Annotated in this window: 47 protein-coding genes (2 of these 47 running past the window's edge); 28 read left to right on the forward strand and 19 right to left on the reverse strand. The window is 71.9% G+C overall.

The window, feature by feature from the left end:
* Positions 1-44: the 5' end (the start) of a TetR/AcrR family transcriptional regulator gene (locus tag ACG83_RS19515; RefSeq protein ID WP_054567642.1), read on the reverse strand. 649 nt of this gene lie to the left of the window's left edge; the window shows 44 of its 693 coding nt (coding positions 1-44); the start codon lies at positions 42-44; its stop codon lies off the left edge, out of view.
* A 170-nt stretch (positions 45-214) separates the two neighbouring features.
* Here ACG83_RS19515 and ACG83_RS19520 point away from each other — a divergent pair, with 170 nt between their 5' ends.
* From ACG83_RS19520 to ACG83_RS19540, 5 genes are read left to right on the forward strand one after another with little or no spacing between them, the layout of a single operon-like run.
* Positions 215-2473, forward strand: coding sequence for an MFS transporter (locus ACG83_RS19520; protein WP_083473378.1), 2259 nt, complete (start codon positions 215-217; stop codon positions 2471-2473).
* Positions 2474-3217, forward strand: coding sequence for a class II aldolase/adducin family protein (locus tag ACG83_RS19525; RefSeq protein WP_235498022.1), 744 nt, complete (start codon positions 2474-2476; stop codon positions 3215-3217).
* Positions 3214-4245: a carbohydrate kinase family protein gene (locus ACG83_RS19530; protein ID WP_054567643.1), complete on the forward strand. Its 1032-nt coding sequence runs from the start codon at positions 3214-3216 to the stop codon at positions 4243-4245. The genes ACG83_RS19525 and ACG83_RS19530 overlap by 4 nt, the downstream gene beginning before the upstream one ends.
* Complete coding sequence (locus ACG83_RS19535) at positions 4242-5681, forward strand: FAD-dependent oxidoreductase (protein WP_054567644.1); 1440 nt, start codon at positions 4242-4244, stop codon at positions 5679-5681. The genes ACG83_RS19530 and ACG83_RS19535 overlap by 4 nt, the downstream gene beginning before the upstream one ends.
* 54 nt (positions 5682-5735) lie before the next feature.
* The gene (locus ACG83_RS19540; RefSeq protein WP_054567645.1) at positions 5736-6257 is read left to right on the forward strand and encodes an SRPBCC family protein; all 522 of its coding nucleotides are present in this window, start codon (positions 5736-5738) and stop codon (positions 6255-6257) included.
* A gap of 40 nt (positions 6258-6297) precedes the next feature.
* On the opposite strand, the gene ACG83_RS19545 is transcribed toward ACG83_RS19540, so the two are convergent.
* The gene (locus ACG83_RS19545; protein ID WP_054567921.1) at positions 6298-7407 is read right to left on the reverse strand and encodes a winged helix DNA-binding domain-containing protein; all 1110 of its coding nucleotides are present in this window, start codon (positions 7405-7407) and stop codon (positions 6298-6300) included.
* Positions 7408-8003: 596 nt separating this feature from the next.
* On the opposite strand from ACG83_RS19545, the gene ACG83_RS19550 reads away from it, so the two are divergent.
* The 4 genes from ACG83_RS19550 (at position 8004) to ACG83_RS19565 (ending at position 12451) form a co-directional block, all read left to right on the forward strand.
* Positions 8004-9590 carry a helix-turn-helix domain-containing protein gene (locus ACG83_RS19550; RefSeq protein WP_054567646.1) on the forward strand — a complete coding sequence of 529 codons (1587 nt, stop codon included), beginning with the start codon at positions 8004-8006 and terminating at the stop codon, positions 9588-9590.
* A gap of 216 nt (positions 9591-9806) precedes the next feature.
* Positions 9807-10547 (forward strand): HAD family phosphatase, encoded by a 741-nt coding sequence (locus ACG83_RS19555; protein WP_235498023.1) that lies wholly within the window; start codon positions 9807-9809, stop codon positions 10545-10547.
* A gap of 10 nt (positions 10548-10557) precedes the next feature.
* A complete protein-coding gene (locus ACG83_RS19560) occupies positions 10558-10926 on the forward strand; it encodes an FKBP-type peptidyl-prolyl cis-trans isomerase (protein ID WP_054567922.1) in 369 nt (122 codons plus the stop codon).
* 253 nt (positions 10927-11179) lie between these two features.
* Positions 11180-12451 (forward strand): patatin-like phospholipase family protein, encoded by a 1272-nt coding sequence (locus ACG83_RS19565; protein ID WP_054567647.1) that lies wholly within the window; start codon positions 11180-11182, stop codon positions 12449-12451.
* 77 nt (positions 12452-12528) lie between these two features.
* On the opposite strand, the gene ACG83_RS19570 is transcribed toward ACG83_RS19565, so the two are convergent.
* The gene (locus ACG83_RS19570) at positions 12529-13194 is read right to left on the reverse strand and encodes a nucleoside triphosphate pyrophosphatase (protein WP_054567648.1); all 666 of its coding nucleotides are present in this window, start codon (positions 13192-13194) and stop codon (positions 12529-12531) included.
* A gap of 34 nt (positions 13195-13228) precedes the next feature.
* A complete protein-coding gene (locus ACG83_RS19575; RefSeq protein WP_054567649.1) occupies positions 13229-13984 on the reverse strand; it encodes an NPP1 family protein in 756 nt (251 codons plus the stop codon).
* A 515-nt stretch (positions 13985-14499) separates the two neighbouring features.
* On the opposite strand from ACG83_RS19575, the gene ACG83_RS19580 reads away from it, so the two are divergent.
* The gene (locus ACG83_RS19580) at positions 14500-15696 is read left to right on the forward strand and encodes a CapA family protein (protein WP_083473379.1); all 1197 of its coding nucleotides are present in this window, start codon (positions 14500-14502) and stop codon (positions 15694-15696) included.
* Between the two features lie 99 nt (positions 15697-15795).
* Here ACG83_RS19580 and ACG83_RS19585 read toward each other — a convergent pair whose 3' ends face one another.
* Positions 15796-16620 carry a hotdog domain-containing protein gene (locus tag ACG83_RS19585; protein WP_054567650.1) on the reverse strand — a complete coding sequence of 275 codons (825 nt, stop codon included), beginning with the start codon at positions 16618-16620 and terminating at the stop codon, positions 15796-15798.
* Positions 16621-16860: 240 nt separating this feature from the next.
* Here ACG83_RS19585 and ACG83_RS19590 point away from each other — a divergent pair, with 240 nt between their 5' ends.
* Both ACG83_RS19590 and ACG83_RS19595 read left to right on the forward strand, forming a co-directional pair.
* Positions 16861-17460, forward strand: a complete 600-nt coding sequence (locus tag ACG83_RS19590; protein WP_054567651.1) for a TetR/AcrR family transcriptional regulator — start codon at positions 16861-16863, stop codon at positions 17458-17460.
* Between the two features lie 156 nt (positions 17461-17616).
* Positions 17617-18105 (forward strand): SRPBCC family protein, encoded by a 489-nt coding sequence (locus tag ACG83_RS19595; protein ID WP_054567652.1) that lies wholly within the window; start codon positions 17617-17619, stop codon positions 18103-18105.
* Positions 18106-18193: 88 nt separating this feature from the next.
* On the opposite strand, the gene ACG83_RS19600 is transcribed toward ACG83_RS19595, so the two are convergent.
* The 7 genes from ACG83_RS19600 to ACG83_RS19630 form a co-directional block, all read right to left on the reverse strand.
* Positions 18194-18907, reverse strand: a complete 714-nt coding sequence (locus ACG83_RS19600; RefSeq protein WP_054567923.1) for an ABC transporter ATP-binding protein — start codon at positions 18905-18907, stop codon at positions 18194-18196.
* Positions 18908-18912: 5 nt separating this feature from the next.
* Positions 18913-21867 carry a branched-chain amino acid ABC transporter permease/ATP-binding protein gene (locus ACG83_RS19605; RefSeq protein ID WP_054567653.1) on the reverse strand — a complete coding sequence of 985 codons (2955 nt, stop codon included), beginning with the start codon at positions 21865-21867 and terminating at the stop codon, positions 18913-18915.
* Positions 21868-21904: 37 nt separating this feature from the next.
* Positions 21905-23212 (reverse strand): ABC transporter substrate-binding protein, encoded by a 1308-nt coding sequence (locus ACG83_RS19610; RefSeq protein WP_054567654.1) that lies wholly within the window; start codon positions 23210-23212, stop codon positions 21905-21907.
* Between the two features lie 396 nt (positions 23213-23608).
* Positions 23609-24040: a GNAT family N-acetyltransferase gene (locus ACG83_RS19615; protein ID WP_054567924.1), complete on the reverse strand. Its 432-nt coding sequence runs from the start codon at positions 24038-24040 to the stop codon at positions 23609-23611.
* Between the two features lie 151 nt (positions 24041-24191).
* Positions 24192-25418 carry an amidohydrolase family protein gene (locus ACG83_RS19620; RefSeq protein WP_054567655.1) on the reverse strand — a complete coding sequence of 409 codons (1227 nt, stop codon included), beginning with the start codon at positions 25416-25418 and terminating at the stop codon, positions 24192-24194.
* Positions 25419-25434: 16 nt separating this feature from the next.
* Positions 25435-27159 (reverse strand): amidohydrolase family protein, encoded by a 1725-nt coding sequence (locus tag ACG83_RS19625; RefSeq protein WP_054567656.1) that lies wholly within the window; start codon positions 27157-27159, stop codon positions 25435-25437.
* Between the two features lie 152 nt (positions 27160-27311).
* Positions 27312-28748, reverse strand: coding sequence for an MFS transporter (locus ACG83_RS19630; protein ID WP_054567657.1), 1437 nt, complete (start codon positions 28746-28748; stop codon positions 27312-27314).
* Positions 28749-28802: 54 nt separating this feature from the next.
* Between ACG83_RS19630 and ACG83_RS19635 the strand changes: the two genes are divergently transcribed.
* Positions 28803-29324: a helix-turn-helix domain-containing protein gene (locus ACG83_RS19635; RefSeq protein ID WP_054567658.1), complete on the forward strand. Its 522-nt coding sequence runs from the start codon at positions 28803-28805 to the stop codon at positions 29322-29324.
* A gap of 111 nt (positions 29325-29435) precedes the next feature.
* Complete coding sequence (locus ACG83_RS19640) at positions 29436-30104, forward strand: histidine phosphatase family protein (RefSeq protein WP_083473380.1); 669 nt, start codon at positions 29436-29438, stop codon at positions 30102-30104.
* A 30-nt stretch (positions 30105-30134) separates the two neighbouring features.
* Here the strand turns inward: ACG83_RS19640 and ACG83_RS19645 are convergent, their stop codons facing one another.
* The 3 genes from ACG83_RS19645 to ACG83_RS19655 all read right to left on the reverse strand — a co-directional run bounded on the left by ACG83_RS19645 (position 30135) and on the right by ACG83_RS19655 (position 32794).
* Positions 30135-30596: a hypothetical protein gene (locus tag ACG83_RS19645; protein ID WP_235498025.1), complete on the reverse strand. Its 462-nt coding sequence runs from the start codon at positions 30594-30596 to the stop codon at positions 30135-30137.
* 303 nt (positions 30597-30899) lie between these two features.
* Positions 30900-31319: a hypothetical protein gene (locus ACG83_RS19650; RefSeq protein ID WP_054567660.1), complete on the reverse strand. Its 420-nt coding sequence runs from the start codon at positions 31317-31319 to the stop codon at positions 30900-30902.
* Positions 31320-31333: 14 nt separating this feature from the next.
* Positions 31334-32794 (reverse strand): DUF4331 domain-containing protein, encoded by a 1461-nt coding sequence (locus ACG83_RS19655; protein WP_054567661.1) that lies wholly within the window; start codon positions 32792-32794, stop codon positions 31334-31336.
* A 270-nt stretch (positions 32795-33064) separates the two neighbouring features.
* Between ACG83_RS19655 and ACG83_RS19660 the strand changes: the two genes are divergently transcribed.
* From ACG83_RS19660 to ACG83_RS19675, 4 genes are all read left to right on the forward strand, one after another.
* Entirely contained in the window at positions 33065-34450 is a 1386-nt protein-coding gene (locus tag ACG83_RS19660) for a lipopolysaccharide assembly protein LapB (protein WP_235498026.1), read from the forward strand.
* Entirely contained in the window at positions 34447-36156 is a 1710-nt protein-coding gene (locus ACG83_RS19665; RefSeq protein ID WP_054567663.1) for a high frequency lysogenization protein HflD, read from the forward strand. The genes ACG83_RS19660 and ACG83_RS19665 overlap by 4 nt, the downstream gene beginning before the upstream one ends.
* A 67-nt stretch (positions 36157-36223) precedes the next feature.
* A complete protein-coding gene (locus tag ACG83_RS19670) occupies positions 36224-36856 on the forward strand; it encodes an RNA polymerase sigma factor (protein WP_235498027.1) in 633 nt (210 codons plus the stop codon).
* A complete protein-coding gene (locus ACG83_RS19675) occupies positions 36853-38196 on the forward strand; it encodes a maleylpyruvate isomerase N-terminal domain-containing protein (protein WP_054567664.1) in 1344 nt (447 codons plus the stop codon). The genes ACG83_RS19670 and ACG83_RS19675 overlap by 4 nt, the downstream gene beginning before the upstream one ends.
* Positions 38197-38316: 120 nt before the next feature.
* Here ACG83_RS19675 and ACG83_RS19680 read toward each other — a convergent pair whose 3' ends face one another.
* The 3 genes from ACG83_RS19680 to ACG83_RS19690 all read right to left on the reverse strand — a co-directional run bounded on the left by ACG83_RS19680 (position 38317) and on the right by ACG83_RS19690 (position 41502).
* Positions 38317-39315 (reverse strand): 2-hydroxyacid dehydrogenase, encoded by a 999-nt coding sequence (locus ACG83_RS19680; protein WP_054567665.1) that lies wholly within the window; start codon positions 39313-39315, stop codon positions 38317-38319.
* Positions 39316-39545: 230 nt separating this feature from the next.
* Entirely contained in the window at positions 39546-40757 is a 1212-nt protein-coding gene (locus ACG83_RS19685; RefSeq protein ID WP_054567927.1) for an amidohydrolase family protein, read from the reverse strand.
* 340 nt (positions 40758-41097) lie between these two features.
* Positions 41098-41502, reverse strand: coding sequence for a nuclear transport factor 2 family protein (locus tag ACG83_RS19690; RefSeq protein WP_054567666.1), 405 nt, complete (start codon positions 41500-41502; stop codon positions 41098-41100).
* 214 nt (positions 41503-41716) lie between these two features.
* Here ACG83_RS19690 and ACG83_RS19695 point away from each other — a divergent pair, with 214 nt between their 5' ends.
* The 5 genes from ACG83_RS19695 to ACG83_RS19715 all read left to right on the forward strand — a co-directional run bounded on the left by ACG83_RS19695 (position 41717) and on the right by ACG83_RS19715 (position 49247).
* On the forward strand, positions 41717-42373 hold the full coding sequence (locus ACG83_RS19695) for a response regulator transcription factor (protein WP_054567667.1): 657 nt from the start codon (positions 41717-41719) through the stop codon (positions 42371-42373).
* Positions 42370-43785, forward strand: coding sequence for a HAMP domain-containing sensor histidine kinase (locus ACG83_RS19700; protein WP_054567668.1), 1416 nt, complete (start codon positions 42370-42372; stop codon positions 43783-43785). Before ACG83_RS19695 ends, ACG83_RS19700 begins: the two co-directional genes overlap by 4 nt.
* 163 nt (positions 43786-43948) lie before the next feature.
* Positions 43949-45946, forward strand: a complete 1998-nt coding sequence (locus tag ACG83_RS19705) for a hypothetical protein (RefSeq protein ID WP_054567669.1) — start codon at positions 43949-43951, stop codon at positions 45944-45946.
* A gap of 411 nt (positions 45947-46357) precedes the next feature.
* Positions 46358-47161: an SGNH/GDSL hydrolase family protein gene (locus tag ACG83_RS19710; RefSeq protein WP_063793133.1), complete on the forward strand. Its 804-nt coding sequence runs from the start codon at positions 46358-46360 to the stop codon at positions 47159-47161.
* 286 nt (positions 47162-47447) lie between these two features.
* Positions 47448-49247: a cholesterol oxidase substrate-binding domain-containing protein gene (locus ACG83_RS19715; RefSeq protein WP_083473383.1), complete on the forward strand. Its 1800-nt coding sequence runs from the start codon at positions 47448-47450 to the stop codon at positions 49245-49247.
* A 71-nt stretch (positions 49248-49318) separates the two neighbouring features.
* Here ACG83_RS19715 and ACG83_RS19720 read toward each other — a convergent pair whose 3' ends face one another.
* Complete coding sequence (locus tag ACG83_RS19720; protein WP_054567672.1) at positions 49319-50170, reverse strand: thioesterase family protein; 852 nt, start codon at positions 50168-50170, stop codon at positions 49319-49321.
* Between the two features lie 201 nt (positions 50171-50371).
* On the opposite strand from ACG83_RS19720, the gene ACG83_RS19725 reads away from it, so the two are divergent.
* The 5 genes from ACG83_RS19725 to ACG83_RS19745 form a co-directional block, all read left to right on the forward strand.
* Positions 50372-51016: a TetR/AcrR family transcriptional regulator gene (locus tag ACG83_RS19725; protein ID WP_054567673.1), complete on the forward strand. Its 645-nt coding sequence runs from the start codon at positions 50372-50374 to the stop codon at positions 51014-51016.
* Positions 51017-51142: 126 nt separating this feature from the next.
* Positions 51143-52165, forward strand: coding sequence for an aldo/keto reductase (locus tag ACG83_RS19730; RefSeq protein ID WP_054567674.1), 1023 nt, complete (start codon positions 51143-51145; stop codon positions 52163-52165).
* A gap of 837 nt (positions 52166-53002) precedes the next feature.
* Entirely contained in the window at positions 53003-54286 is a 1284-nt protein-coding gene (locus ACG83_RS19735; RefSeq protein WP_054567675.1) for an ABC transporter substrate-binding protein, read from the forward strand.
* A gap of 156 nt (positions 54287-54442) precedes the next feature.
* Positions 54443-57499, forward strand: a complete 3057-nt coding sequence (locus ACG83_RS19740) for a branched-chain amino acid ABC transporter permease/ATP-binding protein (RefSeq protein WP_054567676.1) — start codon at positions 54443-54445, stop codon at positions 57497-57499.
* A protein-coding gene (locus tag ACG83_RS19745; RefSeq protein WP_054567677.1) for an ABC transporter ATP-binding protein crosses the window boundary here: on the forward strand, positions 57496-57671 show its 5' portion. 559 nt of this gene lie beyond the right edge of the window; the window shows 176 of its 735 coding nt (coding positions 1-176); the start codon lies at positions 57496-57498; its stop codon lies beyond the right edge, outside the window. The genes ACG83_RS19740 and ACG83_RS19745 overlap by 4 nt, the downstream gene beginning before the upstream one ends.

Below are 57671 nucleotides of genomic sequence, written 5' to 3' on the forward strand. Positions count from 1 at the left end.
GGGAGCCGTGCCGTGGCGAGGGCCTCGCCGTCGGGTGCCGTCATCGCCGTGTCGCCTCCTGATGTCCTGTCGCGTGTTCTGTGTGTCCGGTCGCGACCGATGTCCCGGTAGCACCGAATGACGTACTTGAAGGTGAATCACTTTCAGGTTAATGTCCCGCGCATCGTTCCGGCGAGGCCCAGCCCGGGACGGACCACCACCGACAGGACGCGCGATGAGCACTGCGACGTACACCGGCCGGTCGCCCCGCTCCGACGACCCGGCCATCGGGGTCGCCCGCCTGTGGCGGCGCGAGCTGGCCCACTTCCCCGCCCCGCGGGCCCGGCTGACCTACCTGTCGATCGCCGTCCTCACGACGATCTTGTTCTATTACCAGTACTACCTGATCAGCGGCGTCAGCGAGCAGGTGCTGCAGAGCACCGGGATGTCGTTCCGCTTCTTCGTCAACATCAACGTCGTCTCGGCGCTCGCGAGCGCGCTGACGTCGGTCGCCGCCGGGGTCTGTGACCGCTACGGGCGGGCGAACGTGGTGACCGTCGGGGTGCTGCTGTGCGCGCTGACCTGCCTGGTCGGTTTCCCTCTCGCCAGCGGCGCGTGGGCGGTCGCGGTCTGCTACACCCTGCTCGGCGCGTTCGAGGGCACCGTGCTCGTCGCGACGGCCGCCCTCGTCCGGGACTTCAGCCCCCAGGTGGGGCGCGCCACCGCGATGGGGTTCTGGACGATCGGCCCCGTCGCCGGCAGCCTCGTCACCAGCGCCGTGGTGAGCAACACCGCCGACGAGATCCACGACTGGCAGGACCAGTACGTCATCGCCGGGCTCGTCGGGCTCGGCGTGTTCGTCCTGTCGCTGCTGTTCCTGCGGGAGCTCGCGCCGGCGCTGCGCGATCAGGTGCTCGTCACTGAGCGCGACCGCACGCTGGTCGAGGCGCGGGCCCGCGGGCTGGACGTCGACGCGGCGCTGCACCGCCCCTACCGCCAGATGCTGCACGTCGACATCGTCGGCTCGGCGATCGCGATCAGCGTGTTCCTGTTCATCTACTTCGTCGCGGTCGGCTTCTTCCCGATCTTCTTCCAGACCGTCTTCGGCTTCTCCACCTCGCAGGCCAACGCGCTCGGGAACTGGATGTGGGGAACCCAGACCGTGGCGCTGATCCTGATCGGCCTGTGCTCGGACCGGCTCGGTGTGCGCAAGCCGTTCATGCTCGTCGGGGCCCTCGGCGCGATCGTCACCACGCTGCTGCTGATCGACCGCACCGGGCAGTCCGGGACGAGCTACTACACGTTCGTCGCGATCCTCGTCCCGCTCGGGCTTTCGCTGGGGCTGGCGTTCGGGCCGTGGATGGCCGGGTTCACCGAGACGGTGGAGCGGCGCAACCCGGCGCTCACCGCGACCGGCCTGTCGGTGTGGGGGCTGACGATCCGCACCGTGGTGACCCTGTCGACGTTCCTGCTTCCGTATGTCGTCACCACGGTCAACCCGCTGGTGCAGGACGGACCGGCGGTGCAGGCGATCGTGGCGGGCACCGACCCACGCCTGGACGCGGCACAGAACGCCGTGGTCAAGGCCGTCGCCGCCGATCCCGGCATCGTCGACCGGGCGCAGACGCTGGCCGAGCGTTATCAGGCGGAGATCACGACGGCGGGCGCGCTGAGCCGGGCCACCCAGGAGGCGCTCACGGCGAAGCCGGACGATCTGATGGTCCAGGCCGGTGCCGTCAGCGAGCTGTCCCGGCGCAGCGTCGACGATGTGGTCCGCGCGGTTCTCCTCAGCGAGTCACACGTCGATGAGACCGCCGCGCTGCGGGCGCTCGACCCGGCGACCCGCCAGGCGCTGGTCGCCGACCCCGCCGGCACCAACGGCACCAACGACCCCGCCGTGCGGGCGAAGGCCGCCGACCAGCTCACCACCGGCCTGCGCGTCACCCCGGAGCAGGCGCAGGCCCGGCTGACCGCCCTGCTCGCACTGCCCGGCGACGACCTGCGCTTCCTGGTCTCCGACGGCGTCGCGGTGCTGAAGTCCGCCGACGATCTGACGGCGCTTTCGGCGGTGCCCGCCGCCGACCTCGCCTTCCTCGACGAGTACGGCACCGTGCTGGAGAACCCGACGGTGCAGGACGTCCTGCGCTACCTCGAGAAGCAGGGCCCGCGGGTGCAGCAGGCCGCCGAGGACGCACCGGGCCAGTGGCAGACCTACTTCTGGATCGCGGTCGCCGGCGAGGTCGTGTTCATTCCGATGATCTTCCTGATGGTCGGGGCCTGGCGGCCGCGGACCGCGCGCCGGATCGCCGCCGTGCACCAGGCAGTCGTCGACAGCGAGCTCGCCCGCCTCACCGCCACCGCGGCCTCCCCAGCCACCGTGGCTTCCTCCCCGGCCACCGCGAGCACGGCGACCACCGCGGCGCCGGTCGCCACCCCCGCCGCACCGACGACGGCTATGAATCCGCCCGCGGAGCAGCCGCAGGAGGAGGGGTAGATGTCGTCGACGGCTGTCGAGGCCGCCCGGGCCGAGATCGCGGCGTCCTGCCGGAGCCTGGCCGCCCGCGGCCTGGTCGTCGGCACCGCGGGCAACGTGAGCATGCGCGTCGGCGCGCGGCAGGTCGCGATCACCGCGACCGGGGCCCGGTTCGAGGAGCTGACCCCCGAGCAGGTCACCGTCGTCGACCTCGAGGGCCGGATCGTGCACGGCGACCTCGCCCCGACCTCGGAGCTCACCCTGCACCTGGGCATCTACCGCCGCTACGACCCCGGCGCCGTCGTGCACACCCACGCGCCGCTGAGCACTGCCGTCGGCCTGGTCGTCGACGAGGTCCCCTGCGTGCATTACCAGATGCTGCTGCTCGGTGGCAGCGTGCGGGTGGCGCCCTACGCCACGTTCGGCACGCCGGAGCTGGCCGAGGCCGTGCTGGCGGCTCTGGACGGACGGGCCGCCGCGCTGATGGCCAATCATGGCGCGGTCACCCATGCCGCCACTCTGCAGGGCGCCGTCGAGCAGACCGAGCTGCTCGAGTGGGCCTGCGAGCTGTACTGGCGCGCCGCGGCGATCGGCACCCCGAAGGCCCTGGGCACCGACGCGCAGCTGGCGGTGGTCAACGCCGCGACGCAGCGCGGCTACGGCACCACCCGATCCGCAGGCACCACCCGATCCACAGGCACCAGCCGATCCGCACATCCCACCGCAGCACGTCCCACCGCAGCCGAGGAGCGTCCATCCCGATGACCGCGACATCCGAGCTGGACGCACCGGGCGAGATGAACGTCGTGGCGCTCGGCGCACATGTGCTCGACACGCTCGTGCGCCCGGTCGAGGGCATTCCCGCCGGGCAGGACGGGCTGCTGGTCGACCAGATCAGGGTGTCCGCCGCCGGCCCCGCCGGGGGCACCGCGCTGGTGCTCGCCCGGCTGGGAGCGCGGGTGCGCAGCGCCGGTGCCGTCGGCACCGACCCGATCGGGGACCAGTTGCTCGCCCTGCTGGGCCGTGCCGGGGTGGACACGTCGCTGATCGTGCGGCGCGACGGGGCGCAGACGTCCGCCAGCGTGCTGCCGATCCGCCCCGACGGATCGCGACCGGCCTTCCATGTGATCGGCGCCAACGGCACATACGGCCCGGACGACGCGCCGTGGGACGCCATCGCCGCCGCCACCCACCTGCATCTGGGCGGGCCGGAGTTCATGGGTGGGGAGGCCGCCGGCCGGATCCTCGCCTTCGCCCGCGAGCACGGCGTCACGACCTCGCTGGACTCGCTCGCTCCCGCCGACCCCGGCATGCTCGACTGGATCGCGGGCGCTCTTGGGCACGTCGACTACCTGCTGCCCAACGACGAGCAGGTCCTCGGCTGGACCGGCGAGCCCGATCTCGTCGCCGCCTGCCGGGCGCTGCTCGCCCGCGGCGTGGGCTGCGTGGCGGCCACCGCGGGTGCCGCCGGAGCCGTCGTCGTCACCGCCGACGAGGTGCACCGCGTCCCCGCGTTCGCGGTCGACGTCGTCGACACGTCCGGCTGCGGCGACTCGTTCTCCGCCGGCTTCCTGCGCGCGCTCGCGCTCGGCCGGACGCCGCGGGAGGCCGCCGTGCTCGGCTGCGCGAGCGCGGCGTTCACCGCGGCCGGTCTCGGCACCGACCACGGCGACTTCGACCTGCGCACCGTCGAGGAGTTCGCCGCGACCGCCGCCACCGCGGCGCTGCCCGACGGTACGGCGCTGCCCGACGGTGCAGCGCTTCCGGGCGGTGCGGACGCGGTGCGGCCATGAGCAGCGGTACCACCGCCGGGACCGCCGTGGGCGGGACTCCGGTCAGCCCGCCGAGAAGGGTCGACGTCGCCGTGATCGGCGCCGGCCTCGCCGGGCTGACGGCGGCGGACGCGCTGAGGGCCGCGGGCCGCGACGTCGTCGTGCTGGAGGCCCGTGACCGGGTCGGCGGGCGCCTGCTCAACCACGATCTCGGCGACGGGCAGGTCGTCGAGGCCGGCGGGCAGTTCGTCGGGCCCACCCAGAACCAGGTGCTGGGCCTGGCCGCCGATCTCGGCGTCGCGACGTTCCCCGCCTACGCCCACGGGGCCAGCGTGTACGTCCACCGTGGCCGGGCTCGCCGGTTCGGCGGCGACATCCCGCCGGACCCGCTGGCGCTGCCCGGCCTGGGGCTCGCGATGGCCCGGATGAACCAGCTGGCCCGCACGGTTCCGATCGACGCGCCGTGGACGGCCCGGCACGCCCGACGCTTCGACGCGATGACCTTCGCGACCTGGCTGCGGCGGGTCACGGCCGGCACCGGCGGGCTGGAGCTGGTAGACGTCTTCCTCCGCTCGGCCTACGGCGGGACGGCGGCCGAGGCGTCGCTGCTGTTCAGCCTCCACTACATCGCCGGCATGGGCGACGAGCGGCACCCCGGCACGATCGACCGGGGCATCGCCGGGGCGGGCGGCGCCCAGGAGCTGCGCTTCCACGGCGGCTCCCAGCTGCTGGCGCTGCGCCTGGCCGAACGGCTCGACGGGCGGGTGCAGCTCGGCACACCGGTACGTGGCATCGAGCAGGGCGACCGGTCGGTCACCGTGCGCTCGGAGCGCGGCACGTGGACGGCTCGGCACGCCGTGGTCGCGACCCCGCCGGTGCTCGCCTCGCGGCTCGCCTGGTCCCCGCGGCTGCCACCGCAGCAGGACGCCCTGTTCCAACGGCTGTCCTTCGGAGCGCTGGCGAAGTGCGAGGCCGTGTACGACGAGCCGTTCTGGCGGGCCGACGGACTCAGCGGCCAGGGGGTGTTCCGCGCCGGGTCGACGGTCTGCTCGATGTTCGACAACTCCCCGCCCGGCGACGGCGGCGGCGAGGGCGGCGGCCCGGGGGTGCTGATGGGGTTTCTCGGCGGCCCGCAGTGGCGGGCGTGGGCGCACCGCCCGGCCCGCGAGCGCCGCGGCGCCGTGCTGCGCGCGTTCGCGCAGGTCGTCGGCCGGCGGGCGCTGCGGCCCCGGTCCTACTTCGAGCAGGACTGGACGGCCGAGCCGTGGACCCTCGGCGGCCCCACCGCGGTCGCCGCCCCGGGGGTGCTGACCGCGTTCGGGCCCTGGCGGGACCGGCCGTTCGGCCGGGTCCACTTCGCCGGTGCCGAACACGCCGACTACTGGAACGGCTACATGGACGGCGCGGTGCGCTCGGGCCGGGAATCCGCCCAGGCGATCCTCGCCGCCACGGACTGACCCAGGATCAGGTGCCACACCGCCAACCGCCCGGCAACCGCGAGGAGCAACGAGATGAGTGAGGCGAGCGAGGTCAGTGAGGTCAGTGAGGTCAGCGAGGTCAGCGAGACGGCCGTGCTCGCCGTTCCGGCGGAGCGGGTCTGGGAGGTCCTCAGCGCCACCGGCCGGTACGCGGAATGGGTCGCCGGAGTTCTGGAGGTCACCGACCACCACGGCGAGGCGACGGTCGGGCGCACCTACTCCGAACGCAACCGCACCGTCGGCCCGCTGACGACCCGATCGACCTGGACGGTCCGCGAGCTCGACCCACCCCGGCGGCGGGTCGACACCGGCACCGGTTTCGCCCCGATGCACGACATGACCAACGTGTTCGACGTCGAGCCCGTCCCGGTCGGCGACGGCCTGGGCACCAGGCTGACCTACACGGTGCGCTACCGGCCTGGCCTCGGCCCGATCGGCCGGCTCATCGACCGCCTGCAACAGCCCGGCCTGCGCCGTTCGTTCCAGACGTCCATGCGCGCCCTGGAGGACCTGATCATCGCCGAGGGCGACGAGCCCGCAGGGCACGACGGCTGATCAGTGGGCACGACGGCTGATCAGTGGGCACGACGGCTGATCAGTCCACGGCCTCCACACCGACGAGCCGCACCTGCCGGAAGGCGGCGAGCCGCTCGGCCTGAGCGTCGATCGAGGCGCGCAGGGCCTGGGTGAGCGGGCGCCACATCGTCAGGTTCAGCCGCAGCTTCCCGGCGGTCTGCCGCGGGCGCCACAGGCCGGCGACCTCTCCGCCGACGAGCACGGCGCCGGGCCGGCCGAGCACCGGCCACAGGGCCTTCGCCCGTGCCTGGTCGCCGACGAGCAACGCCCTGTCCCGAGCCTGCAGGAACAGGTCATAGGGCCCCAGCAGCCGGGTCGAGGTGACAGCACCTTGCCCCAGGCGATCCCTGTCCTCGGCGAGGATCCACCGGGCCTCGCCCTCGACGCACACCTCGACGGCGTCGGCGGGCCAGCGGGCTCGGATCTCCTTCACCGGAGCGTCGAGGAACTCCGCCACCTGCTTCGGTGCCGCCGGGCCCAGAAAACGCAGATAGCCCCGGATCACGTCGAACCGCGCGGGCACCGTGGCAGCCGGGATGAGCCCGGGGATCGGCCGCAGCACCGGCGGCGAGGTACCGGGCACAAGCTCCAGGCCCGCGCGCAGCGCCGCGAGCCGGAACGGCTGCTCGTACAGGTGGGTGGCCTGACAGGGCCGGCAGAAACGCAGGTACGGCGGGCCCATCAGCTCAGCCAGCCGAGCCGACACCTCGCCTTTGGTCATCGGACCGGTGACCAGCCCGCGCATCGCCGCCGCGACGGAGTCCAACGCGACGAGCGGACTGATGCCGGCGGCGCGCAGCGGCCGCGCCGCATCGAAGATCCGTTTCGCGGCGTCGGCCTCCGAGTACGGCGCGGTGGCCGCGGCCACGGTGGGCAGATCCTCTCGACGGTAGAGATGCGGCGCGCCGCGCAGTGTCCACACCGTCGCCAGCTCACCGCCACCGGGGCCGGGGCCGGCAGTGGCCCCGGCACCTCGGATCGCCAGCGCCCACCGCCCACCGTCGGGCCCGGTGTCCTGAACGCCGAAGTCGAGCACGGCCGCGCCGCCCGGCGCGGCCGCCGCGCCATCCAGCTGCTGGGCGTGCGCCCGGAACGCCAGCACCTCCGCCCGTGCCACCTCATCGACCATGCCCGCCACGATAGGAGGCACCGCCGACAAGTTCGGCTCCCGCGAGGCGACGGTCCGGGTGCCCCGGGTCCGCGGTCATGCCACCCCCCGATGGCATGACCACAGGCCTGGGGCACCTGGCACCCGGCACCCGGCACCCGGCACCCGGGCGCGGTGTACCCGGCCGGACGGTCGCGCCGGGCGTGCGCCGGCCATCCAGGTGAGGTGGCCACCGCCGCGGCTCCGCTCGGCCGGTGCCTGGCGCGAAGCATTTCACGGTATGCTTTCTCGACTTCTTCGCACCCGCCGGTACCAAATTTCCTCGCGCCAATTCCTCCACCGGCCGAGGTGAATTTCCCACACTTCACATCACACGTTCTGGAATTCCTTCGGGACACCCTCGGATGCGCTGGCCACCGGTGCCCGCCCGAAATTCTGTCAGCCGCGCGGCGCACCTGACAACGCGTCCGGGGAGGAGCAGCGAGATGGGACGGCCGACCCGCGCTGACCTGCGGTAATCTTGGCGATGTGGGACGTGGTCCGTCACTGACGCGACCCGGCGGTAACAGAATGTCCACCGTTAGACACCGTGCGCGTTTGCTGGGGGGCCAGTCCGGATGGCAAAACACTCCGAGGAGCTGGGTGCACTCCTGTCGGAGCTGAAGCAGCGCAGCGGCCACAACTACGAATGGATCGGCCGGAGGGTCAACGCGAGCAAGTCCACCGTGCACCGCTACTGCACCGGCCGGACGATTCCGGTGGAGTTCGGAACGCTGGAACGCATCGCACGGTTGTGCGGTGCGGACAACGAGGAGATCGCTCGGCTGTTCCGGCTCTGGGAAGGCGTCAAAGCGCCTCCTTCAGGCACCGGGCCGGCCGACGCTCCGCTGGATGACGGCCAGCCCGCGAGCGCCCCGGAGCGGCCCGCCGGGAATCCGCCCGAGCCGCCTGCGCACGAGCCGCCTGCGCCCGAGGCACCCGCGCACGGGGCGGCCACACCTGGGGCGTCCGGTCCGCCGGCGGGCCACGGTCGCCGGAGCCTGCGGACGGTGCTGGCGCTCGGGCCGGGCCCGCGGCGTCGACGACGTGGTGCCGTGCTCGCGGCCGTCCTGCTGTTCCTCGGCGCAGCCGGCGCCGCCGTGGTGGTGACGGCCCTGCCCGACCAGGACGCAGCGGTGGCCGGGCCGGCCGCACAGCAGCTCGGGCGTCCGCTCACCGCGGGCGGCGACTGGGCGTTGTCCGCGGTGTTCACCGCGGACGGGCAGCTGATGGCCACCAGCAACCGGGACGGCCAGGTGACGCTGTGGGACGTCACCGACCGGGCGTCGCCCCGGCGCCTCGCGCTGGAACTGACCGGGCCACAGGCGGGTGTCACCACGGTCGCCTTCTCCCCCGACGGGCGGACCCTCGCGGGCGGCGACTGGCAGGGCAACGTGTGGCTCTGGGACGTCACCGACCGCAGGAAGCCGGCATCGGCGGGGCAGGCGCTCGCCGGGCACACGAAACCCGTCTGGTCGGTGGTGTTCTCCACCGACGGGCGCACCCTCGCCACCGGCAGCGACGACCGGACGATCCGGCTGTGGGACCTGGCGGGCAGCGGCAGTCCAAGCCAGACCGCCCAGCTCTCCGGTGACACCACGTATGTCACCTCGGTGGCCTTCTCCCCCGACGACCGGATCCTGGCCGGTGGCGGCAACGGCGACACGATCCTGCTCTGGGATGTCTCCGACCGGCACGCGCCGCGCAGGCTGCCGCCGGGGCCCGCGACGCCCACACCCGCCTACGCCGTGGCGTTCGCTCCACGCAGGCCCGCGCCCACCACCGACGGCCCGGCGCGCACCGCCGACGGCCGGCCACCCGCCGCGGCCAGCCGGGTGCTCGCCGTCGGCGAGGCCGACGGCTCCGTCCAGCTGTGGAACCTCGACGACGCCGCGCGGCCGCGCCTGCTCGCCGGTCCGCTGCGCGGGCACACCAACCGGATCTGGTCCCTCGCCTACTCCCCCGACGGCCGGACCCTGGCCACCGGAGGCTTCGACGCGGCGATCCGACTGTGGGACGTCTCCGACCCAGCCCGCCCGAAGCCGCTGGGCCATCCGCTGACCGGCCACAACGGCTGGGTGCTGACGGTGCGGTTCGCTCCCGACGGCCACACGCTCGCCAGCGCGGGCATCGACCGCACCACCCGGCTCTGGTCGGTGCCCTGAACCGGGACGCCGATCCGGCGACGTGCCACGGCGCGGCGCACCCGTCGGCGGCCTTGCCGGTTTCCCGGGAATGTCGGACCCTCCGGCTACGGTCCGCGGGGACGGCGCCCGCGGCGTCCGTCCAGCCGGCACCCACCGGCCCCGCACCGACCGGCCCAGCACCGACCCGGCCCAGCACCCACTGGCCCCGCACCAACCGGCATGGAGGAGAGCGCGTTGACGCCACCGACACAGCCGCCGTCCGCCGTCGTGTTCGACTGCGACGGAACCCTGGTCGACAGCGAGATCTGCTGGCACCGGGCCTATTCCACCCTGTTCGGCCACCACGACCGCGTCTTCACCCCCGACCATCACGACACCCTCATCGGCCAGCCGCTGCCCGTCGTCGGCCGCGTCCTCACCGCCGCGCTCGGTTTCCCCGACCACCACGGCAGCAGGCTGATCGGCGACATCCTCGACCTCGTCACCGCCGAGCTCGCCGCCGGCGCGCCCGCCCGCCTGGGTGCCGTCCACCTGGTTCGCGAGCTCGCCGCGCTCGGCTACCCACTGGCCGTCGCCTCCAGTGCCCCCCGCGACCTCGTCCACCAGCATCTGGCCGGCGCCGGCCTGACCGACGCCTTCACCGCCGTCCTCGGCGGGGAGGACACCGACCAGCCCAAACCCCATCCCGACATCTATCTGCGGGCCTGCGCCGCGCTCGGCGCCCCGCCGGCACGCAGCATCGCCATCGAGGACTCACCTCCCGGGGTCGACGCCGCCCGCGCCGCCGGCATGTTCGTCATCGGCGTGCCCGGGCGCCCGCAGCTCGTCCTGGCCTCCCACCTCACCGTCGGGGATCTCACCGCCCCGCATCTGCGGCGCGTGCTCGGCCTCCCGCCCGCCGCACCGACCGCACCGCGGGCCGCGCCGACCGCACCGCCGACCTCGGTGGCGGGTGAACGTCGGGCCGCTCACTAGGGTGGGGCTCATGGAGAAGCCCGAAATCGATTTCGTCGACCCGACCCCGCCGACCGACCTGGTCGTCCAGGACATCACCGAGGGCACCGGCGCCGAGGCCACCGCGGGGCAGACGGTCTCCGTCCACTACGTCGGCGTCGCGCACAGCTCGGGTGAGGAGTTCGACGCCTCGTACAACCGCGGTCAGCCCTTCCGCTTCCGGCTCGGTGCCGGCCAGGTGATCTCCGGCTGGGATCAGGGCGTGCAGGGAATGAAGGTCGGCGGCCGGCGCCAGCTCGTCATTCCCCCGCACCTCGGTTACGGCGCCCGGGGCGCCGGCGGCCAGATCAAGCCGAACGAGACCCTCGTCTTCGTGGTGGACCTGCTCAGCGTCAACTGACGCGCCGGGCATTCGTCCCGCCGGCCCGTTCTCGCCGGGTTCCGTCCAGGCCGCACACCGTTGCGCGGGTGCGTGGCGCAAACGCGGGAACGGGCCACGCCTTGCCTCGGGAGCCCGGGGGCGACATCGTCCGCGGGAGCGGGAAACGGCAGCCGTCCGGCTGCCGCCGAACGCCCCCGGACGGCACCGGCCGGCCAGCCGCGGCCGTCGCCCCGCCGCCCGGCGGGAGCGACTCGAGGGAGGCTGGCCGGACGTGCCCAGTGCATCGCGGTCGTCGTCGCCCTCGCAGGCGGCGCTCCGAGCCGATCTCGTCCTCGAGGGCGGCGGGGTGAAAGGCCTGGCGACGGCCGGGGCGGTGATGCACCTGCTCGAAGCCGGCTACACGTTCGAACGGGCGGCCGGTACCTCCGTCGGTGCCGTGGGGGCCGCACTCGTCGCCGCCGGGGCGGACAGCGCGGGCCTGCGGTCCGCCATCGACCGGCTGGACCTCGCCCGGGTCCCCGACCGGATGCCGCCCTGGCTGCCGGGCATCAGCGAGAGCCTGGGCCTCGCCACTCGCAGCGGGGCCTACCGGGGCGACTACCTGCACGGCTGGATGTACCAGGAGCTCGACCGGCTCGGGGTGACCACGTTCGGCCAGTTGCGCCGACGCGATTCCGGTGCCGACCCGAACCTGCCGGCCGAGCACCGCTACCGGCTGGTGGTGATGGCCACCGACGTCACCCACGGCCGCCTGCTGCGCCTGCCGTGGGACTACCCCCGCCTCGGGCTCGACCCGGACACCCAGCTCGTCGCCGACGCCGTGCGGATGTCGGCGTCGATCCCGTTCTACTTCGAACCGTGCACCCTGCACAATCCGCTGGAGGGCACCACGTCCACGATCGTGGACGGCGGCGTGCTGTCGAACTTCCCCATCGACATCTTCGACCGGACGGACGGGCAGCCCGCCCGCTGGCCCACCATCGGTGTCAGCCTGTTCCCCGACCTGCCCGGAGGGCTCGGGGACCTTTCGCCGCTGTTGCGCCTTCTCCCGACCCCGGCGCCCCTGGATCTGCTGAAGGCCGTCGTCGCCACCGCCCTCGTCGGGCACGACCAGACCCACATGGACCGGTTCGGGGTGCGCTACCGGACGATGGAGATCGATACCTCGGGTGTCGGCATCACCGACTTCGGGCTCAGCGCGGCCGGGCGGCAGATGCTGCTCCACCGCGGCCAGGCGGCCGCCGCCGCGTTCCTCCTGGATCCCGCCCTGCGCGGGCAGGAGGCCGCGGCCGCGGCGGACGCCGCCAGGTCAGCAGCGGCGACGGCCTCCCTCACCGCGAAGGAATCCACAGCCGCGAAAGCCGCCGCCGCCGCGAAGGCTCCACGCTCCGCGACGTCGGCCCACCCGACGACGTCCGCCGCAGGTGCCAAACCCGCCGCACAGACCCGCCGCACAGACGGTAAACGCGCTTCCGCCGGACCCGGCACAACAGGCACGCGAAGCACCAGAAGCACCAGCGGCACGAAGAAGTCGCCGGAATAGCACTGCTCTCCCCGGAGGGCGTGGAGAGCCGGCCGGAAGGTTCCCCGGCCTGCCGCTTCAGAAGGTGCCGCCGGTGCCTACCTTCGGCCAGCTGAGCGCCGGTGTGACGAGGCGGCGGCAGTGGCGTCGCGCAGCAGTGCGACGACGACATCCGCGGGGAGGCCGACGACGTTGTCGTAGGCACCGTCGTAGTGCGCCACCAACGCACCGCCGGCGCCCTGGATCGCGTAGCTGCCCGCCTTGTCGAAGGGCTCGCCGGAGGCGACGTAGGCAGCAAGCTCGTCGTCGCCGAAGTCGCGCATGGTCACCGCGGTGGTCGTGCTCCGGCCCAGGTCGGTGCCGGACTCACCGTGCACCACCACCACGGCCGTGATGACCCGGTGCGTGCGGCCGCGCAGGGCTCGTAGCATCCGCGTGGCGTCCTGCTCGTCCGTCGGCTTGCCGAGGATGTTCCCGTCGAGCTCGACGATCGTGTCGCAGCCGATGACCAGCGCGTCCCGCGCGAAGCCCGCCTCCGTACCCGCGGCTGCCCCGGTAGCTGCGACTGGCCCGGTAGCTGCGACTGCCAGTGCCTTGCGGCGCGCAAGCTGAAGGGCGAAGTCCGGCGGATCGTCATAGCTCTCGACCGTCTCGTCCACGCCGCTGGTGACGACGGTGAAGGCGAGCCCCATCCTCGTCATGATCTCGCGACGGCGCGGCGATCCCGAGGCAAGGATGATCCGGTAGCCAGCCACGGCGCCCACGCTACCGGCCGCCCCGCCTCGGGCCGCGAAACGGTCAGGCGTTCGGGTCGAAGGCTATTCCTGCCGGCTTCGCCAACGCGAGGTGGTTGTTGAAGTTGCCGTCCTTCAGGCCGAACACCGCGCTGCCCCAGTTGGCCCCGGACAGGGCGTCACGGATGCCGGCCGGGTAACCGTTCCAGCCGACCAGGTCGGGATACTGCCAGGTTTGGTAGGCGTTCTCCGGCGGCTCGTCGCCCGAGTTCGCGGGACGGAAGCAGTGCGTGCTCAGACCGTCCTTGTGGTAGACGATCTTCGGGTGTGTACCGTCCCAGCGGATCTGGCTGCTCGGGTAGATGTTGAAGTTGCCGTGCGCCGAGGTCGAGACATACAGCGCCTGGTTGTTCTGCACCCACACGACGACGTGTTCCCAGTCGTGCCGGTGGCCCCCGACCGTCGCCTGGTCCTTCTCGAAGTAGAGCCCGTAGATGATCGCGCACCAGCCGTTGTTGCACTTGTACCGCGAATAGCCGTTGGTGTTGTCGAGGTCACTCGCGTCGTGACACTGCCCGTTGAGCGCACCCGACGGGTTGAGCCCGCCGTTGAGCACTCCGGTCGGACCGATCGCGGGGGTGGAGTAGCAGCCGTCGGTGTCATAGTCGTAAGCCGGCTGGAAGGTCTGCTCGAAGGAATCGGCATTGGCAGGCAGCGCCGCCGGCGGGGCCGCGAGCGCGACACCACCGAGGAAACCCACCAGCGCGGCGGCGCAGCCGAGGACAAACGTGATCCTCAGCCGCCTTCTCTTTCTCGACACTTCTCCTCCTGGTCGACCGCGGCACGGGTCAGGCGGTCGGGTAGGCGTGCGGCACCCATTCTCTGATCAACCATCAGCCGCCGGAGACGCAAAACATTTCGCCACGATGAAGCGCGGGAGAATATTGGAAGGCCGCAGGTCGGAGCACTGCGGGAGAGCCTCGATCCGCTTTCCCGGCCGGCACGGCATCGAATTCATGGCCAGGCCACCGACACCAGCCGAAGAACACGGGAACGAATCGCGTACGGAAGATTACCGATGAGCTGGCGGAGGCGTCATCGCGGCCGATGCCACGGCCGGGCAGCCGCCGGGCCGGCCACCACGTGACCGTCACCGCATGGGACCGCCCGGCCGCCCGCGGGCGAGCACCGGTGGCCCGGCGCGGCTACCGTGAGGGAACGGGCGATTCCCTTCCCAGCCGGACCGGGTGGAAATCGCGGGAGAAGGCAGGCCGGCATCGCATTTTTGCGCCTTGCTCCGAAAACTGAAATTCGTTCGGTCGAAGGTCACGGACGATGTGGCCAGGTGAGGTGTTGACCGTGTCTCCACGGCAGACCCGCCGACGACGGCGGGTGACGTTGTTTCTGTGCGGCGACGTGATGCTCGGCCGCGGCGTGGACCAGATCCTGCCGCATCCCGGCGACCCGCGCCTTTCAGAGCCGTTGGTCCGTGATGCCCGCACCTATGTGGGAATGGCGGAGGCGGCGAACGGCCCGGTCACCCGTCCGGTCGGCTTCGCCTGGCCCTGGGGCGAGGCGCTGTCCGTGTTCGACGAGGTCCGGCCCGACGTTCGGGTGGTGAACCTCGAAACGAGCATCACCCGGTGCGACGACGCGGACCCGAGCAAGCTGGTCCACTATCGAATGAACCCGGCGAACCTGCCCTGCCTGGCCGCTGCCCGGCCTGACGTGTGCGCACTGGCGAACAACCATGTGCTCGACTTCGGCCGGGCGGGACTCGTCGAGACCCTCGACGCGCTGTCCGCGACCGGGCTGACAGTGGCGGGAGCCGGAGTCCGTCTCGACGAGGCACACCGCCCCGCCGCGGTGGGGATCGGCGCGGGCCGGCGGGTGGTGGTCTTCTCCTTCGGCACGCCCTCCAGCGGCGTTCCGCCGACGTGGGCCGCGACAGCGGCCCGGCCCGGTGTCGACGTCGTCCCCGACTTTTCCGAGGCCGCCGCGGCCGAGGTCACCGCCCGCGTCCGGCGGGTGAAACACCCCACCGACCTCGTGGTCGCGTCCATCCACTGGGGATCCAACTGGGGCTACGGTGTGAGTGACGAGCAGATCGCCTTCGCGCACCGGCTGATCGACGGCGGTGTGGACATCGTGCACGGGCATTCGTCGCACCATCCGCGTCCGGTCGAGGTGTACCGGGACAGGCTCGTCCTCTACGGCTGCGGCGACTTCGTCAACGACTACGAGGGCATCACGGGTTACGAGCAGTACCGGGACGATCTGCGGCTGGCCTATTTCGTCTCCTTCGACGTCGACGCGGGCGACGCGGGCCTGGCAGGGCTGCGGATTGTTCCCCTGCGTGCGCGGCGGATGCGCCTGGAGTACGCGGAGCACGCGGATACCGTCTGGCTTCGTACGCTCCTCGAACGGATCAGCGGCGGCTTCGGCACCCGGTTCGCGGGGCCACCGCGAGACCCCCTGATCGACCGGCTCGAACTGCGGCTGCGGACATCGCCACCGGAACTCCGACCGTGAACCAGACGGGCCCGAGCCCGGAAGCCGAACAGCGGTGCCGGGCCGGTCCGGGTCGGCCGGTCCGGGTCGGCCGGTCCGGGTCGGCCGGTCCGGGGTCGGTCAGTCCGGGGTGGGCAGCCGGGCGGTCACGAGGGTGGTGAGCTTGCCCGTCCCGGCATCGATGATCTCCACGTCGGCGAAACCGCCGTGGAGATGGGCGGTGGCGCGCGCCGGCCCGGTGGAGATCGGGCGCAGGTAGCGGACGTTCAGGGAGAGCAGGTCCGCCGGCTCGTCGAGCAGCGACAGCACCGCCTCCTCGGCGGCGAAGGCCACCAGGCCGCCCTGGATCGCGCCCGAGGAGTTCAGTCCGTCCAGCCGGCGCGGCATCTCGATCTCGCCGGGCTTGGTGACCGTGCGGCCGACACGGTCGGCGAGCGGCTCGGTCAGCACGGTGCTGGCCGGGCTCAGTTTCGGGAATCCGGCCGGGAAGACGTGCGCCGGGTTCGGTGAGACGACGAACGACGCGTACGACAGCGCCGCCAGCTCCCCGGTGCGACCGTCGAAGAAGCGGGTCTCGCACACCGTCACGGTCTGGCCGATCTTGATCGCGGTGGCCACGGCCTCCACCCGGTCACCGACCCGCGGCGTGCGACGGACCTGCACCTCCAGCTCCAGCGTGACCGAGATGCGTGGGTACCTCGCCTGCGCGGCCACCGCGCCGGCCAGGACGTCCGCCCAGGTCGCGAGCACGGACGTCCGCAGCAGCGAGGTTCCCGGCAGGCACACCTCGGGCCTGACCTCCGCCTGGCCGCGCCGCGTCGTGCCCTCACCGGACGTCTGCATGCCGAGCTCTGCGACGATGTGGCGCCGCGGCCCGGCGTCCGTCCCGGTGCCGGCCTCGTCGGGCGCCGGGTCAGCGGGCCCTGCGGGCGCAGTCGATGTCATGGCGATTCCCCCGCAGGCCGTGAAAGGCGGCCGATCGACAGCCGCTTGCTCCGCCCACCGTCGCACCCGCCGCTGCTCACCCGCAAGCGACCCTTCGGTGGGCGACCGGGCCCCGCAGGCGGGACCGACCGCGAGAAGGTGCCCACGCGGCCCGGCAACACGGCCAAACGGCACAACAAATCTTGACATTCAGCAGTGCCAGCAATGGCACCGATAAGTGTCGGGGGCTAGCGTGGGTGAATGACCGTGACTGAACGGCCGCTCGCCGAGGCCAAGCGGCAGGCCGCGCTTGACCACGTGCTCACGGCTGCCCGGCGCTTCGTCATCGAGAACAGTCTCGACGCGACGATGGACCAGCTGGCCGAGGCCTCCGGCGTCAGCCGCCGCACCCTGTTCCGTCTCTTCGGCACCCGCGAGAAGCTCATCGCCAGCGGCTTCCGCACGGCGATGGACGCCTACCTGCGGGAGCTGCCCGTATACGAGGGGGGCACCGAGCACTGGCTGCGAGCGACCTGCGAGGCGGCCCACCGGATGAACGACTCGATCGGCCCCGGCTACTGGGAGCTGGCGTCGCGGTCCGAACTGCCGCCGGACCTCGCGGCCGTGCAGGCCGACCTGCTCCACCAGTGGCACTCCCGGATCAGCGAGATCACCCAGACGCTCTGGCAGGCGAGCGGCGGCGACCAGGATCCGCCCGCGAAGCTGGTCACGACCGTCAGCGCCCATCTCAGCTCGCATTTCACGGCTGCTGTCGTCACCGACGCCCGGCGGGACTGGCAGACCGCGAGCGCGCTGGCCTACGAGGCCATCCTCACCACGCTCCGCCAGCTCACCGCCTGACGCCGGCCCACCGCTCGACGCCGGCTCACCGCCTGATCATGCGGCAGGTGACAGGTAACCAGACACCGGTTCGGCGCGTGGCCGGGATTCCCGGTATATCCGTGGTAGCGGACCGCGCCCGGCCGCTGTGCATCGACCAGGAGTGACGAGGAGAAAATGAGCGAGGAAACCGAACGTTTCGAGGTGACGCGCCAGATCGCCGCATCACCCGCGCAGGTCTTCTCCGTGCTGTGCGATCCGCGGGGGCATGTCGCGATCGACAGCTCGGGCATGCTGCAGTCGGCGGACGGCGACCCGGTGGCGGGGGTCGGCGACCACTTCGTCGTCCACATGGACCGGGAATCCCTCAACGACTATCCGCTCGGAAAGTACGACGTCACGGTGACGATCACCCGGTTCGAGCGGGACGCCCTGATCGAATGGACGATCAGCGGGCTGATCGATCCGCCGATTCGCCACCTCTACGGCTACCGGCTGGCTCCCAGCGAAATCGGGACGGCGGTGACCTCCTACTACGACTGGAGCCAGATCGACGACGCCTACCGGGGAGCCGGCATCTTTCCGGTCATCCCGGAGGCGGCGCTGCGCGCGACCCTGGGCATTCTGGCGCGCACGGTGGAGAGCCGTCCGCAGTCGGCGGGCTGACCCGCACCCGGACGGCTCTCCACTTCGTCGTCAGCGCAGCACCCTCATCGCCAGCTCAGCCTGACAACGCCCCGGCAGCCCGGCCCGCTCACCGGCTGGGCTCCGGCTCGGGGGCCCCGAAGTAGGCCTGTTCGAGGCGCCCCGAGTCCCCGGCCAGCTCCGCCGCCGGGCCGCTGAGCACGACCTCGCCCCGGCGCAGGACGGCCGCCTGGGTCGCGACGCCGAGCGCGAGGTCGACATGCTGCTCGACGAGCAGCACCGCGCAGCCGTGCTCGTCGGCGATCCGCTGGACGGTCCGGAACAGGGCCGCGACGACCAGCGGCGCCAGACCCATGCTGAGCTCGTCCACGAGCAGGACCTTCGGCTGCTGGATCAACGCCCGCGCCAGTGCCAGCATCTGCTGCTCGCCGCCGGAAAGCGCCCCCGCCGGGATGCTCCAGCGTTTCTCGAGGTCCGGGAAGATCTCCAGCATCGCCCTCGGTTCGGGCCCGCCGCGGCGTGCCGCGACGCGGAGGTTCTCCTCGACGGTGAGCGTGTTGAACAGGCATCGGTTGTCCGGGACGAGCACGACACCGGCCGCGTTGGCGACGTTCGGCCGCCCACCGCGCAGCGGCCTGCCGTCGAGGCTGACCGTGCCGCCCTTGACCGGCAGCAGGCCGGCCAGGGTCAGCAGCAGCGTCGTCTTGCCGGCACCGTTCGGCCCGAGCAGGGCGAGCACGGAGCCCGCGTCCACGGTGAGGTCGATGTCGCGGAACACGGTGGTCGCGCCGCGGCCACCGGCAAGCCCGGAACAGCTGAGCATCGTGGTCACCGCCCCACCGCCGCGGCCTCGGCCTCCGCCGGCCCGGCAGGCCCGGCAGGCCCGCCCGCTCCGTCCGCGCCGTCTGCCGCGGCTGGCCCGGCTGTGGTCGACGCGACGGACGCGTCCCGTGCGTCCCGTGCGTCCCGTGCGTCCGGTGCGTCCGAGTCGTGGACGGTGCCGAGGTAGGCGTCGGCGACGGCCCGGTCGGCGCGGATCGCCGCCGGGTCGCCCTCGGCGATGACCTTCCCGAAGTCGAGCACGTAGATGTGGTCGCAGACGCCGAGCACCAGGGCCACGTCGTGGTCGACGAGGAGCACGCCGACACCGGTCCGGGCGATGGAGCGGACCTTCGCGCCGAGCCAGGCCGACTCGGTCGTGTCGAGGCCGGCGGCCGGCTCGTCGAGCAGCAGGACCTCGGGCTGCGCCGCGCAGGCCCGGGCGATCGACACGAGCTGTCGTTCACCGTGGCTGAGCTCGCCGGCCGGGCGCTGCGCCCGGTCCGTGAGGCCGACCAGGGCGAGCGCGTCCGCCAGGGCGCGATGGCGCCGATCACCGCGGACGCCGTACAGGGCGGCGCTGACGTTCTCGGCGACGGTCAGGTCGTCGTGGAGCTCCAGGGACTGGAAGGTGCGTCCGAGGCCCTGATGGATCCTGCGATGGGTCGGCTCGGTATCGAGGCGCGCCTCACCCAGTCGGACGGTTCCGGTGGCCCGGGTGAAGCCGGTGATGGCGTCGATGACGCTGGTCTTGCCCGCGCCGTTGGGGCCGATCAGTCCGACGATCTTCCCCGGTTCGACGCGCATCGAGACGTCCGACACCGCCGTCATCCCGCCGTAGCGGACGGTCAGGCCGTCGACGAGCAGCGGCCGTGTGTCCCGGCGGACCGCTGTCTCCGGCTCCGCGGTTGTCTCCGGCTCCGCAGTTGTCGTCGAAGTGGTCTCCTCGGACGCCGGAGATGTCACGGACGCAGCCGGCGTCCCCGGCGTCACAGCCATCTGCGCCGTCGGCGGGCTGCCGTCCGGCCGGCGCCGGGCGCGGCGTTCGGCGAGACGGTCGGCGAGGTCGTGGCCGCCGCTGGCGACGCCTTCGGGGTGACCGATGAGGACGGCGATCACGGCCAGCCCGGACAGCACGGAGAACCAGTCCCCGACGTGCACCCACCGGTCGAACGCGATGAAGACGATGCCCGTCCCGGCGGTGATGCCCGCGGTGATCCCGCCGTAGACCGACGTGACACCGGCCAGGTAGGCGGTGGCCAGCAGGGTCAGGCCGCCGATCGCGGTGAACGAGTCGTAGGTGACGACGCCGCGGCGGTAGGCCAGCAGCGCACCGCCGAGACCGGCGATGAAGGAGGCCAGCGCGAAGCTGATCACCTTGATCCGCACCACGTTCACGCCGATTCCCGCCGCGGAGCGCTCGTTGGCACGCACGGCGAGCATGGCCGAGCCGAGCGCGCTCATCCGCAGCCTGGCCACGCCCCAGCAGACCGCCACCAGCACGGCCAGGCACAGCAGGCCGAACTCGATCCGTGGGAAGGCCTTCCCACTGCCGATCCCGAGGTCGAGGCCGAACAGCGACGGCTGGGTGACCCGGGCGCCCTCGGCGTCGACGATGTCGGTGTTGCGGAACCAGACGGCCTCCATCGCGTAGGCCAGTGCGAGCGTGACGATGCCCAGGGTCAGCCCGCGCAGCCGCAGCGCCGGCAGCCCGATGACGACGCCGAGCCCCGCCGCGAACAGGGCCGCGAGCAACGGCGCGAACGGGAACGGCACATGCCAGCTCTGGGTCAGCCCGGACAGCGTGAACGCGGCGGCGCCGGCGAGTGCCAGCTGGGCGAGGGAGACCTGCCCGGCGTAGCCGGTCACCACGACCAGTGACAGGCCGATGATCGCGGCGATGAAGGTGCCGATCACCGCGGCCCGCCAGGTGCCGTCGGTCGCCAGCAGCGCGACCACCGCGATCGCGGTGCCGACCACGGTGGGCATGGTCAGCGAGCGTGGCCGTGGTGCCCGGCCGAGCGACTGGCGGACGAGCCCGCCGCGGATCGGCATCGCCCGGCCGGTGGCCAGCAACGCCACCATGATCACGATCAGTGGCACCAGCTCCGAGGAGCCGGTCCTCGGCAGCCAGGAGTGGTCGCCGGCCAGACTGGTCGCCTCGGACTGCAGCATCCCCACCGCCAGCCCGGCGGCCACCGTGGGCAGCAGGTTCTGGAAGCCGCCGACCACGGCCGCCGCCAGTGCCGGCACGACGAACAGGGTGTACGTGCTCGGTGCCAGCGGGCTCAGCGGGGCGATCAGGATCCCGGCGGCGCCGGCGACCACACCGCTGATCATCCAGTTGTACAGTGCCAGCTGGTCCGGCTTCACCCCGCTGACGAACGCACCGGTCTGCGACTCGGCGGCGGCCCTGGTCAGCAGGCCGAACCGGGTGAAGCGAAAGGCAGCCCACAGGACGACGGCGAGCGCCACCACCGTCACCGCGAGGTACAGCCGGTCGGACAGGATCAGCAGCGACCCGATCTCCCACCGCTCGGACGGGAAGATGTTGCCCACCGACACCGGCGCGGTGCCGACCCGGATCGCGAGCAGCGACTGGAGGACCACCAGGACGCCGAGCGAGGCCACCGCCCGGGCCAGCGGCGGTGCCTCCCGCAGCGGCCGGAACACCAGCACGTAGAGCACCGCGCCCAGCAGCCCGCCGATGAGCAGCGCGATCACCAGCGCCGGGGCCAGCCCCAGCGGCCCGCCCAGTTCGGCGTACGTCGGCAGGCCGGGCAGCAGCACCAGCAGCTGCCCGTCCCGCAGGGCCGCGTACGAGTAGGCGACGTAGGACGCCACCGCCCCGGTCGCGAAGTTGATGACCCCGGAGCTGCGGTAGGTGAGGACCAGCGCCAGGGCGAGCGCCGCGTACACCCCTCCGTTGCCGAGCCCGAGCAGCAGTGAACCGAGATGATCCATGGCGATCTCCTGATCGGCGTCCTGGGCGCGGGTCGGCTCAGCTCTCGATCGGCGTGGCGTTGACGGACCTGTACTCGGTGGCGTTGCCCGAGCCGTCCAGCGTCGTGGTCAACCAGCCGCGCACGCACACCGCGGGCAGCGAGGGGAAGGCCTTGCTGTTGCACCGGAACTTCAGGCCGCCGCCAGCGGGCAGCTCCGTCTCCGGCATCGCCCGGATGGCCTTGATGATCGACTCGCCGGTGATGTCGCCGGTGACACCGTCGGCCGCGGCCTCGAACGCGGCGACCTCCATGAACATGTTCATCCCGGCGATGCGTCCGGTGTCGATGCCCTTGCCGTAGGTCGTCGCGACCGTGTTGTACAGCTGGGTGGACGGGTTGTCGGCTCCGATCGGCGCCATCGCCGGGACGACCGCGCCCTCGAGGAAGTCGCCCGGCACGGCCTTACGGGTCTTGTCGGACATGCAGTTGGAGATCGGGGTGATGGCTCCGTCGTAGGCGACCGCACGCAGGCCGTTCAGCGCCGCGATGCAGAAGGCGTCGTTCCCGACGATCTGCACGAGCCCGGGCTTGCCGTCGGCGACGCCCTGCATCTGGGGTGTCATGTCGGCGGTTCCCGGCGGGACCGGGACGGACTCCAACTCGATGCCCACGGCGTTGAACTTCGGTTCGGACGCGCGCAGGACGACCATCGTGGACGGCACGTCGATGGCGACGATCGTCACCTTCTTCACGCCCTGGCTCTTCGCCAGCTGGACGAGCGCGTTGATCGTGTAGGACGTGTCGGTTAGCGCGAACGTCGACTCGGTGTCCTTGAGCGGCGCTCCGGCCGCGTAGGCGAGCATCACCGGCATGCGGGCCTCGTGCAGGGGCTCCCAGATGGCCTCGGCGACGGACGAGGAGCCGACCAGCACGGCGGCGACGTCCTCCTCGACCATCCGGTTCGCGCAGTCGGTGCCCTTGGCCGGGTCGGCCAGCGCGTCGCACTCGACGAGCTCGATCGGCCGGCCGGCGAGCCCGCCTCGGTGCTCGTTGAGGTACTTCACGGTCGCGTTGGCGACGGCGCCTTCGATGGACAGGTCGGAGACGGGGCCCTTGCCGTCGGAGATGAGCCCGATGCGCACCGGTGCGCCGGAGGCCGGATCCACCGGCCCGAGTAACCCGGCGGCGGTGCTGCTGCCGGCGGTGTCGGCAGCGGCGGGCTTGTCGCTGTCGCCGCCGCCGCAGCCGGCGACCAGCAGCAGCGTCAGGGCCGACAGGGCCGCGACGGCCCCCCGTGCGTGGACCCCACGGCTTCGGCGCCGCCGACGCGGGCTCGGTTCGGACGGGTGCTGGGTTCGCTGCATGGTCGCCACTCCACTGTCGGTCGAATTGCGCGCAGTCGGTCGAGATGCGCAGGGTCGGTCGGGACGTCGGGACGTCGGGATGCACTCGGCCCACGCATCGACACCGGCGTCGACACAGCCGCGTGGCCGGCCTCGGATCTCCAGAAGACCCAGGTCAGCGACATCGAACGTCGTCCCCGCCGCCTGGGAGACCGATCGTGACAGCGGGTTTCATCAAAGTCAATATCGAGTTCGATATTGACTTTTTGCCCATGAGCAATCCAGGGATGCGACGGACCCCGGTCGTTCACCCCAGGCCGTTCACGCCGGGCGGGTCACGCCGGGCGGGTCACGCCGGGCGGGTCACCCCCGCCCGGCGACAGCCCTGCCCGGCGCAGCCCCGAGCCCGGCGGGTGATCAGCCAGGCTTCTCCATGTCGACGAACTCGACGGGACCGTAACCGTCGAAGGCCTCGGAATGCCGACCCGTCTCGACGAAACCGGCGCGCCGGTACACGCGGACGGCACGTTCGTTGAAGGCCGCGACGTGGAGCACGACGCGGCGCCGGCCGTGGATGGGCTCGGCGAACGCCAGCCCAGCACGGACGAACCGCTCGCCAAGCCCGCGACCGGTGAGGTCCGGCCGCAGGCCGAGCCCATAGAACAACGCGTCGCCGCACGGCTCGAAGAAGTAGAAGCCGGCGAGGCCTCCCCGCTCCTCGCGCACGGCGAAGAACAGCTCCGGATTCTTCACCGACAGTCCGTCGCTGTCATAGAAGTCGTAGGGCGGGTCATAACGCCAGGCATCGCGTTCACGGAACATGGCATCGTCCGCCGGTTCTATCCTCACCGATCCCACCCGTCCTGAACGCGATTCGGTCCCATCCAGCAGCGTAGGTCGCGCGGATGCGCGGCGGCCGGCCGCCGCGCATCCGGGGAACACCGGCCCGGGCGCGCCTGCGGGCGCGACGCGACGACCGTCCGGTGACGTTCACGCAGGCTCAGGGCAAGGTCAGCTCGCGGGCGTTGTCCACCATGATTCGCCGCTGCGCCTGCGGAGAGAACCCGGCCAGTCCGGCGAGGAAGTCCCTGGGCTCGCGCAGGCCCTCGGCATGCGGCCAGTCCGAGCCGAACAGGATCCGCTCGACCGGAAGGTGGGCGGCCAGATCCTCGACCCGGTCCTCCACGAACGGAGCGACCCAGCAGTGCTCGATGAACTGGTCGACCGGCGAGGTGCGGAACGTACCGGGGTGCTGCGCGGCGAGCAGTTCCAGCCCGTGCAGCAGCGGGCCCACCCAGGTTCCGCCGCTTTCGATGAAGGCGAAGCGAAGCCCGGGATGGCGCTCGAAAAGCCCATGGGTGACCAGTGCCGCGGCGAAGTCGTGCACGAGACGGTGCTTCATCAGCATCTGCACGAACGGCTCGCTCACGGTGAGCGCGTTGGTGTCCCCGGTTCGCTCGGCGGCCCGGTAGCCCCAGGCCCGCGCGACGGCCATCTCCACCTCGCGATAGCCCTCGTCATAGCCGAGGTGCGGCGCTACGACGATGCCCGCCTCCTGCACCCGGGCCCAGAACGGATCGAAGACGGGATCCGCCGGCGAGATCGTGCCGTCCGGGGTGAACGCCGGGCCGTTGCGAATGCTGACCACCCGCGCGCCGCGTTCCAGCGCCCATTCCAGCTCGGCGACGGCGCCATCCGGATCGGACAGCGACAGGAAGGGCGCGCCGAAGATCCGGTTCGTGTATGCGAAGCCCCAGTCGTCGTCAACCCAGCGGTTGAAGGCGCGCAGCACCTCCAGCGCACCCTCGATGTCCGGCTGCATCGGCCCCTCGATGCACACGGCGTGCGACGGGAACATCCAGACCGCCTCGACGCCCTGGGCGTCCATGCAGGCCAGCCTGGCGTCACGGTCGAACCACTCCGGATGCTCGGCCGGCACCTCGCAGGAAAGCTCGTGGCCGATCGAGCCCTTGTCCGAACGCCCGCTGAAGTAGTCGAACAACGCGCCCGGGCGCGGCCGAGGATGCGCGTCTCCCGGGCCGGGCAGGATGGGGTGCACGCGATCACCGAGAAAATAGCGTGGGATGCCGTCGACCTCGACCACACGTAGGCCACGGTCGGCGAACCGCGGGTCGCGGTGGCGGGTGAAGGCGTCGCTCGACTCCCAGTAGTGGTTGTCGGCGTCGAAAACCGTGTCGATACCCGATGAGCCGGTGCCAGCTGGCATGACTGTCATCCCGCTTTCAGTCCGTGCCGTGACGGAGCAGCCGGCCCGGTGTTTCCTGGGTGCATTCACCGTCGACGAACGTCGTCTTTCCGTTGACGATGATCCGGTCGTAGCCGACGGCCTTCTGGATGAGGCGCCATTCGCCGGCCGGGTAGTCCCACACCCGCTCGGCGGGCAGGCTGTCCACGGTCTGCGGGTCGTAGACGATCACGTCCGCCGGCGCCCCCTCGGCGAGGAAGCCCCGGCCCTTCAGCCCGGCGGCGGCGGCCGGGTAGGCGGACAGCCGCCAGTGCGCCTGCTCCAGCGACATGATCCCGTGCTCGCGCACCCACAGACCGAGCAGCTCGCTGGGGTAGCGCGCGGTGGTGACGAACTTCGTGTGCGCGCCGCCGTCGCTGACGCCGGGCAGCGCGACCGGCGCGTTGGCGATCTCCCGCATGGACTCGGGCGGCGTCTCCAGCAGCGGCGTCGCGAACCCGACCCGCAGCTCACCGGCGACGGCGACGTCGAGCATGGCGTCGATCGGGTGCTTGCCCTCCCGGGTGGCGATCTCGCCGACGGTGTAGCCCTCGTAGGTGTCCTTGAGGTAGCGGGCACGGGTGACGTCGCTGGAGATCCAGTGCACCTTGATGTCGTCGAGCGGGTAGCCGGCGCCGAACAGGCCGCCCCGCTGCTCGTGGACCTCCTTCATCGCCGCGCGGCGGACCGGGTCGGCCAGCTTGGCCCGCTTCTCCTCGACCGTGCCGAGCAGCGCCTCCTTCCAGCAGGGGATGGCGTCGGCGAGGTTGTACTCCTCGAACGTGAACTCGGAGGCGAAGTTGGTGGTCAGGGCCTGCGCGAAGACGCGCACACCCTCGTCCTCGTTGAGCTCGGCGAGGCGCTTCAGCGCGTCCCGGTGCGTGATCATCTGGCCGCCGTGCTGGTTGAGGGCACCGTCGGCGAGCAACGCGTTCCAGATGATCGGCCGACCGCTCTCGCGGGCCATGAAGGCCGCCGTCTCCAGCGGGGAGGTGACCTGGGCGACGCCGCGGCCCAGCGAGCCCAGCGCCTGGCAGAACGCGCGAATGTCCCGCTCGCTCATCAGGTCGGTGACCATCGGCGTGCCGTCGTAGTCGAGCTGGACGTTGCCGACGTCGCCGAGGATCTGGGCGCTCAGGCCGCAGGCGCCGGCCTCCATCGCCTGGACGAGCAGCGCGCACATGCGGGCCAGCTCCTCGTCGGTCACCGTCCGGGACTTGGCCTCGTCCAGGCCGACGACGTAGCCGTAGAGCGGCGACAGCGGCACGAACGACATCACGTTCACGCCCTTGGGCGTGCGGTCGATGCTGTCGAGGAACTCGGGGAAGGTCTCCCAGTCCCACGGCATCCCGACCCGCATCGTCTCCATCGGGACGGCCTCGTTGCGCGACAGGCTCAGCATCGCCCGCTCGCGGTCGGCCGGCCTGCAGGGCGCGAACCCGAAGCCGCAGTTGCCGATCACGACGCTCGTCACGCCGTGCCAGCCGGACATCGTGCACCACGGGTCCCAGAAGACCTGGCTGTCGTAGTGGGTGTGCAGGTCGACGAACCCGGGCGCCACGACCTTGCCGGACGCGTCGACGACCTCGGCACCGTCCGACGCGCTCACCCGGCCGATCTGCACGACCTGGCCGCCCCTGATGGCGACATCAGCCCGGTAACGCGGGGTCTGCAGGCCGTCGATGACGGTCCCGCCCTTGATCACAAGATCGTATAAGGACATTGCCTCAGCGCCTCCCTCGGATGCGATCTCGCCCGGGCCGAGCCGGAGGCAACACCAACCCGCTGCCACCTTCCGTGACACCCGACACAATGGGCATCGAGGAGTGTCGTATGTGGCACTCATCAGTGTCAATACTGGCGCGGATGGTGGCGCTATGGTCGCGGACGAACGCGCGCCAGCAGGACCGTGGGAACGATGCCGGCGAACGCGAGCCCGGCGGTCACCCACCACGCGTTCCGGAAGACCCCCAGCGGCACGCCCGCGCCCGCCGACGACCCACCGATCACGGCGATGACGACGGCCACTCCCAGCACGAAACCGATCTGGCGGATCATGTTGACGACGGCGGACCCGGTCGCGAACGCCTGCGGAGGCAGCGACGCGGCCGCGGCGGCCATCAGGGTCGGCAGCGTCAGGCCGACGCCGACCCCGGTGAGGATCATGCCTCCCAGCATGCCGGAGACGTAGTTCGGCTCAACGGTGATCGCCAGCGCCCACCAGGCCAGTCCCGCGCCGAACACGGCGCTGCCGGCAGCCATGACGACCGCCGGCCCGTAGCGCGCGATCAGGGCACCGGCGACACCGAAGGACACCAGCGGGACCATCAGCGGCCCCGGGGCGATCGCCAGGCCGGCGCGCAGCGCCGACCAGCCCCAGTACCCCTGCACCCAGAGCACGATCGACAGCAGCATCCCGGCGAAGGACGCCGAGAACAGAACCGCCACCGCCGATGCACCGGTGAAGGCTCGATTCGTGAACAGTGCCGGCGCGACCAGCGGGTTCCGGCTCGCCGCGCAGTGCGCCGCGAACAGCGCCACCAGCACCGCGCCGCCGAGCAGGGTGGCGAGCAGCGGCGGCGACGACCAGCCCCAGTCTCCGCCGCGCACGAGCCCGGCGGTCAGCAGCCCCACTCCCCCCGTCGCCAGCAGCACGCCGAGCGCGTCGGGGCGTTCCGTCGGCTGGCCGGCCAGGTGCGGAAGCCTGCGGTAGCCGACCGCGAGGGCCGCGACGCCGATCGGGATGTTCACCAGGAACGTCCAGCGCCAGCTCGCGGCGACGAGCAGGCCGCCGACCACCGGGCCGACCGCCGCCGCCATGCCGCCGATGGCGGTCCAGGCGCGCACCGCGCCCTGGCGGCGCTCGGCGGAATGGGCCGCGAGCACCAGGCCCAGCGAGGTCGGGGTGACCAGCGCGGCGCCGACGGCCTGCAGCAGCCGGAAACCGATCAGCATCGCGACGCTGGTGGCCGCGGCGCAGGCGGCGGAGGCCACCGTGAACACCGCGACGCCGAGCAGGAAACCGAGGTCGCGCCGGTACCGGTCGGCGAGGCGGCCGAAGAAGACCAGCAGCGCCGCGTAGACCACGGCGTACCCGTTCAGCACCCAGGACAGCGTGCCGAGGTCCCGTTCACCGAGGTCGCGGGCGATCTGCGGCAGGGCCACATTGACCACGAACAGGTCGAGGTTCACCAGGACCACGCCGGCGCACACGATCAGCAGCACCTCGAGCCCGGACGCCGCGGCGCCCCGGCGAGGAGCGATCCGGCCCGGCGACGCGCCGCGCCGCCGCCCCACCATGAGTTCTGTCATAGGACTCACCGTAGGGGTTTGCAGTTCTATCAAGCAACCCACTAGCGTGAGGACATGGAGCGCAAGAGCTTCGCCGACATGCACTGCTCCGTCGCGCAGTGCCTCGAGGTCATCGGCGAGTGGTGGACGATGCTGATCGTCCGGGACGCCTTCCTCGGCGTGACCCGCTTCGACGAGTTCCAACGGCGGCTCGGGATCTCCCGCAACGTGCTCAACCAACGCCTCGCGGGGCTCGTCGAGGCAGGGGTGCTGGCCCGGGTGCCCTACCAGGACCATCCGGTGCGGTACGACTACCGGCTGACCGACAAGGGCCGCGCGCTGTGGCCCGTCCTGACCGCCATGCGGGAGTGGGGCGACCGCTACGCCGCACCCGACGGCCCGCCACTGCAGCTGCGGCACACCGGCTGCGGGGAGATCATGCACACCGCCCTGACCTGCTCACAGTGCGGGGAGCCGGTCGGCCTGCGGGATGTTCGCGCGATCGCCGGCCCCGGCGACCACGACGGCATCATTGCCTCGACCCGCCGCGCCACGGCCGGTACCGAAACGGCGGCGAGCCCGGTCACCGACCGATAAGATCAGGAGCCAGGTCGCGTCGGCCGGAGGGTCCGGGCGCGAGGTCACCGCAGCCTTCAGAGCAGCCTTCAGAACTCAGCTTTCAGGACGCAGCCTTCAGGAGCGCATGGCGTGCCCGACACGGATCTGATGCTGGTGCGGCACGGCGAGGCGCACTGCAACATCGCCTGGATCGCCGGCGGCGACCTGGGCTGCACCGGCCTGACACAGCGCGGCCACGCCCAGGCGGCGGACCTCGCCAGGGCCCTGCGGCCCCTGCACGACGACCGCCCCATCGACGTTCTCTACGCATCACCCCGGTTGCGGGTCCGGGAGACCGCGCAGGCCGTCAGCGACGAGCTCACACTGCCGGTGCGGATCGAGCCACGGCTGGCGGGGCCCGATCACGGCGAGGCGGACGGCCGACCGTGGGCCGACATCATCGCCGAGTTCGGCGGCCATCCCTCCGACCGGCCCGAGGAACCCTTCGCCCCGGGGTCGGAGAGCTGGAGCCAGTTCCTTGCCCGGGCCGGCGGTTGCCTGCAGGAGATGGTCAGCCGGCACGAGGGCCAGCGCGTCCTCGTCATCGCACACGGCGAGACGGTGGAGGCGGCCCATCGGTTCCGCCTGGGTATCCCGTCAGGCGTGCGCATGCCGTTCGGATTCTCCGTCGCTCACGCCTCGCTGACCTGGTGGTCCCTTCGGTGGTCCTCGGCCGGGGACACCAGGTGGTCGCTCGTTCTGCACGGAGCTGTCAGCGGCTTCCACCTGATCCGTCCCAGCAGGGAGCTCCGCAGCTGAGCGCCGGCGGGTACTCGGCCCTCGGCCAGGTCAGGGCACCCAGGGCTGGCCGACGGCGACGACCCGGCCCGCCTCGTCGAGCCGCAGGAGCATCAGGTTGGACGGCCGTTCGGCGACGAACGTCCGCAGGTCGGCGAGCGTGCCGTCCCGGTACATCTCGGGTTGCACAACCAGGGTGACCTTGACGGTCGATGCCACCGGGTACTGGCGCCGGCCCGCGTCCACCGGCTCGACGCGGTAACCGTCGAGGCACTCCTCCAGCTGGTTGGGCTGCGGTGTGCAGTGGATGTAGGCCAACCGGTCGAGAGTCAGCGTGGCACCACCGGCGGCGTCGGTGCCGGAGACAGCCGTCACGCTGCCGAAATCGTGCGCCGTACCGAAGCCGGGCAACGGCGGGTAGGCCGTGGTCGGCAGTGGTGACGGCGGAAAAGCCTGCGGCGACGGCGTTGGCGCCGCCTCGCCGGTCGCGTTCGCGCCGGGCGTGTTCGACACCGTCGCGCGGGAGTCCGGCGCGGTTTCCCGGTCGGATTCCCCGGAGCATCCCGCGAAGGCGACACACGCGACTACCGCCAGGCCAAGCCTGCTGGACAGACCAAGAAATCCCCGACCACTCACAGTGACGACCCTAGCGACCACCACGGGATGGATGCCGGATTTGCACGCCTTCTGTCCGCTTCTCGACAACACGCCGGCGCCCTGGCCGGTGTTCCCAGGGCCTCGGCTCGGCTGGTTCCCCGCACCGCGCTGCGGCGGGACGGGGAACCAGTGGCTCTGCCGAGTGCCCGTGATCGCCGGTCAGGTACAGCGCTCCACCAGCTGCCGGGTGCTCGTCGTCACCTCCGTGAGCAGGGCTGGTTCGTAGGTTCCGGCGTCCACCCGCAGCCGAAGGAAACCGACCGCTGTGGTGACCCGCTCCAGATCGCGGGCGTACTCCCCCGCGGCCCCGATCTGGTTGTAGAGCTTCTCCTGGGACGGGACGAGGTCGCGGGCGAGCGTCGCGACCCCGTCCGCGGCGCCGGGCGCCGACCGGGTGAGCCGCAGCGTCTCGATCAGGTCCGGAGCCAGGTCCCGGCAGACGCCGGCGGCGAACGCACCGGCCTCGGGCAGCGGCGGTGGGCCGTCATCCGAGCAGGCCGTCGTTCCGGCGACGACGACGCCGAGAGCGAGGGCGGCGGCGAGTAAGGATGCGTGGCCGCCGCGCAGGGTTGCGCGCATGTCGTCGCCGCCCGTCAGCTCGAGCCCGAGGTGGGCAGGCCGACATAGGGGAACCAGCCCCGGAAGCGCACGTCGGGCCCGTCGACACCGTCACCGAGGCCGGTGACCGCGGCCGGCGGCTTCGGCAGCAGGGCGCCTTCCACGGCCTGCAGCGAGATGTCGACGACGTCGTCACCGAGCCGGCGGCCGTTCGGGTAGCCGGCCGTGTCACCGCCGAGGACGCCAAGCCGGTTCGGTGTCGCGGTCGGCGGGATGGACATGTTCAGCCGCAGCTGTTCCGACGGTGCGATCTTCGCCCGGTCGGCATCGGCGTTCAGCGCGTGAGCGTTCAGGTCGACACCGAGGTTGTCCTTGCTGACACCGGTCAGGAAGACCGCGACCAGATCCTTGCGCGGCGTCGGTGGCGCGGGGATCTTGTAGATCGCCTGGATGAGCTTCGGCAGCTCGGGGTCGGTGACGAACTTCAGGAACTGGGCGTCGCGGGCCGGGGTGGAGGCGTTGAACCGGTCCTTCTGCCCCAGCGGCACGACCACCTCGTTGACCAGCGGCGCGCCGAGCCGCGAGACCTGCGACCAGCCGCCGAAGGACAGCTGCTGGCCGGAGCCGTCGGTCGGCCCGTACAAGGCGGCGCTGCGCCGCTGGGTGCTGCTCCACACCCCGATCACCGGGTTCCGCGCCGGGTCGCCCCTGAGCGCGAGATCGGCCTTCGGCACCTGCAGCACGATCGAGTTCACGTTGAACCCGGCGAGGCTGTCCTGGCCGACCTCGGAGAGATCGCCCCCGTACAGCAGGTCGAACACCCTCAGGTCCAGGAAGAACGGGTCGTCGGCCTGCCCGGCGAACGTCTTGCCGCCGCCCGGTATCTGGGTGAGCGACGCCGTGCGCAGCGCGAGGTAGTCCGGCATCGACGCGTTGCCGACGTACGACGGCGCGACCGGCACCTTGTCGGCGACCACCGTGGACTTCCCGTCGCTGATCCGTTCCAGTCGGTAGGTCTGGCGGAAGTTCAGGTCCGGGTCGTCGAGGGAGGTCACCGGCCCGGTGTTGTAGAGGAACGTGTTCTGGTTGCGGTAGCTGCTGGCGAAGGTCCAGCGGTAGGTGATGTCGGGCTTCGCGTCACCGTTGTTGTCGATGTTGATGTCGTACCGGGCGTCGGTGGAGAACGGGTAGAAGTTCGGCCCGCCAGCCGGTTCCTGGAAGGGCAGCCAGTTGGCGACGAGCGTCACCGTGTTCGGGTCGTCGGGGCTGACGAAGGCGTAGGTGTCGGTGTTGTCGACCGCCGGGTCGCCGCTGATCAGCGGGGCCTCCCGGTGGCTCGACGCCTCGGCGGCGATCGGTGGGACCACCAGCGCGGCGGCCGTGGCGCCGACGACGAGCGCGGCCACGCCGACGACGCCACCGCGCCGCCGGAACAGCCGCGCCCGCCGCGGATGGCGGACACCTGCGCCGGCGCGGGCAGCCTTCTGCCTGCTCATGCTTCCCCCCTGGGGGATCGCGGGACCGGTCCTGAGCGCCGGTCCGATCAACGCCGGTGGTTCGGCGGTGAAGACCGCGCGGATCGTGTCGGCTACCCGACGTTTTTGGTCGCCGCCCGCACCGGTCCGCGGGCCTGACGGCGCCGAACCGCTGCTGGACGCCTGGCTGTACCGCCGGGCGCCTGGACGGCGGACGCGGACGCGGGGAGGACGGCCATGTGGTGGTGGCGCGGAACAAGGGCTGCGAAAAGGGCGGGGCCGAGCAGGGCGTTGACGCTCACCGGCGTGGTCTGTGCGGTCGTCCTGACGGCGGTCGTCCTGACGGCGGGGGCCCTGACAGCGATCGACGGGACGGCGGGCGCCCAGGCGGGCGAAGGCACCGGCTCCGCACCGCCGAATCCCCGAGCAGCCGGGGCACCCGGGACAGCCCGAGCGGTGACAGGTGCGCAGGACGCCTCCGTCGCACGCCTGCAGGACCGGCTGGGCCGGGTGCCCGGCGACTGGCCGGCCTGGGCCGAGCTCGGCCTCGCCTACGTCGAGCTGGCCCGACGCACCGGCGACCCGACGTCCTACCCGCGGGCCGAGAGCGCCTTCGCCCGCTCGCTGGCACTGCGGCCCGAGGGCAACGACACCGCGCTCACCGGGCGGGCCGCGCTCGCCGCCGCGCGTCACGACTTCCCCGGCGCGCTGCGCGCGGCGGACGCCGCCATCGCCGTCAATCCGTTCAACGCGACAGCTCACGGGGTGCGGTTCGACGCCCTCGTCGAGCTCGGGCGCTACCCCGAGGCCTGGCCGGCGGCACAGACCGCGGTCGATCTGCGTCCCGATGTGGCCTCGCTGGCCCGGGTCGCCTACGCGTACGAGCTGCGCGGGCAGCCGGAGCCCGCGGCGGAGACGCTGCGGCGGGTCATCGCCGACGCGACATCCCCCGCCGACGCCGCGTTCGCCTACTTCCACCTCGGAGAGCTGTCCCGCAACCGCGGCGATCTCGACGGCGCGGCCGACGCCTACCGGCGCGGGCTCGTCCAGGACCCGTCGTCGGTGCAGCTCCTCGTCGGCCGTGCCCGGGTCGCGGCCGCCCGCGGTGAGATCGAGACCGCGCTGGCCGACTACCGCGTCGCCACCACCCGCAGCCCGCAGCCGTGGATCGTCGCCGAGCACGGCGAGCTACTCGAAGCGGTCGGCCGGATGGACGAGGCGCGCCGCCAGTACGACCTGGTGCGCTCGACCGCGGCGCTGCTTCGCGCCCAGGGCGTCGAGGTGGACGTCGAGCTGGCGCTGTTCGAGGCCGACCACGGCGAGCCGGCCACCGCGTGGACGGCGCTGGCGCCACCGGCCCCCAGCACCGGGCCCGACACGGGGCTTGGCACGACGCCGCGACGGGCCGGTGTGTTCGTCGACGACGCCCGCGGCTGGGTGCTGCACCGGCTCGGGCGGGACGACGAGGCCCTGGCCAGCGCGGACTCGGCGCTCGGACTCGGCCTGCGTCGGGCGCTGTTCCTCTACCACCGTGGCGTCGTGTGGGCGGCGCTCGGGCGGACCGACGCCGCGATCAGCGACCTGCGCACGGCGCTGGAGACCGACCCGCATTTCTCGCCGCTGCACGTGCCCCGGGCACGCGCCCTGCTCACCTCCCTCGAAGGCGGCACCCGATGACCCGCGCCGAGGCCCCGACCCGGACCTGGATCCGTCCCCATCCCCATCCCCATCCCCGTTCCCGGACCCGGACCCAGACCCGGGCCTGGACCTGGACCTGGCCGCGCCGGGCGGCCGCCCTCGCCACGGCTGTGGTCGCGCTGGTGCTGGCGGGCGGCGGCGCCGCGTCCGCGCATCCGCTGGGCAACTTCACGGTCAACAGCGCCAGTGTGCTGCGGGTCGGCGTCGAGACGGTCCACGTCGACGTGATCGTCGACTTCGCCGAGATCCCGACCGCGCAGCTGCGGCCCGATGTGGACGCACTGGGCCCCGCACGCTGGCAGGAGGCCGAATGCGCCCGGACGTCCAGGCAGACCAGGCTCGTGCTGGACAGCCAGGTCACCCCGCTCGTCGGCGCCGGCGGCTCGGTGACGTTCCCGCCCGGGTCCGGCGGGCTGACGACGATGCGACTGGTCTGCCGGTTCTCCGCCCAGACCGGTGGTCCGGTAGGCGCGGTGCAGTACCGGCTGGCCGCCTACACCGACCGGATCGGGTGGCGGGAGACGGTCGCCGTCGGGGACGGCACGACGCTGCTCGGCTCGGACGTACCCGACCGCTCGCCCACCGATCTGCTCACCCGATACCCGGACGATCCTCTGCGCGGGCCGTCGGACGTCACCAGCGCCACGCTGACCGTGCGTCCCGGCGGGCCCGCGGCAACGGACCCGCTGACGGGCCCCGCGGCCGGAGCCGGTGCGGCCGGAACCGGTGCGGCCGGAACCGGTGCGGCCGAACAGGCCCAGCGGGCACAGGGCGGGGATGGCCTCACGGGCTGGGTCGACGGCCTGGTCAGGCGGGATTCGCTCACTGTCGGGGTGGGCCTGCTCGCCCTGCTCTCCGCATTCGTCCTGGGCACCGCCCATGCGTTCGCCCCGGGGCACGGCAAGACGGTCATGGCGGCCCGGATCATCGGAGGCTCGGTGACCGGGCGGCAGCTGGCCGCCACCGCGACGGCGGTGACGCTCACCCACACCTGCGGTGTGCTGATCCTCGCGATCGTGCTGTCGGCGTCGAGTGGCTTCGCTCCGGAGCGGATATATCCCTGGCTCGGCGTCGCGAGCGGCCTGCTGATAGCCGGGATCGGCGCGAGCCTGCTGCGATCGAGGCTCGCCGGCGCATCCGGGCTGCTCAGCCCGTCGGTGGCGGGTCTGGACCTCCAGGCCCTGGCCCCCGCCCACACCCACCATCGCCACAGCCACAGCCACAGCGGTGCGAACGGACACGGGCACACGCACGGACACGGACACACGCACACGCACGGGCATGGGCACGGGCACACGCACGGGCACGGGCACGGGGGGCGCTGGCATACACATCCACATCCGGCGGCCGACGGGTCACAGCTGCGGAGCCTGCTCGCCGCCGGATTCGCCGGCGGGATGGTGCCGACGCCGTCGGCGATCGTCGTACTGCTCGGTGCGGTCGCGCTGGGACGGGCGTGGTTCGGGCTCCTGCTCGTCCTCGCCTACGGCGCGGGCATGGCGCTGACCCTGATCGGGGCGGGTTTCCTGCTCGACCGCACGCTCGTCCCCCTGCTGCACCGGGTGCGCGCCGCGGCCCCGGGGCTTGCCGCGGGCCTGTACTGGGCGCCGGTGGTGAGCGCGGCACTGATCGTCGTCGTCGGCGCGACAGTGGCCCTGCGCGCCGGCGTCCAGGTCATCTCGTGACCAGAGGGTACGGCGAGCGACGAGATCGGGCGAGCGGGACCGGATGATGCGGAGTGTGTGCGCTACCATGCCCATCGTGCACAGCCCGGACAGGGCGGCCGACCGGCCGCACAGGGGCTCGGCGCCCACGCCCACTCGCCACTCCGACCACGACATCGTCGACCTGCACGGTCGGGTGGTCTCCGGTGATCCGGCCGCGCTCGCCGAGGTGCACCAGCGGCATGCCCACTACCTGCTCGCGGTCGCCGTACGGGTGACCGGTGACGCCGACGCCGCCCGAGACGTCCTGCAGGAGGTGCTGGTCACCTTCTGGCAGCATCCGCTCCGGTTCGATCCGAACCGGGGTGAGCTGCGCACCTGGCTTTCCGTGCTGGCACACCGGCGGGCCGTCGACTGGGTGCGCCGGGAGTCCTCTCGGCGCACCACCGAACGGGTCGCCCGTGGCCTCGTCCAGCACGTCGACGAGGCCGTGCCCGGCGACGACCTGCTCGCTCGCGAGGACACGGACGCGGTGCGGGCCGCCGTGGCCGCGCTGCCACCGAAACAGCGTGAGGTCGTGGAGCTGGCGTACTACACAGAGCTGACCTACCGTGACATCGCGACCAAGCTCGCGATCCCCGAGGGAACCGCGAAGTCGCGGATGCGCGCCGCTCTCGCCACCCTCGCCCGTACCCTCGCCCATCAGGGAGTAGCACCGTGACGATCGAACCGCCGGTCGCGCGGACGTCCGACACCTGTGTGGGTGAGCTGTTGGGCGCCTACCTGCTGGGCAGCTGCACCCCGGCCGAGGCCGACGCCGTCGAGAAGCACCTCGGCAGCTGCACCGCCTGCTCCACCGACGCCGCGGCCCTCCTCCCGGGAGCCCCGCAGCCTCCGGTACAGCAGGCCCCGGTTCAGCAGGCCCCGGTACGGCAGAGCACGGTACGACCGGCCCCGGCACGGCGGGCCCCGGCACCGCGGGCCCCGGGGCTGCCGGGCGCGTCGGAGGGCCACCTCGCCCCGCCGGCCGACGGCCCCGGCTCGCTCACCGCCATCCTCACCGCGGCACTCGCGGTCCGCCCGGCCGCGCCCGGGGCCCGCCGGGCGGCGCCGGGTGCGCGTATGCCGGGAACGGCCGCGGCATCGCCGCGGCACCGGCCGGGGCTGGCAGGCGCCGCGGGCGTCCCCTGCTATGGCAACCGGGTCGGCGCGCTGGACCGGCTGCTGATCGAGCTCGAGGCGAAGCACTGGCACCTGCCCACCGCGTGCGGATGGTCGGTCCGTGAGCTCGTCCTGCACCTCTACGCCGTCGACGGCCTGCTGCTGCCCGCCCTCATCTCCGCTGGCGCCCGACCCGCCCCCACCGGGGCACACGACGCCGCAGGCGGCAGGGACGAACAGGTCGAGGACGCAAACGCGCAGGACGTGCAGGAGGATGCCCTGACCCGGACCGGCATCGTCCTGGACGCCGCTCGGGACTGGCCGGTCGAGGAGGTGCGGCGACGCTGGTACGAGCAGGCGGAACAGCTCTGCGCCGCCGCCGAACGGGCCGAACGGAGCCAGGCACCCCTCACCGTGACGGTCGATGGCTGGACGGCCGCGCCCGGCGATCATCTGACCTCCCGCGCGTTCGAGACGTGGATTCACACGCGGGACATCGCCACGGCTGCGGGAATCACGGTGCCGAACCCCGGCGCGGACGACCTGCACGCGATGGCCGATCTCGCCCTGCGTCTGCTGTCCGTGCCCTGGGCAGCCGCGACAGCCGCAGCGACCGCGCCCCCGCCGGAAGGGACGCTCACGGTGACGTTGACGGGGTCAGGCGGTGGCACCTGGTCACTCGGGCCGGACGGCGCACAGGTACACCCGGCCCGATCCGATCCGCGCGCGGTACCAGCCGATCCGCGCCCGGCCTCGGGCATCCTGACCGTCGAGATCGTCGAGTTCTGCCTGCTCGTCGGCGATCGCAGGCCCGCGAGCGCGGTCACCGCCCGGGTCGAGGGCGACGAGCGGCTCGCCGCCGGCCTGCTCGCGCTGGCTCCCAGCCTCGCCCGCCCCTGATCCGGGCCGCCTCCCCCTCTGGGACCGCCACCCGGGTTGAGGCCGCCACCCGGTCTGGGACGGCGCCCTGATCCGAGACGCCTCCGATCCGAGGACTGGTCCCGAACGGGACGGCTCGGGTCAGCCGACGGCGGTCACCGGGTGTACTGGGCCGGTGCCGCCGGCGAAACCGCTGAGGTTGGCCATCGTCACCTCGGCGATGCGGGTGAGGGCGTCCACAGTGAAGAAGCCCTGATGGCCGGTCACCAGTACGTTCGGAAAGGTGAGCAGCCGCGCGAACACGTCGTCGTCAAACGCTCCGTGCTCGGAGCGGTCCTCGAAGAACAGCGCGCTCTCCTCCTCGTAGACGTCGATGCCGAGTGCGCCGATCCGACCCTTCTTGAGGGCCGCGATGACCGCGCCGGTGTCGAGCAGCGCGCCGCGACTGGTGTTGATCACCATCACGCCCTGTTTCGTCCGCGCCAGCGCGGCGGAGTCCAGGAGGTGGTGGGTGTCCTGGGTGAGCGGGCAGTGCAGCGAGATGATGTCCGCGTCGGCCAGCAGCCGGTCGAGGTCGACGTACTCGGCTCCCAGCTCGGCGCAGACCGGGTTCACCCGGAGGTCGTGCGCGAGCACGCGGCACCCGAAGCCGGTCATGATGCGGGTGAAGACCGTGCCGATCTCGCCGGTGCCGACCACACCGACGGTGCGGCCGTGCAGGTCGAAGCCGAGCAGGCCGGTCAGCGCGAAGTTGTACTCCCGGACCCGGTTGTAGGCCCGGCACAGGTGCCGGTTCAGGGCCAGGATGAGCGCGACCGCGTGTTCCGCCACCGCGTGCGGGCTGTAGGCGGGAACCCGCGCGACGGTGATACCGACCGCCCCGGCACGGGCGAGGTCCACGTTGTCATAGCCGGCCGACCGCAGCACGACCAGCCGGATTCCGCCCGCGGCCAGCGCGTCGAGCACCGGGGCCGAGACGTCGTCCTCGACGAACACGCAGACCGCGTCGAACCCCCGAGCGAGGCCGGCTGTCCGAGCGGTGAGTCGGTGTTCGAGAAAGTCCAGGTCGATGCCCGCCGGCCGGGCCGCGCCGAGGAAACGGCGGTCGTAGTCCTTGGCCGAGAAGACCGCCACCCGCACCTGGCATCCCGCCTTTGTCCACCCGCCGCCACAGCTTCCTTCGTCCGCAGCGAACCCTAGTCCAGGCGGGTTCGGCCAACTCGACGGCGGCGGCTGTGCGGCGGGTGGCGACCCGGTGACGGGTCAGCGGGACGGGCCGGCGGACGGTCCGTGACGGGCGAGATGGGAGTGCTCACCCGCTGGCGGCTACCGGCCACCGAGCCTGCCCTACGACGACCCGGTAGCTCCCTTTAATAGATGAACTGCTTGCCACCCTTCATCACGAACGGCACCCGCCGGAACACGTTGATGTCCTCCAGCGGGTTGCCCGCCACGCCGATGATGTCCGCGAGCAGGCCCTCGGCCAGGCGCCCGCGGTCGGTGACGTCGATCAGGTCCGCGCCCACGATCGTCGCCGCCTGGATCGCCTGCAGCGGGGTCATCCCGCGGTCGACCAGCGCGACCAGCTCCAGGGCGTTCTTCCCGTGCGGGATCGCCGGCGCGTCACTGCCGACCGCGATCTTCACCCCGGCCTCGATCGCGTTGCGGATCGAGATCTTGGCCTTCGGGAAGATGAGCGCCGCCTTGGCCTGGATCTCCGGCTCCGCGCTCTGCAGCACCGGCATGCCGTCGATCAGCGCCTGCGTCGCGACGACCCAGGTGCCCTCCTTGACCAGCAGGTTGATCGTGTCATCGTCGATCATGAAGGCGTGCTCGATGCAGTCGACGCCGCACTCGACCATCTGGCGGACGGCGACCGAGCCGTGGGTGTGCGCCGCGACCCGCAGCCCACGCCGGTGCGCCTCGTCGGTGATCGCCCGCACCTCCTCGTCGGAGTAGTGCCGGGCGCCGGATGGTCCCGAGTGGGACATCGCCCCACCGGAACCGCACATCTTGATGACCTCGGCGCCGTGCTTGATCTGGTGGCGGACCGCCTTGCGGACCTCCTCCACCCCGTTCGCCAGGCCCTCCTCGACGCTCAGCTGCAGAATGTGCGGCGCGAACTTGCCGAACATCGTCGGGTCGAGGTGGCCACCGGTCGGCGTGATGGCGTGGCCGGCGGGGACGATGCGCGGGCCGTCGATCCAGCCGACATCGATCGCGTTCTTCAGCGCCACGTCGAGCAGGTAGCCGCCGGTCTTGCAGAACAGGCCCAGGTTGCGGACCGTGGTGAAGCCGGCCCGCAGGGTGCGGCGGGCGTTCTGGGTGGCCCGCATCATCCGGGTCGGCGGGTCGTCCCGCGTCTGGCTGGTGAGCTGGTGCTCGCCAGGCCCGCCCATCAGCAGGTTGAGCTCCATGTCCATCAGGCCGGGCAGCAGGGTCAGGTCACCGAGGTCCAGGACCTCGCCCTCCGGCCTGCCGCCGAGGCCGACGATCCGCTCGCCCTCGATCTTCACGATCCCGGGCCGGATGATCTCCCCGGTGTCGACATCGAGCAGGCCAGCGGCCTTGAGCGTCAACATCGCGTCCTCCTCGTCGCAGTGCCTCGTCGTCGCGGTGCTGCCTCGTCGCAGCGCCGTCGCGCCTCGTCGCCGGCCGATCCGCGGCCGCGCCACAGCGCCACAGCGCCACCGCCAGCAGAAACCAGGTTCTCAGCTTGAGAGCATCAGATTTTCACACCTTGGCACCGGACGAAAGTCCTACCTCGGCGGGGCGCCCGGCCACCCGGGCAGCAGCGCCGCCCGAGCGCCCCGTCGCCGGCGGTCACCGGGCCACCCGGGCCCGGCCCGTCACCGGGTCGCCCCGGTTCCGGCGGTACTGCCCGGTCCGCGGCGAGTCGGCCGCTTCCCGGTCCGCGGCGAGTCAGGGCTTCGTGAAGTCCATCCGCAGGCGGGTCAGCTTCTGCGACCTGATCCGCCAGGCTCCGTCGGCCTTCTCGTACGTCTCGTGGTAGTGCCCGAAGCCGATCAGCTCGGAGCCGTCCGGGAAGCGGATGCGGTCCTCCATCGCCCAGATGCCGGTCGCCGTGGACGGCGCGGTCACCGCGATCTCCGGGGTGTGGCAGTGGTGCACGGTCACACTCTCCGACAGCGCCGGCCGCAGGAACTCCAGGAACGCGTCGGCACCGGTGATGACGTCACCGCCGGAGTCGGTCGAGTCCAGCACCGCGTCGTCGGTGAACAGCGCGCGGAACTCGTCCCAGCTCTTCGTGTCGAGCAATCGGCAGTACCGGGCCTTGAGCTGCCTGATCTGTTCGATGTCGTCCATGGGCACCTCTCCGTCGGGGGGGCACAGGCCACGGAGAGCCGTCGGATCGCCTCCCCTGGCCGCGCCGGGCACCGAGCAGGATCGCCCATCACGGACATGGGCGCACGAACTGGCCCGGCCCATCGGCGCCGGGCACGGTCGGCCCTGGCACCATCGCAGCATCCGCAGCTTCGCGGGACGGCGACGCGGACGGAGGCCAGGTCAGGGAGGGACGATGCGGTTACTGCTCGTGGAGGACGACGCGCCGCTGGCCGACGCGGTCGCGCGCGGCCTGCGGCGGGAGCGTTTCGCCGTCGACGTGGTCCATGACGGCGAGGGCGCGCTCGACCGGATCGCGCTCGTCGACTACGAGATCGTGGTTCTCGACCGCAACCTCCCCGGTCTGCCCGGCGACACCGTCTGCGAGCGGATCGTGGGTGAGCGGCGGCCGGCGCGCATCCTCATGCTGACGGCGTCGGACGACGTCTCCGAGCGGGTCGAGGGGCTCATGCTCGGGGCGGATGACTATCTCCCGAAGCCGTTCGACATGCGGGAGCTGGTGGCGCGGATCCGGGCACTCGGCCGACGCGCCCACCGTGCCGCACCACCGGTGCTGCGATGGCGGGACATCACCCTGGACTCCGCCCGGCGAACAGCTCTGCGCGGGGACCGCGACCTGCGGCTGACGAACCGCGAGTTCGCACTGCTCGAGACGCTGATGCTCGCCGACGGCGCCGTGCTCAGCGCGGAGCAGCTGATGGAGAGCGTGTGGGACGACCGGCTCGACGCGTTCAGCAACGCGGTCCGCGTCACCATCCTGACCCTGCGCCGGAAACTCGGGGATCCGCCCGTCGTCATGACCATTCCGGCAGCGGGGTACCACCTCTCATGACGTTCAGAATTCGTATCACCGTCATGATCTCGATCGCGCTGGTCGTCGCCGGATCCTTCACGTTGGTGGTCAACACGATCGTACTGAGAAACGTCAGGTATCCGTCGGTGTACTCGTTCAACAGTTCCCTGCTGGAGGAACTGAACATTTCGCGGCCCACCGTGGTCGAGTACATTCGCCAGCATCCCGAGGACCTTTTCGCCTCCCGGTTCGACGAACAGCCCCTGCCGGATGGCCGGACCGTCGGTGACGTGGGCCGCGCGATCCAACAGCGCCCGCTCGACGAGGCACTCTCGAGCGCGCGGCGCTGGTCGTTCGTGGGCCTGCTGGTGGTGCTCGTCGGCGCGGTGGGGGCGGCCTGGGCGCTGGCCGGCGGCATCCTGCGGCCGATCCGGACGATGACCGCCCGCGCCCGGTCGGCATCCGCGTCGGACCTCGGGGACAGGGTGGCGGCCACCGGCCCGAACGACGAGATCAAGGAGCTGGCCGACACCTTCGACGCGATGCTCGACCGGCTCGCGGTCGCGTTCGACGCGCAACGCCGGTTCGCCTCCCAGGTCGCCCATGAGCTGCGCACACCGCTGGCCACCAGCAGGACCGAGATCGCGATGCTGCTCGACGACACGGCCGACCCCGACGTCACCGCCCGGCTGCGGGCCGTCTCCGACGCCGTCGACCGCGGCGAACGGCTCGTGTCACGGCTGCTCGTGCTCTCCCGCACCGACCCGCAGGCGCTGGAGACGTCACGGTTCGCGCTCGACGAGCTGGTCGGCAACGTCCTGGGCCGGGTCGTGGAGGGGCCGGCCTTCTCCCGGCTGCGCCTGGACGTCGACCTGCACAGCGCGGCCGTCGAATGCGACCGTGCGCTGCTGGAAAGCCTCGTGCGCAACCTGCTCGACAACAGCGCGCGGCACAACCGGCCCGACGGCTGGGTCCGGGTCAGCGTCGGCACAGCGCACAGCGCACAGCGCACTGACTCCCGCATCGGCGCGGCCGCCCCCGATACCGGCACCGGCACCGGCGGTCCCGACTCCGCCGTCGTGTGCCTTCGCATCGCCAACTCGGTCGCCGCACCCACCCAGGACGGCGAACCCACCCTGGACGGCGAACCCACCCTGGACGACGAGCCCGGGCTGGACGACGAACCCACCCTGGACGCCGAACCCACCCTGGACGGCGCAAGCACGCCGGTTGCCCTCCCCGCCGTGGAGCCGGCTGCCGCGCCCGGGCCGGCGGGTACGGGGCTGTCCATCGTCAACGCGGTCCTGCAGGCACACGGCGGGACCATCACCTGGAGCCGCGGCCCCGGCGAGGTGACGGCACTCGTCCGGCTCCCGTCCGCTGCCAGCGCCCGGCCGTCCACCCTCGCCATGGCCGGCCACGCGGCGAGCGGCGAGCTAACGCCCAGCTAACGCGGCGCTCGGTAGGTTTCCGCCGATTCCGTCCAGTAGTCCTGCCAGACCGGCTGGAGGACGGCGGGGGCCGTACCACTCGCGTTGGCGACATCGGAGTCCGTGGGCCATCCCCGCCGTGACTCCCCGGGTGCGCAGGGCGTTATCTCCAGGGAGCGCACCGATGCCGAAAGCGACGTCCATATCACCGGGACCACGAAGGCGATGGTCGCGGTGGTTACCACTGGGGCTGGCCGCGATCCTGCTGGCCGTTCCAGCCTGCTCGGATTCGAAGCCGGACCAGCCGGGAAAACCGGCCGCCACCGGGAACGCGACCGGCGGGATTCCCGCTCCGCCCAGGGCCGAGCCGATTTCGGTACGCGAACTGCCGCTTCCACCGGTCGCGCCCAGCGATGATCCGGGCGCCTGCACGGCAGCCGTGAACCCGCATCACACGGGCTGTCTCTCCGGGCGCGGCGGCTTCCAGTCCGGCGGCTATCTGCCGGACGGGAAGAGCGTCACCGCCCGGGTCACCTTCGCCGGCGCGCCCGCCGCGCCCGATCCCGCCAGCGTCTACAGCGGCGGCCAGCTGATCATCGTGCGGACGGACGGGAAGACCTTCGCGGGCGGTGACGCCTGGAAATGCCTCACCTGCGGTGTGCCGGCGGCGAACGCGGTGAGCACCAACCAGGCGATGGACTACCCGCAGCCCTTCCGCGACGGAAAGCGCGTGCTGTTCGGCACCAACATCCTCGACTGCGGGGAGCATCCGCTCGCCGACGAGGCGTGCACCCCGGCCGAGACCCACATCTACCCGATCCGGTGGGAGAACACCGCGGACGGCTCCGGCAAGGGCGGCAGCCTGCGCGAGCTGCGCATCCACCCGGACGACGTCCACCTCGGGTTCAGCAGCTTCACGATCGGCAACGGCCGGTTCGGTCAGTTCGCCTACCTGGGGCGGCTGGAGTTCGACCCGGCCCCGACCACCGGCACACCGCTGGCGCCGCGCTACGACGTCGTCAACGTGACCCGGCTTTTCGACCCGGCCGACACGCAGCCGATGTCCGTCGACGCCTCGGACCCGGCCGCGCTGGTCTACGACCGCGACGCGCTGTCCGTCGGCGAGCTGCGCGGTTTCAGCGCCGACGGGAAGGAGGTCACCTACATCGGGTATCCCGAGGAGTCGTCCAACATCGATGTCTTCGCCGCCGACCTGACCACGGGCAAGGTACGCCGCCTGACCGCGAACCCGGAGTACGTCGACCCGGTCGACCTCTCCCCCGACGGTAACTGGACGGTCGCGATGGACACCCGCGGCTCCGACCGGCAGATGTTCCTGGCGGCCATGCGGGACGTCCCCCCGATCACCGACATGGTCACCACCAGCGCGACCTCGTCGACCCGCAACAACGGGATGCGGCGGTTCTTCCAGCCGATCCTCATCGACCGCTACGGCGACCGCGGCGACTACCAGGGCCAGCGGATCAACGCCGCGGGCGACGGCAGCCCGGGCAGCGTCAACGACCCGAACTGGAACGGCATGGCCGACCCGAGGTGGTCACCCGACGGCACGGCCATCGTCTACTGGCAGGCGCTGGCCACCTCCCCCGCCTGCGGCGGCGAGAACCCGCTGCCGTGCGAGACGTCCACCGCGCAGGGCGGCCGCACGTACCGGATGATGATCGCCGAGCTGACCAGCCGCGAACCCGCGCCGGCACCGAAGGTGGCGCCGATCCCGGACGACGTCCCGTGGGGCGTGAAGTACGTCCCGGGCAGCGCGATCCCGAGCCGGCCGCACGTGCCGGCGGGCACCTACACCGTCACCGGCGCCAGGGGCGGCTCGGCGAAGGTCGAGGTCACCGAGAGCGCCGACAAGGTCGCGGTCGAGACCGTCGCCGTGGCCTACACCGACTTCACCGACGACGGTGTCAGCACCCTCAACGGCACCGAGAAGGTGACGGTGACCGTGCCGGCACTGACGACGTCGAAGGTCGACTGGTTCTCCGACCTGACCCAGACCGTCCGGGCGAAGGACGGGACCACGACGACGAACACGAAGAAGAGCAGCCCGGACGGGTTCCACCTGACGATCGACGTCCTGACCAACATCTTCGAGGCGACCGGCACCCTGACGACCACCATCGACGGCAAGGCCTACCGGCAGCCGGCGAACCGCACGTAGCCGGCGGCCCCACCACGAGGCGCGGCGGCGGGCCTCTCCCCCGCCGTCGCGCCGGTGGGCGGCCGGTACGCCACGGCACCGGCGCGCCGCCGGCCGGGTCACCGACCGCGGCGACGGCGGCGACGGCGCGCCGTGGTGCCCGATCACGGCAAGATCAGACCGGCGGCGTCGGCACCGGCCCGGCAGGCATGGCGCTCGCATACGATCTACCGGGCGAGCCGTCGGTCGGAGCGGGCTGGTCGCGTGCTCCGGAACAGACGGCCGACCGGCGCCTCGACGCCGCCACCGCGGGGGCTGACAACAGCCGGTCCGGGGCCATCGGTCTCGCGCCGAGGACCTCTCCCCGCGCCTGCACACCTGATTTTCCTTTCGCCAGGCTCCACCAGGCATCACCAGGACGAAGGGAAAGACGTGGAGAACTTCTTTCGTCGTCGTGTGCTCGCGCCCGCCGTCACCACCCTCGTCGCGGCGTTCTCGGGGTCCGTGAGCACCGCTCCCGCACAGGCCGCGACGCCTGACCGGTACGTGGCCCTCGGGGACTCCTACTCCTCGGGCAGTGGAGCGGGAAGCAGCGATCTCGACGCCGACTGCGCCCGCAGCACCTATTCCTACCCCTATCTCGTCGCCAGTCAGCGGCCCGGCACCGAGCTCACCCTCGCCGCGTGTGGCGGGGCGGTCACCTCGGACGTGACCGACTCACAGGTGAACGCCCTCACCCCGGAGACGAAGTACGTCACCATCACCATCGGCGGAAACGACATCGGGTTCGGCGACCTGGTGCGCAGCTGCACGCTTTCCGACTGCACGTCCACGGTCGACACCTCGAACGCACGGATCACCGGCGAACTTCCGGCGAAGCTCGACACCACGTTCGCAGCCATCAGGTCGAAGGCGCCGTCCGCCACCGTCGTCGTGCTCGGATATCCACGGCCGTTCGCGGACCGTACGTGCTCCGCGGCGCCCGGGGTGACCGTTGCGAAGCAGGCCGCCCTCAACAACCTGGTGGACAACCTCGACGCAGTCCTGGCGGACCGGGCCCAGGCCGCCGGGTTCGTCTACGGAAACCCGAATCCCGCCTGGGCCGGGCACGATGTATGCGCCAGCACGCCTTTCACCAACGGTCTGGTGATTTCGGCCCTCGGCGAGTCCTACCACCCCACCCGTGCGGGCTACGCCAGCGGCTACACCCCGCTGGTCCGTTCCCTCATCGGCTGAGCACAGCCGCAGCGGACCCGCTCCCCAGCCTGGAGCCAGGCATACCAGACATTTACTGCCACTCCACATCAAGCTAAGAATTCGGCCGGATCGGTCACCACCGAAACACCGCTGCGGGCGGCCGTCGATTTACCCTCACCCACCACTTCGCCCTGGTTTCCTTTGACCACATTCCTTACACTCGGAACACTGGCAACGCGACCATTTCCCATGGCCAGCAGATATTCGGACGGCGTGTCGGCCCACCGGCACGCCTCATTTCGTCCGCATGCAAAGGGAGCCTGCGATGGAATCGCGTCATGTTGCGCACGAGGACCATGAGGACCACGTGGCCGAATTCGGGCCGGCGGCGGAGCCCGCGGCAGCCCCGCGGGCCAGGAAGACGTCGCGCCGGTCGGTGCTCGCCGCCGCGGCGGCCGGCCTCGCGGGTTGGACACCGCTGTCCCGGATCTCCGCCGCCGCCGCGGCGACCCCGACCCCGCCGAACTTCCCCGCCGCGATACCGCTTTACCGGCAGGCCTACGAGAACTGGTCCGGCGAGATCGCCGTCGATGACGTGTGGACCGCGGCACCGGCCTCCCCGGCGGACGTCGTCACGATCGCCAACTGGGCCCATGCCAACGGCTACCGCATCCGCGCCCGGGGCAGCGGCCACAACTGGTCGCCGCTGACCCTGCCCGCCGGCTCGCAGGGAGCCGGTGTCGTCCTCGTGGACACCACCGAGCATCTCACCGCCGTCACCGTCGCCGCCGGTTCCCCCGCCACTGTGCGCACCCAGACCGGTGTGACCATGGAAACCCTGCTCACCCGGCTGGAGACCGCCGGCTACGGCCTGACCGCCACCCCCGCGCCCGGAGATCTGACCGTCGGCGGCGTGCTGGCCATCGGTGGCCATGGCACAGCCATTCCGGCCACCGGCGAGACCCCGGTGCCGGGCACGACCTACGGCTCGCTGAGCAATCTGATCGTCTCGTTCACCGCGGTCGTCTGGGATTCGTCGGCGAACGCGTACGCGCTGCGCACCTTCAGCCGCTCCGAGGCGGCGTCGAAGGCGTTCCTCACCCACCTTGGCCGGGCGTTCCTCACCGAGGTCGTGCTGCAGGTCGGCGCCAACCAGCGGTTACGCTGCCAGAGCTGGTTCGACATTCCGTGGACGCAGCTGTTCGCCGCTCCCGGCTCCGGGGCGACGCGGACGTTCGCCAGCTACGCGGAGAGCGCCGGCCGGGTCGAGGCCATCTGGTTCCCGTTCACCGACAATCCGTGGCTCAAGGTCTGGAGCCGCAGCCCGTCCCGGCCGCTGCTTTCCCGTACGGTGAACAGCCCGTACAACTACGGGTTCTCCGACAACCTGCCGAAGCAGGCCACCGACCTGATCGCGCAGATCATCGCCGGAAACGGGTCACTCACGCCGACGTTCGGGCAGACCCAGATCGCGCTCGTCGGCACCGGCCTCATCACGACCGCGACCTATGACATCTGGGGCTGGTCGAAGAACCTGCTGTTGTACGTGCGCCCGACGACGCTGCGGGTCACCGCGAACGGCTACGCCATTCTCACCAGCCGCGCGAACATCCAGCGGGTGGTCAACGAGTTCTGCACGTACTACCGGTCCCGGCTCACGGCCTACCAGGATCAGGGGCGTTATCCCATGAACGGCCCGGTGGAGATCCGGGTCACCGGGCTGGACGCCACCGGCGATGTCGGGGTCACCTCGGCCGGTTCACCACAGCTGTCCGCGGTCCGGCCACGGCCGGACCACTCCGACTGGGATGTGGCTGTCTGGCTCGACATTCTCACGGTGCCCGGCACGCCGTACTCAAACCAGTTCTTCCGCGAGGTCGAGGCCTGGATCTTCGGCAACTTCAGCGGGAACTACGCCGCCGTGCGCCCCGAATGGTCGAAGGGCTGGGCCTACACCACCACGGCCGCCTGGGCCGACGGCCCGACGATCGGCACGGCCATCCCCAACGCCTACCGCGCCGGCCAGCCCGCCGCCGACAACTGGGACACCGCCCGCAGCACGCTCAACTCCTTCGACCCACACCGCATCTTCACCACCCCCCTGCTCGACGCCCTCGTCCCATAGCGGGAAGACGCCGGCCGTGCGGTAGGGAGCCAGCCGTGCGATCCGGCCGTCGGCCGCACGGTGCGGCGTACTCAGCCGTGCGGTGCGACGAACAGGGTGTGCAGCGTCTGGCCGAACGTTCCTTTCACGTCTCCGAGCACGGTCGTGGTGGTGCCGCCGCCGGCGTTGTCGACCATGGTCGTCGCGCGCATGCTGATCCACTCGCCCTCGGGCTGGCGCAGCAGGCTGGCGACGAGGTCGACGTTCGTGAACAGGTGGGTTCGGGGGTCGAGCACGGCGCTCACCCCGCTGCCCGCGTCGGCGAGGAGCATCGTCAGCTGGGTCGGGCTGATGGTCTCCCCGGCCACCAGCGAGACCTGCGGACGAGCCCAGACCGTGCACGGGCCGGGTTCGACGACGTGCCCGTCCACGGGGCGCCAGTCCACGGCGGCGATGTAGCCGCGGGCGAGGAACCGGGCGATGTCACTGTCCGGGATGGCCGAAGGCACCGTCTCGGGTGCCGGCAGGGGCTCGAGCTGGGTGATGCCGAGATCCGGCACGGTTCCCGGGGCGACCCGTCGCCACCAGGCCTGGGCGCTCGCCCAGGTCCGCTCACCGTCGCCCACCTCGGCCCGCAGCAGCGCCACCTTCCGGCCGGGCCGAACCACTGCCGCCTTGACCTGGACGTCCCCGACGGGGACGGGTGCCAGGAAGTCGACCGCGATCCTGGCCAGGTGGCCGCCCACCAGGCCGGCCTCGTCCGCTGCCTGTTCGAGGGCCCGGGTGAGCACGGCGCTGGTCGCCCCGCCGTGCTGCTGCCGCTCCGACCAGGGGCCATGGCTCGTGGGGGTCGCGCGCAGGACCGCCGCGTCGGCGGAGCCGGCGCCGGCTCCGGCGGGCACCGTGCCGACGGGGAGGAAGAAGGCCTGGTCCGACGTGTTCACGGATCACCTCGATAGCCCCGTCCGTCCGATGAGGACGAAGCAGATTCTAGGACAGTTGTCCTAGAGCTTGTCGAGGACGCCTGTCCTAGTCAAGCTGGAGCGGCGCCAGTGCGCCGCCGGGCACCCGCGAGAGGCGACGGATCGTCGGCGTCGACCAGGCCCAGCCAGCCGCACGCTCGCGGACCGGAGAGGACGGAACGGATGGCAGACCGCACGGGGAAGCCGGTCGGCAGCGGCGGCGCACCTCCCGCCGGCCGCCGGGACACCAGGGCGCGGATGGTCGTGGCGGCGGCGGAGCTGTTCCGCGAACGCGGCTACGACGGCACCGGGTGCCGGGATGTCGTGGCCCGCGCCCACGCCGCCCGTGGTGCGATCTACCACCACTTCCCCGGCGGCAAGACCCAGATCGGGGTGGACGCCGCGCGCTGGGCTGGTGACCGGGTCGCACAGCGCATCGAGGCCGCCTGCGCCGACGCCGCGCCCGGCGACGCCGTCCGCGCCGTGCTCGACCTCGCCGAGCAGATCCTGATCGGCGGCGGTGGGCCGGCCGGGTGCCCGGTGGCCGCGGTCGCCCTGAGCGCCGAGGACACCGACGGCATGCTGCGCGCTGTCGCCAACGACGCCTTCGACCGGTGGCGGGCGGCGATCGCCGGCTGCCTCACCAGCGATGGGGTGGACGCCGCGCGTGCCGTCCGCTTCGCCGCGATGACCGTGGCGGCGGTCGAGGGCGCGGTCCTGCTCTGCCGGGCCGCCGGCGGCATCGAGCCCTACCGGGACGTGCGCGCAGGCATCCTCGATCACCTCGACCACCTGCTCGGCACGGTCACTCCGAACGCCGCCCCGTAGCTCGGCGGAATCGCCGAGCGGGGTCGGAAGGCGACCAACTCCAACAACCGTCACTTCCCGATCGGCACGGTGAAATTTTCACCAGAGGGATTGCGCCCTGTTGATCAACGGCGAAAGCTCGTCGACATGGACTACCGAGTACTTGGCCGCACCGGCGTGCGGGTCTCCCCGCTCTGCCTGGGCGCGATGATGTTCGGCGCCTGGGGCAACCAGGACCATGACGATTCCACAAAGATCATCCACCGGGCGCTGGACGCCGGGGTCAACTTCATCGACACCGCCGACATCTACTCGAACGGCGAGTCGGAGCAGATCGTCGGCAAGGCACTCGCCGGTCGCCGCGACGACGTGGTGCTCGCGACCAAGCTGTTCATGCCGATGGGGCCGGACACCAACCAGCGCGGGCTGTCGCGGCGCTGGATCGTCACCGAGGTGGAGAACAGCCTGCGGCGCCTCGGCACCGACTGGATCGACCTCTACCAGGTGCACCGCCCCGACCCGTCGACCGACATCGACGAGACGCTCAGCGCGCTGACCGACCTGGTCCGCGCCGGCAAGATCCGCTACTTCGGCAGCTCGACGTTCCCCGCGCACGAGGTCGTCGAGGCGCAGTGGGTCGCCGAGCGCCGCAACCGCGAGCGGTTCGTCACCGAGCAGCCGCCGTACTCGCTGCTGGTGCGCGGCATCGAGGCCGACCTGCTGCCGGTGGCGCAGCGGTACGGGCTCGGGGTGCTGCCGTGGAGCCCGCTCGCCGGCGGCTTCCTCTCCGGGCGCCACACCCGCGACGGCGGTGAGGTCACCAGCACGCGGACAGCGCGGGTGCCGGGCCGGTTCGATCTGTCCGTCCCGGCGAACCAGCGCAAGGTCGAGGCCGCGATCGCCTTCGGGGACCTCGCCGCCGAGGTCGGCATCAGCCTGATCGAGTTGGCGCTGGCGTTCGTGCTGCGCCATCCGGCGGTGACCTCGGCGATCATCGGCCCGCGCACGATGGATCACCTGGAAAGCCAGCTCACCGCGGCCGACATCACCCTGGACACCGCGACCCTGGACCGGATCGACGAGATCGTCCCGCCCGGCGTCAACGTCAACCCGGAGGACGCCGGCTACGTCCCGCCGGCCCTCGCCGACTCCGCGCTGCGCCGCCGCTGACCGGCACCGTCGGCCGGAGTCCGCTGGCCGACACCGATGTGACCGACACCGAGCCGCGTCGCGGCTGATGAGCGACGCCTGCCGGTAGAGCGACGCCTGCCGGTATGCAGTGCTCCTGCCGGGGCGGACAGCGGTGGTACCGAGGTCCCCCCGGCAGGACGCGGGCCGTCCCTCGCGCTCTGCACGCCACACCCGCGCCCCGCGTTCCCCTCCCACGCACCGCGCCCGCGCACCGCACCCGCACCCGCGCCCGCGCGCCGTGCCCGCGTGTTCGCCGGACCTCCTCGTGACACGTGCATCCGCGGATCCGCGCGAACCGCGGCGGGGGCGGATACGGCGGACGGACCTTGTGCCGGAGCACAAAGGTGCCGGTCTTTCGCACCCGGACGCGACCGTGCGTACGCCAAAGATCTGTGCATCCGCCAAAAACAGGAAAGCGCTCTTGGGCCGGGAGGCCTCGGCCCGCCGGAAGTCCTGAAACCCGTTCCACACCGGGGGCGGGTTCATCGCGCAAAGTCTCGATGTCGGCCCGACCGGCCATGTCGACACCACCGGTGTAGATACCGTCTCGGCAGCCCTGGGCGGGGTGTTACGGGCCGATGGAGGCGATCGGGACCTCTGCCGGAGGCACCCAGGGCGGGTCCGACACCTGGGTATTCGTCGCGAGCGACCGACACGTTGACGCCCACGTCAAAAGTTGGGAGCATGTGCCCACCTTCGCCCCGGACAATGTTCAGCCAATCTGAATGCGGGCTTGTGAGACCGGCCGGTCCCCCACAGGTATGTATTTTTCATGCTCCATGGTGCGGCGGTTCCGACGACTTTGAGGAGACGTATATGCAGCACACGGTGGCCCCCGGCGGCCGGCCGACACCGAGACCGGCGCGGCGGCGGTTGGTGCGGGCGGGCTTAGCCGCGCCCTTAGCCGCGCTCCTGTTTGTCGCCGCCTGCGGCTCGGACGATGAGGCCACGCCCAGCCCGGCGGACGCGAGCGCGGCCGCGGGTGCGCTCGGCCCGGTCGACAAGGCCGCGGGCGAGCCCGTCAAGATCGGCATCGTCTCGGACGGCAAGTCCGCCGGAATCGACAACTCCGTGCAGTTCGCCGTCGCGGACGCCACCGCCAAGTACCTGAACGAGCACCGCGGGGGCATCGGCGGCCGGCCCGTCGAGGTGGTGACCTGCGAGACCCAGGCGGACCCGGCCAAGGGCACCGACTGCGGCAACCAGCTGGTCGAGAAGAACGTCGTCGCGGTCGCGGTCGGCGAGTCCGCCGTCGCCGAGGCTGTCTGGAAGCCGTTGTCCGACGCGGACATCCCGACGATGTTCTTCGGCGCCGGCAGCCCGTCGATCCTGTCCGACCCCACCAGCTTCACCGTGGGCGACCCGAACTTCGCGGTGCTGAACCTGCCCATCAGCCTGGCGAAGGACGAGGGCATCAAGAAGGTCACGACGGTGGTCATCGACGTGCCGGCCGCGCTGCACAGCGCGGAGGAGGTCGCACCCGGCCTGATGAAGAAGGCGGGTCTCGAGTACCAGCTGATCCGCATCGCTCCGGGCACCGCCGACATGACGCCGCAGATGCAGAGCGTCGTGAGCAACAAGTCCGGGCTGGTGTTCATCATCGGCAACGACTCGTTCTGCATCAGCGCGATCAACGGTCTGCGGTCCGTCGGGTACGACGGCAAGGTCAGCGCCATCTCGCAGTGCATCACCGACGCCACCCGCAAGGCGGTGCCGGGAGACGCGCTGGAGGGGATGACCATCGGTGCCTCCGTCCCGGTCGGCGGAGACGATCCGTCCAGCCTTCTCTACAACTCGGTGGTCGAGACCTACGGGAAGGACATCGAGCCCGACTCGTCCGCGGGCCGGGGCATGTTCGTGACGTTCGCCGGCCTTGCGGCGTCCCTCGAGGACATCACCGGTGAGATCACCCCGGCGACGGTCACCGCGGCCATCAAGGCGATGCCGGAGAAGGAGCTGCCGGGCGCCGGGGGGCTGAAGTTCCACTGCGACGGCAAGGCCTACCCGGAAACCCCGGCCGCCTGCGTGCAGGGTGGGCTGACGACCGAGCTCGACGGCAAGGGTGAGCCGACGGCGTACACGGTGCGAGGAAACTCCTAGATCTCGAACCGATGAGATGATCCAGCAAACGAACCGGCCGTCGAGGAGCATCCTCGACGGCCGGTTCGACCGCTCCGTCAGGCGTTTGACACGTGGGCGGGGCCGTACCAGCCTGACGGCTCGCAGAACTGATCCGGAAGATGCCGGGAGATCGTGATGGAACATATAGGTTCGCTGCTTCTCGGCCTGGGAAACGGCGGGGTGTACGCGGCGTTGGGCCTGGCCCTCGTGCTCACCTATCGGAGCTCGGGAGTCATCAACTTCGCGACCGGAGCCGTGGCGCTCTACGTCGCCTACTCCTACGCCTTCTTACGGGACGGGCAGCTCCTCGTCCTGTTACCCGGTCTGCCCGAGTCGGTCGACATCGGCGGATCCTGGCCGCTGGCCCCGGCGGCCGCGCTCTCCCTGCTGCTCGGGGCCCTGCTGGGTGCGATCCTGTACCTGGCGGTCTTCCGGCCGTTGCGTGAGGCACCCCCACTCGCCCGGGCGGTGGCCTCCCTCGGCGTCCTGGTCGTCATCCAGTCGACGATGGCGATCCGGCTCGGTACCTCTCCCGTCAGCGTCAGCGCGATCTTCCCCGCGGAGCGATGGGAGTTCGGCGACGCGAAGCTCCTGTCGGACCGCTTCTACCTGGTCGTCGCCGTGGTGGTCCTGACCCTGGTGCTGACCGCGGTCTACCGCTTCACCCGCTTCGGCCTGCTCACCAGGGCGGTCGCGGAGTCCCAGACCGGCGCCTACGTCAGCGGCGTCTCACCGGACCGGATCGCCCTGTTCAACTGGATGATCAGCGGGGTGACCGCCGGTGCCGCCGGCATCCTCATCGCGCCGCTGAGCCCACTGTCCCCGACCACGTACACGCTGTTCGTCGTGCCGGCGCTGGCCGCCGCCGTGGTCGGCGGGTTCAAGAACCTCATCCCGACGGTCGCGGCCGGCATCGTGATCGGCATGCTCCAGGCCGAAGCCCAGTCCCTGGTCTCCGAGGACGTCTCCTGGCTGCCGAAGACCGGCTCGTCGGAGCTCATCCCGCTGGTGGTCATCCTGGTCGCCCTGCTGATCACCGGACGAGGCCTGACGGTCCGCGGCGGCCTGCTCCGCCAGCCGCTGGGCCGGGCGCCCCGGCCGCGGTCCCTGACGCTGCCGACACTGTCCGGCACCGCCCTCGGTGTGCTCGGCCTGCTGGTCACCACCGGAACCTGGCGGGCCGCGGTCATCGGCACCTTCATCGCCGCTATCATCGGCCTGTCGCTCGTCGTCGTGACGGGCTACGCCGGCCAGGTCTCACTCGCCCAGCTGGCGCTCGCCGGCAGTGCCGCGTTCACGCTGAGCGGCCTGACCCAGAGCTGGCACGTCCCGTTCCCGTTCGCGCCGCTGCTCGCCGCCCTCGCGGCCACCGTCCTCGGTGTGGTGATCGGGCTGCCCGCCCTGCGGCTCAAAGGCCTGACGCTCGGCATCGTCACCCTCGCGCTGGCCTACACGATCGAGGCCGTGTGGTTCCGCAACACCGACATCGTCGACAGCGACGGCGCCCAGGTCACCCAGCCGAAGCTGTTCGGCCTCGACCTCAGCGTCGGCACCGGCCACGCCTTCCCACGCCTTCCCTTCGGCCTGCTGTGCCTGGCCGTGCTGGTCGCGGTGGCCTTCGGCGTCGCCAAGCTCCGGACCAGCGCACTCGGCTCGGCCATGCTCGCCGTCCGGGCCAACGAGCAGTCAGCCGCCGGCATCGGAATCAACGTCGTCGCGGTGAAGGTCGCCAGCTTCGCGATCGCGTCGTTCATCGCCGGCCTCGGCGGCAGCCTGCTGGCCTACCGACTCAACACCGTCACCTTCGCCTCGTTCACCGCGCTCGGTGGGCTCTCCCTGCTCTCCACCGCCTACCTCGCCGGCGTCACCTCGGTCTACGGCGGCATCCTCGCCGGTGTGATGGCCTCGACCGGCATCACCTTCATCGCGATGGACCGCTGGGTCCACCTCGGTGACTGGTTCCCCGTCATCACCGGCGTCCTCCTGCTCGTCGCCCTCATCGGCCACCCCGAAGGATTCGCCAGCGGTGGTCACGACCTCGCCGACCGACTGGACCGACTACGCCACCGCCGCGCCGGCAAGAGCCCCGCGAAGCAGGTCGCGGCGCCGGCAGCGGGCGCACTGAGCACACCGGCCGAAACGGCCGAGCCCTCCGCCGAGACGGTGGTGCTGGCGGGGCTCGCCAAGCCCGACGCGGCCGCGGAGGCCGACCCGGCGAAGCCGACCACGCAGGTGGCACCGGCGGGAACGGTGCTCGAGATCGACGGGCTGACGGTCCGCTACGGCGGTGTGACCGCGGTGTCCGAGGTCTCGATGCGGGTGGACGCCGGCCAGATCGTCGGCCTCATCGGGCCGAACGGCGCGGGCAAGACCAGCGTGATCGACGCGACGACCGGTTTCACCCGGGCCGACGGCACCGTCCGGCTCGCCGGCACCCACATCGAGGGGCTGCCCACGCACAGCCGGGTGCGCCGCGGCCTGGCCCGCACGTTCCAGTCCCTCGAGCTGTACGACGACCTCACCGTCGAGGAGAACGTCAGCGCGGCCCTGTTCGGCGCCAGCGGCGACGAACGCCACCGCGCCCTGGCGTCCGCGCTCGACCTGGTCGGACTCGCCGACCGGGCCGGCCGGCACGCCGGCGAGCTCAGCCAGGGCGAACGACAGCTGGTCTCGATCGCCCGGGCGTGCGCCACCGGGCCGAAGGCCCTGCTCCTGGACGAACCCGCCGCCGGCCTGGACACCACCGAGTCGGTCTGGCTCGGCGAACGCATCCGCTCCATCAGCGCCACCGGAGTCGGCGTGATCCTCGTGGACCACGACGTCTCGCTCGTGCTGTCCGTGTGCGACTACATCTACGTCCTCGACTTCGGCAAGGTCATCGCCGAGGGGGACCCGGCGGCGATCCGCGCGAACCGCGCCGTCGCCGACGCCTACCTCGGCTCCGTGCACGACGCCCTGGCGGACGAGGCAGCGGCGACGGACACGGCACCGACCGACCCGGCACCCGCGGCCGACCCGGCGGCAGCGGCCGAACCGGCGACACCAGTGGAGGCGGCGGCACCCGCCGACCCGGCAGCCTCGGAGGACCCGGCGGCACCGGCGATCGCCGAGCCGCTGACAGCGTCCGCGGCAGCTGCCGCGGCCACGACCACCCCCGCGACCGTGACGACCTCTTCGGCGGTGACGAAGTGAGCACCCGGCTGGAATGCACCGACCTCAGCGGCGGCCGCGGCAGCGCCACCGCGTTCCGCAACGTCGATCTCACCGTCGACGCCGGCAGCGTGCTGGCCCTGCTCGGACCGAACGGCGCCGGCAAGACCACGCTGCTGCTGACCCTGGCCGGCCTGCTGCCGGCCCAGGCCGG

The organism is Frankia sp. R43 (assembly GCF_001306465.1).
Classification (GTDB): Bacteria; Actinomycetota; Actinomycetes; order Frankiales; family Frankiaceae; genus Parafrankia; species Parafrankia irregularis.

Coding starts and splice junctions, on each gene's coding strand:
- ACG83_RS19520 (WP_083473378.1), top strand. CDS start 215: ATGAGCACTGCGACGTACACCGGCCGGTCGCCCCGCTCCGACGACCCG.
- ACG83_RS19525 (WP_235498022.1), top strand. CDS start 2,474: ATGTCGTCGACGGCTGTCGAGGCCGCCCGGGCCGAGATCGCGGCGTCC.
- ACG83_RS19530 (WP_054567643.1), top strand. CDS start 3,214: ATGACCGCGACATCCGAGCTGGACGCACCGGGCGAGATGAACGTCGTG.
- ACG83_RS19535 (WP_054567644.1), top strand. CDS start 4,242: ATGAGCAGCGGTACCACCGCCGGGACCGCCGTGGGCGGGACTCCGGTC.
- ACG83_RS19540 (WP_054567645.1), top strand. CDS start 5,736: ATGAGTGAGGCGAGCGAGGTCAGTGAGGTCAGTGAGGTCAGCGAGGTC.
- ACG83_RS19545 (WP_054567921.1), bottom strand. CDS start 7,407: ATGGTCGATGAGGTGGCACGGGCGGAGGTGCTGGCGTTCCGGGCGCAC.
- ACG83_RS19550 (WP_054567646.1), top strand. CDS start 8,004: ATGGCAAAACACTCCGAGGAGCTGGGTGCACTCCTGTCGGAGCTGAAG.
- ACG83_RS19560 (WP_054567922.1), top strand. CDS start 10,558: ATGGAGAAGCCCGAAATCGATTTCGTCGACCCGACCCCGCCGACCGAC.
- ACG83_RS19580 (WP_083473379.1), top strand. CDS start 14,500: ATGTGGCCAGGTGAGGTGTTGACCGTGTCTCCACGGCAGACCCGCCGA.
- ACG83_RS19585 (WP_054567650.1), bottom strand. CDS start 16,620: ATGACATCGACTGCGCCCGCAGGGCCCGCTGACCCGGCGCCCGACGAG.
- ACG83_RS19590 (WP_054567651.1), top strand. CDS start 16,861: ATGACCGTGACTGAACGGCCGCTCGCCGAGGCCAAGCGGCAGGCCGCG.
- ACG83_RS19595 (WP_054567652.1), top strand. CDS start 17,617: ATGAGCGAGGAAACCGAACGTTTCGAGGTGACGCGCCAGATCGCCGCA.
- ACG83_RS19600 (WP_054567923.1), bottom strand. CDS start 18,907: ATGCTCAGCTGTTCCGGGCTTGCCGGTGGCCGCGGCGCGACCACCGTG.
- ACG83_RS19605 (WP_054567653.1), bottom strand. CDS start 21,867: ATGGATCATCTCGGTTCACTGCTGCTCGGGCTCGGCAACGGAGGGGTG.
- ACG83_RS19610 (WP_054567654.1), bottom strand. CDS start 23,212: ATGCAGCGAACCCAGCACCCGTCCGAACCGAGCCCGCGTCGGCGGCGC.
- ACG83_RS19620 (WP_054567655.1), bottom strand. CDS start 25,418: ATGCCAGCTGGCACCGGCTCATCGGGTATCGACACGGTTTTCGACGCC.
- ACG83_RS19625 (WP_054567656.1), bottom strand. CDS start 27,159: ATGTCCTTATACGATCTTGTGATCAAGGGCGGGACCGTCATCGACGGC.
- ACG83_RS19630 (WP_054567657.1), bottom strand. CDS start 28,748: ATGACAGAACTCATGGTGGGGCGGCGGCGCGGCGCGTCGCCGGGCCGG.
- ACG83_RS19635 (WP_054567658.1), top strand. CDS start 28,803: ATGGAGCGCAAGAGCTTCGCCGACATGCACTGCTCCGTCGCGCAGTGC.
- ACG83_RS19650 (WP_054567660.1), bottom strand. CDS start 31,319: ATGCGCGCAACCCTGCGCGGCGGCCACGCATCCTTACTCGCCGCCGCC.
- ACG83_RS19655 (WP_054567661.1), bottom strand. CDS start 32,794: ATGAGCAGGCAGAAGGCTGCCCGCGCCGGCGCAGGTGTCCGCCATCCG.
- ACG83_RS19665 (WP_054567663.1), top strand. CDS start 34,447: ATGACCCGCGCCGAGGCCCCGACCCGGACCTGGATCCGTCCCCATCCC.
- ACG83_RS19670 (WP_235498027.1), top strand. CDS start 36,224: ATGCCCATCGTGCACAGCCCGGACAGGGCGGCCGACCGGCCGCACAGG.
- ACG83_RS19685 (WP_054567927.1), bottom strand. CDS start 40,757: ATGTTGACGCTCAAGGCCGCTGGCCTGCTCGATGTCGACACCGGGGAG.
- ACG83_RS19690 (WP_054567666.1), bottom strand. CDS start 41,502: ATGGACGACATCGAACAGATCAGGCAGCTCAAGGCCCGGTACTGCCGA.
- ACG83_RS19695 (WP_054567667.1), top strand. CDS start 41,717: ATGCGGTTACTGCTCGTGGAGGACGACGCGCCGCTGGCCGACGCGGTC.
- ACG83_RS19700 (WP_054567668.1), top strand. CDS start 42,370: ATGACGTTCAGAATTCGTATCACCGTCATGATCTCGATCGCGCTGGTC.
- ACG83_RS19705 (WP_054567669.1), top strand. CDS start 43,949: ATGCCGAAAGCGACGTCCATATCACCGGGACCACGAAGGCGATGGTCG.
- ACG83_RS19715 (WP_083473383.1), top strand. CDS start 47,448: ATGGAATCGCGTCATGTTGCGCACGAGGACCATGAGGACCACGTGGCC.
- ACG83_RS19725 (WP_054567673.1), top strand. CDS start 50,372: ATGGCAGACCGCACGGGGAAGCCGGTCGGCAGCGGCGGCGCACCTCCC.
- ACG83_RS19730 (WP_054567674.1), top strand. CDS start 51,143: ATGGACTACCGAGTACTTGGCCGCACCGGCGTGCGGGTCTCCCCGCTC.
- ACG83_RS19735 (WP_054567675.1), top strand. CDS start 53,003: ATGCAGCACACGGTGGCCCCCGGCGGCCGGCCGACACCGAGACCGGCG.
- ACG83_RS19740 (WP_054567676.1), top strand. CDS start 54,443: ATGGAACATATAGGTTCGCTGCTTCTCGGCCTGGGAAACGGCGGGGTG.